Consider the following 56,466-nt stretch of genomic DNA (forward strand, 5'->3'; position numbering starts at 1 on the left):
TGACATTCGGGCAATCGCACCATTGCTCTATCGGTCTTGCGCAGCGCCTCATTCCACTCTGCCACAAATACCCAATATTTGTTTCTTCGGCGCGATTTTCGGCGGCCCGCCGATTACTACGCTGACATTCGGACACGAACTCAACAATCATCGCATCTGCGGTGGGATGCCGTGCTAACGAATGTCCAGTCTGTGTCCGAATGTCAGACCTGACACCAGCGGTGGGGGCAACAAAAAACCGGGTTTCCCCGGTTTTTTACCTCATCGCCAGCGCCGCGTCAGCGTGCCGGACGGCTCGACTTGGCCCAGAATTTCCACCACGCCTTCTCGCCCGAATTCGGATCGAGATATTTGCTGGTCGGGTAGTTGCGCTCGAAAATGCGCCTGGTGTCGTCGCGCAGTTGCGGCATGCCCAGCTTGTCGTAGTTGCGCATCATCAGGAACAATGCCTCTTCGCGCGCCGGCGCATCCTGGTAATCCGCCACCGCCGCCATCGCCCGGTTCAGCGACGCCAGGTAGGCGCCACGGTCGTGGTAGTAGTTGGCAACGTGGACTTCGTACTGCGCCATCGCGTTGATCAGGTACTTCATGCGGGCGATCGCATCGGCTGCGTAGATGCTGTCGGGGAACTTGTCGACCAGCGCCTTGAAGGCGGCGAACGCTTCACGCGTCGCTTTCGGGTCGCGCTCGGTTGGGTCTTGCTCGTACACGAAGCTGAGGAAGCCGATCTGGTCGTTGAAGTTGATCAGCCCGCGCAGGTAGTACATGTAGTCGACGTTCGGATGGTTCGGGTGCAGCTTGATGAAGCGCTCCACCGCCGCCAGCGCTTGCGCCTGGTCCTGGCTCTTGTAGTACGCGTAGGCAATTTCCATCTGCGCCTGCGCGGCATAATTGCCGAACGGGTAGTTGGTTTCGAGGCGCTCGAACAGCTTGATTGCCGCCTCGTAGTGACCACCCGCCATTTCTTCGCGTGCCTCAGCGTATAATTTCGTCACCGGCCAGTTTTTGGTCTCGTCGGTTTTTTCCGGCAACAAGCTGCAAGCGGATAAACCGAGCAGAAGAGTAGTAGCAATAACGCGCGATAATTTTTTTTGCATAACTTTTTGCAAGAGAGTATTAACTGAGATTCAACGAAAGGCTGATTATAGCCGATGGGACTGCTGTGATATTAACTCCAACGCCGAATTCGGCGGATTTGCCCTTAGACCCCGATCTGGAGATCGATCTCGACGACGAGGCAGGCGACGAATACGTTCCTGCCGCCACCGGCATCGACCTCTCTCCAATCCACCTCGAACTGACGCCGGACGCTTGCGGCCACCGTCTGGACAAGGTCATTGCCGGCCTGGTTCCGCAATTTTCGCGCAGCCGCCTGCAATTGTGGTTCGAAGCCGGCCACGTGCTGGTCGACGGCAAGCCCGCACGCGGCAAAGACACGGCCTATGGCGACGAAACGGTCGTCATCCTGCCACAAAGCGCGCCGGAAGACGAGGCCTACACGCCGGAAGCGATGGAATTGAACATCGTTTTCGAGGATGAGCATATCATCGTCATCAACAAACCGGCCGGCCTGGTGGTCCATCCGGGCGCCGGCAACTGGGCTGGCACCTTGCTCAACGGCCTGCTGCACCATTGCCCGCAACTGGCCGGCGTGCCGCGCGCAGGCATTGTGCACCGGCTCGACAAGGACACCAGCGGCCTGATGGTGATCGGCAAAACCCTGGCGGCGCAAACCGACCTGGTACGCCAGTTACAGGCGCGCACCGTCAAGCGCGAGTACTTTGCGCTGGTCTGGGGCACGCCGCAACTGAGCAGCACCATCGACGCGTCGATGGGCCGCCACCCGAAAGACCGGGTCAAGATGGCGGTGTCGACCAATTTTTCGGCCAAGCCGGCTATTACCCATTACCAGCGCATTGCTACCGGCATGTTGGACCGTCGTCCCGTCAGTTTGGTTCAATGCCAGCTCGAGACCGGCCGCACCCACCAGATCCGCGTGCACATGTTGTCGATCGGCTTCGCGCTGGTGGGCGACGCCGTGTACGGCAAGCAGCATCTGACGCCGGTATTTCCGCGCCAGGCGCTGCAGGCGCGCCGCCTGGGGCTGGTGCATCCGGCCAGCGGCGAGGATATGGAGTGGATCGTGCCGCTGGCCGATGATTTTGCCGAGCTGATCGAGCGCGCCGGCATTCCCGAGCCCGAGCAGGTCTGATGCCCGGCGTGCATGTCATCGCACCCGACTGGCCGGACATGCCGGCCGGCGTGGGGGCGCTTGCCACCACCCGCGCCGGCGGCGTCAGTCCGGCGCCGTATGATGACGGCGCTGGCGGCGGCGGCCTGAACCTGGGCCAGCATGTCGGCGACGATCCGGTGCTGGTCGAGCTCAACCGCGCGCGCCTGCGCCAGTCGTTGCCAGGCGAGCCGGCCTGGATCTCCCAGGTGCATGGGGTGGCCGTGGTCGACGCCGCCAGCGTGCAGCCCGGCCAGCCGGTGCGGGTGGGCGACGCCAGCATCGCGCACGCGCCCGGCGTGGTGTGCGCCATCATGACCGCCGATTGCCTGCCGGTGCTGTTCGCTTCCTTGGATGGCAAGGTGGTGGGCGCGGCGCATGCCGGCTGGCGCGGGCTGGCCGCGGGGGTGCTGGGCGAGACCGTGGCGGCCATGCGCGCCGCTGGCGCCGGCGAGATCAGCGCCTGGCTGGGGCCGGCAATCGGCCCGGGCCAGTTTGAAGTCGGCAGCGATGTGTTCGACAGCTTTGTCGCGCACGCGCGCGGCGCGGACGAGGCGGCATCGATGGCGCAGGCTTTCTCTGCCTTTCCCGGGCGTCCGGGCAAGTATCTGGCGGATATGTATATGCTGGCGCGCATTGTGCTGGCGCGCGACGGCGTACACCGTGTTTCCGGCGGAACGTACTGCACTGCAAGCGAGGGCGGTCGCTTCTATTCCTATCGGCGCGACCAGGTCACCGGTCGCCAGGCCAGCCTGATCTGGATTAAATAGGCGTCGGCCGCGTTTCAGTCGCCGCTGGAGCCGCCGCCGCTGTCCCCGCCGCCACTGTCGCTACTGCCGCTGTCGCTACTGCCGCTGTCGCTCCAGTCGGGGCTGTCGCTAGAGTCGGCGTCGCGTGCATTGCGCAGGCGCTCGCGCTCGCGCTCGCCGCTGGCGGCCGGCCCGTCCGGCTGGCGTCCCGCGCGTAGGCGGCGCGCCATTTCTTCTTTCTGTGCGATCTTCATGCGCCGCATCTTGGAACCGGCGATGTACCAGACTATTGACAAAGGCAACACACAATAGCCCAAAAAAGTCATAATCCCTGCGACAATACTGTGCTCGGTAAGCGCCATCAGTCCGACCACATAGATCCATGCAATAGCGACAAGCCACATACAACTTTCCTTGGAAAAGATTGAAACAATGAACGCAAACATGAATATGCCCGACCCGCAAGCGATGGCCTCCGCATGGATGGCGCAAATGACCGATCCATCCGCCTGGCAGGCGCTGTTCCGTCCGGCGCCGCTCGACACCAGCCCGGTCGCCACCCTGCTCAAGGATGCCGGCGCCACCATCCCGCAGCAAGCGCTCGATGCGCTGCGCAACGACTATCTGCAAAAAGCAGCGGGATTGTGGCAGGAATTCCTGTCCGGTAAAACCCCGGCGCTGGCCGACCGCCGCTTTGCCGCGCCGGAATGGCTGGCCAATCCGATGTCCGCCTACAGTGCCGCATCATACCTGTTAAACGCCGAATTCCTGACCGCCATGGCCAATGCCGTGGAGGCCGGTCCGCGCGAACGGCAGAAGATCCGTTTCGCCGTGCAGCAGATGGTCGACGCCATGTCGCCCGCCAATTTTTTGGCGACCAATCCGGAAGCGCAGCAACAACTCATCGAAACGAAAGGCGAGAGCCTCTCGCGCGGGCTGTCCAACATGCTGGGCGATATGCAGAAAGGGCGCATTTCGCTGTCGGACGAGTCGGCGTTTGAAGTCGGCCGCAACGTGGCCACCACGCCCGGCCAAGTGGTGTTCGAAAACCATCTGTTCCAGCTGATCCAGTACAGCCCGGCCACGCCGACCGTGCACCAGGTGCCGCTGCTGATGATGCCGCCTTGCATCAACAAGTTCTACATCCTCGATTTGCAGCCGGAAAACTCGGTGGTGCGCTATGCGGTAGAGCAGGGCAACACCGTGTTCCTGGTGTCGTGGCGCAATCCGGATGCCTCGCTGGGCGGCACCACCTGGGATGACTACGTCGAGACCGGCGCGATCAAGGCGATCGAGGTCGCGCGCGCCATTTCGGGCAGCGAGAAGGTCAACGCCTTCGGCTTTTGCGTCGGCGGCACCATCATGAGCACGGCGCTGGCGGTGCTGGCCGCGCGCGGCGAACAACCGGCCGCCAGCCTGACCCTGCTGACCACCTTGCTCGACTTCGAGGACACCGGCGTGCTCGAAGTGTTCATCGACGAAACCCAGGTCGCCATGCGCGAAAAAGCCCTGGCCAAAGGCGGGCTGATGCCGGGCCGCGACCTGGCGACGACGTTTTCCTCGCTGCGTCCGAACGACCTGGTGTGGAACTATGTGCAGTCGAACTATCTGAAAGGCAAGGAACCGCCGCCGTTCGACTTGTTGTACTGGAATTCGGACAGCACCAACCTGCCGGGCCCGATGTTTTGCTGGTATCTGCGCAATACTTACCTGGAAAACAGCCTCAAGGTGCCGGGCAAGCTGACCGTGGCCGGGTCCAGGGTCGACCTGGGCGCGATCGACGCGCCGGTGTTCGTGTACGGCTCGCGTGAAGACCACATCGTGCCGTGGAAGGCCAGCTATGCGTCGCTGGGCCTGCTCAATCCCGGCAAGGGCGGGGCCAACCGCTTCGTGCTGGGCGCGTCCGGGCATATTGCCGGGGTGATCAATCCGGCATCGAAGAACAAGCGCAGCTACTGGACCAACGATCCCGCCCCGGTGGCGGCGCCGGCCAAGGGCAAAGGCAAGGGCAAGAAGGCTGCGCCGGAAGCCGACGCCAACGCCGCCATCGTGCCGGCCGAGCAATGGTTCAGCGGCGCCACCGAGCATGTCGGCAGCTGGTGGCCGGAATGGGCGGCCTTTTTGGCCAATAACGGCGGCAAGGACGTCAGTGCCCCAAAGAAACTTGGGAATGCCGACTACCAGCCGATCGAGCCGGCGCCGGGGCGTTATGTGAAGGTGCGGGCCGACTGAATCTTGCAATGAGGCAGGGCAACGGGCGTTGCCCGGTACTTACGGTTTGGGTGCGGCGCACTATTTGCTGCACCCGACCGCGTAAAGTGGTATTTTTGCGAATATCCACTCTATAATGCAAAAAGCAGGCGTGTCAGGAGCGGACCTCAGTCCGCTTTTTTTTCGTGATCAGTCAACATGCGCTGCGGCGCAATAAGTGGAACCTTGAGATGAGTAGTGCAAAAAAGAGTACGGAACGCCTGATCAAGAAGTACCCGAATCGTCGTCTGTACGATACCCAGACCAGTTCGTATATCACCCTGACCGACGTCAAGCAGCTCGTGCTCGACGCCGACGAGTTCACCGTCATCGATGCCAAGAGCAGCGAAGACCTGACCCGCAGCATCTTGCTTCAGATCATCCTTGAAGAAGAAGCGAACGGCGCGCCGATGTTTTCGAGCGGCGTGTTGTCACAGATCATTCGCTATTATGGCCATGCCATGCAGGGGATGATGGGCTCGTACCTGGAGAAAAACGTCCAGGCCTTCACCGATATCCAGAACAAGTTCACTACCGGCCAGACCGGGACGTTCGAAGGCAAGCCTTTCAGCCCGGAGATGTGGACCCAGTTCATGAACGTGCAGGGACCGATGATGCAGGGGATGATGAACAACTACATCGACCAGAGCAAAAACCTGTTCGTACAGATGCAGGAACAGATGCAGAACCAGAGCAAGAGCATTTTCGGGGCGGCGTTTCCGTTTCCGCCGGTGGAGAAGAAGTAAGTCTGAAGCGGCTGTTTATGCCCCGAATACCTGTTAGTTCCGTCGTTCCCGCGAAGGCGGGAACCCAAGTTCGCCGAGCCGCTGTTGGCTACGGTACAAAATTGGGTTCCCGCCTTCGCGGGAACGACGAGGTAAGGGGGCAGGCACGATACGCAGTGCTGCGAACTTTCAAACCACCAACTCCCCGTCCCAAACAGGTATAATCGCAGATTACCCTGCTTTATTGTGCCTCCAACATGTCCGAACTTCGTCGTAATCCCCTTCCTGGTGCCGCTCCAAAAGTCGGCTTTGTCTCGCTCGGTTGCCCTAAAGCGCTGGTCGACTCCGAACAGATCCTGACCCAGTTGCGCGCCGAAGGTTACGAAACCGCGAAGTCGTACGAAGGCGCGGATCTGGTCATCGTCAACACCTGCGGCTTCATCGACGCCGCCGTACAAGAATCGCTCGACGCCATCGGCGAAGCGCTGGCCGAAAACGGCCGCGTCATCGTCACCGGCTGCCTCGGCGCCAAAAAAGATGCTGCCGGCGACGACATCATCATGAAGGTGCACCCGAAAGTGCTGGCCGTCACCGGTCCCCACGCCCTCGGCGAAGTCATGGACTCGGTCCACCTGCACCTGCCCAAGCCGCACGAGCCGTTCTTCGACCTGGTGCCGGCGCAGGGCATCAAGCTCACACCGAAGCATTACGCTTACCTCAAGATTTCCGAAGGCTGCAATCACCGTTGCAGTTTCTGCATCATCCCTTCGATGCGCGGCGACCTCGTGTCGCGTCCGATCGCCGACCTGATGATGGAAGCCGAAAACCTGTTCAAGGCCGGCGTCAAGGAATTGCTGGTCATCTCGCAAGATACCAGCGCCTACGGCGTCGACGTCAAGTTCCGCTCCGGTTTCTGGAACGGCCGCCCGGTCAAGACCCACATGACGCAACTGGTCGAAGCGCTGGGCCAACTGGCCGCGCAGTTCGGCGCCTGGGTGCGCCTGCACTATGTGTATCCGTATCCGCACGTCGACCAGATCATCCCGATGATGAGCGGCGGCAATGTCCTGCCTTACCTCGACATTCCGATGCAGCACGCCCATCCGGATGTGTTGAAGCGCATGAAGCGTCCGGCCAGCGGCGAGAAAAACCTCGACCGCATCCAGGCCTGGCGCGCCATGAACCCGGACCTGACGATCCGCTCGACCTTCATCGCCGGCTTCCCGGGCGAAACCGAAGCCGAATTCGAGTACTTGCTGGACTTCCTCAAGGAAGCCCAGATCGACCGCCTCGGCTGCTTTGCGTATTCGCCGGTGGAAGGCGCAACCGCCAACCTGCTCGATAATCCGGTGCCGGACGAAGTGCGCGAAGAGCGGCGCGGCCGCGTCATGCTGCTGCAAGAAGAAATCTCGGCCAAGCGCCTGCAGGCCAAGGTCGGCAAGACCATGCGCGTGCTGGTCGATGAAGTCGGCGGCAAGGAAGCCATCGGCCGCTCGTGGGCCGACGCGCCTGAAATCGACGGCGTGGTCCACATCAAGCGCTCGCTGGTACCGGGCAAGAAGCTCACCGTCGGCGAATTCGCCGAGGTCACCATCACCGCCGCCGACGCCCACGATCTCTGGGCTTCGGTAGTCTAGTCCCCCACGGCTGGCACGGCCGCAGCAAGTGGCCGCGCCGCCACTGCCAAGCCTGCCAGCCCGATGAAAACAACGTCCCCGCAAACCCAACTGATACACGACGCCTACCAGCCGCCCGCCGGCTTCGCGGCGTTTCCCACCCCGATCCATCACGCCTCGACGGTCCTGTTCAAGGATGTCGCCGCGATGCGTTCGGGCGACTGGAAAGACAAAAGCGCCTATACCTACGGCCTGCACGGCACGCCGACCACGTTCACGCTGGAAGCGCGCCTGGCCGCCATCGAAGACGGGCAGTTCTGCCTGCTGGCGCCGAGCGGGCTGGCGGCGATCGCCATGGTCGATTTTGCGCTGCTCAAAAGCGGCGACGACGTGCTGCTGCCCGATAATGTGTACAACCCGAACCGCGAACTGGGGCGCTGGCTCAGCGCCGACTTCGGGATCACGGCGCGCTATTACGATCCAATGATCGGGGCCGGCATCGCGCAACTGATGCAGCCGAATACGAAATTGGTCTGGACCGAGGCGCCGGGGTCGGTGTCGATGGAAGTGCCCGACCTGCCGGCCATCTGCAAGGCGGCGCATGCCGCCGGCGCGCTGGTGGCGCTCGATAACACCTGGTCGGCCGGGCTGGCGCTGCGCGGCTTCGAGCATGGCGTCGACATCATCATGCAGGCGCTGACCAAGTACCAGTCGGGCGGCTCGGATGTGCTGATGGGCGCCGTGATCACGCGCGAGCGTGCGCTCAACGACCGGCTGGCGATGGCGCATATGCGGCTCGGCATGGGTGTCAGCGCCGACGACGCGTACCTGGTGCTGCGCTCGCTGCCCACCATGCAGCTGCGTTTTGCGGCGCACGATGCGGCGGCGCGCAAGGTGGCGCTCTGGCTCAAGGCGCGTCCCGAGATTGCGCGCGTGCTGCATCCGGCGTTTGCCGATTGTCCGGGTCATGAGCACTGGAAGCGCGATTTTACCGGGGCGGGAGGCTTGTTTTCGGTGGTGTTCGATGCGCGTTACAGCGAAGAGCAGACCGACCGCTTTGTGGACAGCCTGGCCTTGTTCGGGATTGGCTACAGCTGGGGCGGGGCGAACAGCTTGGTCATGCCGTACCGGGTGCAGGCAATGCGCAAGGATTGGAAAGGTGCGGGAGTGCTGGTGCGCTTCAATATCGGGCTGGAAGAGGCCGATGACCTGATCGCGGATCTGGAGCAGGGCTTGGCGCGGCTGTGAGCCGCGTGTGCGTTCCGGACACTGGCTCGTCGTTACCCGTAGTTCGTCGTTCCCGCGCCAAGGCGGCCCTCGGCGGGAACCCAAGTACATTGATCCGACTATAGCTACGGTACGAAATTGGGTTCCCGCCTACGCGGGAACGACGAGCTTGCGCGGGAACGACGAGCTAACGATGGCAGCGAGCTGCCAGTAACGACGAGCTAACCGGAGCAACGAGCTAACCGGTGGCGGACGGTCCGGCTGACCGTCGTTAAGCCGGCATCGCCTGGTTCTTCTCCAGGTCAAAAAATCCTTTCAGCAGGCGATACGCTTTCCAGATCCACGCCAGTCCGCCGATGACCCATGCGATGAACAGGCCGATACCGAACACCCAGCCCAGCGCCACCGCAAAGAAAATAGCGACCACCATCCAGAAAACGAACCACCAGAACGAGCGGATCATCCAGCTGTGATGGCTGTAGACGAAGGTCCCTTGCGCCTCGCCGCGCTTGATGTAGTTGACGATCAGCGGGATCACCGACAGCATGCCCAGCGAGAAAACCAATGCCAGCGCATGCACAATGTACAGAATGCGCGCCATGTTTTTCTGTTCTTCCATATTCCGCTCCAAGGTCAGGTCTTGCGTCATGATGCATGCTCCTTTAACAATATGGGCCGATTGTAGCAGTCGCGCCGCCGCCTATCCTGAAATTTCGCATGCATATCATGCGTTTCGCATGAGAGCATCCACCCAGGAAACAATCCCGTTCACGTCCATCGCCCCCGGCTGGCGCGCCACCTCGCGGCCGTTGCAAAACAGCGCCAGCGTGGGAATGCTGCGGATGTTGTAGCGCGCCGCCAGGTCCTGCAAGTGCTCGGTATCGACCTTGAGCAGGCGCACGCGCGGCTCCAGCCGTTTGGCCGCTTGCAGGTAGGCCGGCGCCATCATCTTGCACGGCCCGCACCATTCGGCCCAGAAGTCGACCAGCACCGGAATGTCGTTGCGCTCGATATGCTTGTTGAAACGCGCCGTGTTGACGTCGATCGGCGCGCCGACGAACAGCTCTTTCGCGCATTTGCCGCATACCGGCGTGTCTTTCAGTCGCTCCTGGGCGAGCCGGTTGACCGCTTCGCAATGCGGGCAGACGATGTGGACGGGGTCGGTCATGAAATCCTCCTGCGTACAGATTGGTAAAACGCCATTGTAGACCGCGCGCCGTCCAAGCGTGTTCGGCTTGGCGCGCGAGGGCTGCTACACTTTCGCATCATGGCAAATACATCACATCATGCGCCCGGCGTGCTGCGCATCGGCTGCGCCGGCTGGACTATTGCGCGCGAGGTGGCGGCCTCTTTCGAAACCGAAGGCAGTCACCTGGAGCGCTACGCGGGCGTGCTCGGCACGGTCGAAATCAACTCGTCCTTCTATCGGCCGCACCAGAGCAAGACTTACGCGCGCTGGGCCGCGAGCGTGCCGCCGGCGTTTCGTTTCACGGTCAAGATGCCGCGCGCCATCACGCATGATGCGGGCCTGGCCGGCATCGAGGCGCCGCTGCGCCAGTTCGCCAGCGAAGCCGGGGCGCTGGGCGACAAGCTGGGCTGCCTGCTGGTGCAACTGCCGCCCAAGTTCGGTTTCAACGCCGCCGTCGCCGGCGATTTTTTCGCGCGCGTGAAAGACACCTTCGGCTGCATGCTCGCCTGCGAAGCGCGCCACCCCAGCTGGTTCGGCGAGGAGGCGAGCGCACTGCTCGAACGCGCGGGCGTCACGCGCGTGATCGCCGATCCGGCCAAGGGCCAGGAAGGGCCGCACGTGCCGACCACGCGGGCCATTTACGTGCGCCTGCATGGCTCGCCGCGCATCTACTACTCGTCGTATTCGCCGGCCTACATTGCGCAGCTGGCGCGCGACATGGCCATCCACGCGCGGCAGGGGCGCGACGTCTGGATCATTTTCGATAACACGGCGTCCGGCGCGGCGCTGCCCAATGCGCTTGAGCTGCGCGTGGCGCTTGACGGTCTGCCGGCGCTTACGCCAGCGCCAGGTCCAGGTCTTCCAGCCTGATCGGCTTGGTGAAGTGGCGCGCAAACCCGGCGTCGATGGCTTGGGTGCGGTCTTTTTCGCTGCCGTAGCCGGTCAGCGCAATGAGTTCGATGCCGGCCGTGCGGGCGTCGGCCTTGAGCGCGCGCGCCAGCGCATAGCCATCCATGCCGGGCAGGCCGATGTCGATCAGCGCCAGTTCCGGCTGCGAGGCCAGGGCCGTGGCAATCGCCTCAAGCCCGCTGGCGGCGCTGACCACGTCGCAGGAACGCAGTTGCAGCAGCATCGACATCATCTCGCGCGCGTCGGCGTTGTCTTCCACCAGCATCACGCGGCGCAGGCGCGGCGCCGGCGCGTTCACCGCACCCGGCAGCGCCGGCGTGTGCCCGGCCAGGCGCGGCAGGGTGACGGTGGCGATGCTGCCCTTGCCGCTGCCTTCGCTGTCGATGCGCACAAAGCCACCATGCAATTCGACCAGCCGGCGCACCAGCGACAGGCCGATGCCCAGGCCGCCATGCGCGCGTTGCAGGCTTTGCTTGCCCTGCACGAAAATATCGAACACGTGCGGCAGCAGCTCGGGCGCAATGCCCTGGCCCGCATCGCGCACGGACAGTTCCGCCGCCTCGCCCACCTGGCGCACGGTGAGCACGATTTCGCCGCCGCCCGGACTGTATTTGATGGCGTTGTCGAGCAGGTTGTCGATCACCTGCAGCAGGCGGGTGGGATCGGCGTTGACCGTCGTCGCCACGCTCTCGACCCGCACACTGAAGCCGGCGGTGCGCCCGCTGGCCGTGAGCGTGTCGACGCAGCGCTGCGCCACCTCGGCCAGGTCGACCGGCGCCTTTTGCAGTTCCAGCTTGCCCATCAGGGCGCGGTTCACTTCGAGCAGGTCGTCGACCAGTTTGCGCAGGTGGTCGGTCTGGCGCCGCAGCACGTCGCGCGCGCGCTGGGCCATGGCGTCGTCGACCTGGCGCGCGTTGTCGAGGATCGAGACGGCGCTGGCCACGGCGCTGAGCGGGTTGCGCAGCTCGTGGCCGAGCATCGCCAGGAATTCGTCCTTGGCCGCATTCTGTTCTTCGGCGCGGGCGCGCGCGGTTTTTTCGGACACCAGCAACGCATTGCGTTCGTTTTCGGCGTCGGTGCGCGAGCGCATCTCGGCCTGCAGGCGGTCGCTCGCTTCGCGGATCGCTTCGTTCAGGCTTTCCAGTTCATGGATGCCGGAACGCGCCAGCGCGCGCACTTCGCCGCCCCGGCCGAGCAGCGCGGCCGCTTGCGAGGCGCGCGCGACGAAACGCACCAGGTGGCGCCCGGCCAGCATGGCCAGCGCCAGCGCCGCCGCCAGCGCAATCACCAGGCCCGCGCCCATGACCGGCACGCCGCGCCAGACGGCCGCGTTGATCTCGGCCACCGGCGCGCCGATGATGATGGCCCAGCCCGAGCGCTCGGAGCGGGTGAAGGCGTCCACCACTTCCTTGTCGTCGCCCGACAGATGGTTGAATACGCCGCTGGGGGTCTTGTTGATGACCGCCAGCGTCTCCGGGCGCACCGTGAGGCCGACGAATTTGTCGGCGTTCTCGCTGCGCGCGATGATCACGCCGGCGCGGTCGAGGATCGCCACGCGCCAGCCGGGCGGCACGGCGCGCCCGGTAAACGAGTGCGCGAAAAAGGCTGGCGAAAAGGCCTGGCCGATCACGTAGCGCTGCCCGGACGGGGTCTGGATCGGCTCCTCCACCATCACGAAATGGTTCTTCAGCACTTCGCCCCATTTGATGCCGGTGACCTGGCCCTGGTTGGATGCCAGCATGGCGCCGACCTGGTCCGGATCGGGGCGCTTGGGCAGTGCGATGCCGTAGGGGCGGCGCGTATTGAGCAATTGCTGGCCATGGGTGTCGTACAGGATGATCCAGCCGCCCGGCGCGGCGCTGGCCTCGCGCGCCTCCTCGTAGAAGTGGGCCAGGTCGCCCTGCGCCAGCGCGTGCGAACGCCCCAGCACCTTGAGCACCGACTGGGCGCGGTAAATATCGGCATCGATGGCGCGCGCGGTCAGCGTGGCGCTTTGCTCGATGCGCCCGATGGCGGAACTGTGCTGGGTATCCTGCAAAATGTGCAGCGCAATGGCGCCGAAGACGGCGACCGGAACGACGATCGAGAGGGCCAGGACGATGTAGTGGGAACGCAGGCGCATCAGTGGGCGACGCTGCGGAAGTGGTTGAAGTGCTCTGGCATGGATCGATGGCGCTGGGTGAGGTGGGAACGGTGCGCAATTTTACCGCAGCGGCCGCCCGGCTTGCGAGAATCGCTTCAGCGCCCGCCGCCGCGCAGCCGGCGTTGCTCCACCTCATGCACCGCCAGCGGCAAGGTCGCGCGCCACAGGGCCAGTCCGGCCAGGCTGGCGCCGCCGCACAGCCAGCCGCGCAGGTCGAGGGTCGGTTGCGAGGACAGGAACCACATCATCGCCACCATGCCGCCGATCATCAGGAGCATGCCGGCCAGCGCCGCCCAGGCGCGCCAGTTGGCGGCGTTGGCTTGGGCGACGGTGCTCAGGGTCAGGGCGATCTGTTGGGTGATGTTCATGCAGGCAAGCATACAAGCTGGCATGGCGATTGTCCATTGGCAAGAGCGTCGCGTACGCGAGTGGCGCTAGCGCGTTCCTTGCTGGTACACTCAGCTCCGATGCTTAACTGAAACTTAACCTCATCCGGACGATACTGCGGGGCTGTGAACTGACGATGAAAACGTATCTTGGAAGTTGCCATTGCGGCGCGGTGCGCTTCGAGGCCGATATTGACCTGAGCCTGGAGACCTTGCGCTGCAACTGTTCGATGTGCAAGAAGATCCGCTGGTGGGCGGCCATCGTGAAGCCGGAATCGTTTCGCCTGCTGTGCGGGGCGTCCGAGCTGGGCGACTACCAGTTTCACCGGAGGGTCGAGCATCACCTGTTTTGCCGCCATTGCGGCGTGCGCCCGTTCAGCATCGGCCAGTCGCCCCGGCTCGGCAAGTTTTATGGCGTGAGCGTGGCCTGCCTGGACGGCGTGTCGGATGAAGAACTGTCGTGGGTGCCGGTCCGCTACGTGGACGGGCGCAACGACGAGTGGGACCAGGCGCCCGCCGAAACGGGCTACCTGTAGGGCTTGTCAGCGGTGGCGCCAGCCGCGCCCCACGTGGGCGCGCCCGTAGCCGTGATGGCCCCACGAACGCCCGAAGCCGAATCCCAGGCTGAGCGACACCGGCGGATACCAGATCGGTTCCTCGATGTACACCGGAGCCGGTACATACACCGGCCGCTGCACGTAGATGGGCGACTGCACGTAGACCGGTTGCGTCACGGTCACCGGGCGCGAGGAATATTCGACGCGCGAACCGTTGGGCGAGGCCGCCGCCACCTTGTCGCCGGTGCCCGGCGCGACCGGCGTGACCGACACCACGCGCCACTGCGACGGGTCGGACGGCTGGGCGTAGCCGCCGTTGGCATAGCCCGGCGCGGACGGATAGGTGGCGCAGCCGCCCAGCGCGACCAAGGTTGCGATAAGTAAGAGGTTTTTCATGGCAAGGCACTCCTTATTCTGATCCGATCACTATAGGCAAACGGCGCATGCCGGCGCTGCTACTTACACGTTGTTACACTCATGATAAGACATGAAACTTTTTTGTCATTGACAGTGCCAAACATGTACACTACGGAAATGTTTTTGTAACTGATATAACGTGGAGCGCAATTTGCAGGATGAAGAGCAGGGACCGGGCCATTATCAGCTGAAGCGACTGTTGGGAGAGGGTGGCTTCGGGCAAGTGTACGAAGCCTGGGACTCCAAGCTCCAGCGTATTATCGCCATCAAGCGGCTCAAGCCGCAACTGCTTTCGGCGCGACCAGAAAACCTGCTCGACGAGGCGCGTCTCGCCGCGTCCCTGCGCCATCCCGGCTTCGTGCGCATCTTCTCGATCGAGGGCGATGCCGCCCAGCAATCGATCATCATGGAATTCGTCGACGGCTGCACCTTGCGCGAAGCCGGCAAGCGCGGTCCGATGCCCGAGGCCCAAGTGCTCGACATCGTCGACCAGGTGGCCGACGCCATGTGCGAAGCCCACGCCGCCAAGCTGATCCACGGCGACCTCAAGCCGGCCAACCTGATGCTCGAACCCGGCGGCAGGGTGCGCATCATGGATTTCGGGCTGGCGCGCAAGATCGACCCGCAAGCGACCGAATCGGTGGTGTTCGACCAGACCGAAGGCACCATCGCCTACCTGGCGCCGGAACTGATGATGGGCTCGACCCTGAGCCCGCAAAGCGATGTGTACGCGCTGGGCGTGGTGATGTATGAATTGCTGACCGGCACGCGCCCCTTTTCGCACCTGAGCGGGCTGGCCCTGGCCGCCGCCCATATCCAGTCGTCCTCGGGCGTGTGGCCGTTTCCACCGGACGCCAGCCCGGATGTGATCGCCCTGGTGCGGGCCATGGCGGCGCGCCAGCCCGAGGACCGCCTGGCCTCGATGCAGGCGGTGCGCGCGGCGCTCGCCGCGCTGGGCGGCGGGCCGGGCGCGCCTCTAGCGGCGGCGGCGCCGGCGCGCTCGCTCAGGAGCCGCGCCGCCGCGCTGTTGAACACGCGCGCGCGTCGCTACGGCTTGCTTGCCGTCGTCGTCGTCGTGTCCATCGGCGCCGGGCAAGCGCTGATCCCGCCCGCGTGGTTCGGGCCGCACACGCCCTTCTTTTCCGAGTCGGCCGCCATGCGCGGCGGACTGACGGCCCTGACCACCTTCGACCGCGACGAGAGCCTCGACCTGGCGATTCGCAACTTCACCTCGATCCTCGACCGCCAGCCCGATCACGCCGCCGCCGCGGCCGGACTGTCGCTGGCCTACGCACTGCGCCACACGGGCGACACGCGCGACGATGTCTGGCTGCGCCGGGCCGATGCCAGCGCCCAGCTGGCCTTGAAACTGAACGACCAGCTGGCGCTGGCGTACGCGGCGCAGGGCGTGGTGCGGATGGGACAGCAACGCGACGCGGAAGCGCTCGATTTTGCCGACAAGGCCTTGCGGCTCGATCCGATGGACCGCTTCGGACTGCTTCTCAAGGGCGATGCCCTGACCCGCATGCGGCGCTATGCGGAGGCGGAGCGAACCTTGCTCGATGCGGTGCGCATGCATGAGCGCGATCATGTTTTTCTCGACTTGCTGGGGACGCTTTACCATCACCAGGGCAAGTACCTGGCGGCGGAGCAATCGTTCCGCCGCAGCATCGTACTCGAGCCCGATGCGGTCATCGCCTATGCCAACCTGAGTTCGGCGCTGTTGCGCCAGAACCGCACGGATGAAGCGCTGCAAGTGTTGCAGCAGGGTCTGCAGGTGCGCCCGAGCGGCCGGCTCTACAACAATCTGGGAAATGTCTTGTTCAACCGCGGCGATTACGTGGGCGCCGCGCAAGCCTTTGAAGAATCGGTCTCCGGGGCAAAGGGCAATCCGAACGATTATTTGCGCTGGGCCAACCTGGGCGATACCTTGCGCTGGATACCCGGACGCACCGCCGCCTCGAACAACGCCTATCGCCAGGCGGTCGGCTTGTTGAAGCCGCTGCTTGAGCGTTCGGGGTCGAAACCGGTGCTGATCTCGCGCATGGGCTTGTATTCGGCGCGCGTGGGCGACCGCGACGCCGCCATGGTGTACACGCGCCAGGCGCTCAAGGCCGATCCGTCCAGTGCCGATGTGCACTTCCGCGCAGCCATGTCACACGAAATCCTGGGTGACCGGGACACTGCCCTGGCCGAGTTGATGATCGCGCAAGAGCGCGGTTATCCGGCCAACCTGATCCGGTCCGAGCCCGACCTGACCGCGTTGCGGCGCGACCCCCGCTATCTCCACTCCACCACCAAAGGCGAAAAATGAAAAAACCGACATCGATGCTATTGGAAGCAAATTTCGATATTAACCAGATCGGCGAGACACTGGAATGGAAGTTCAGCCGCAAGGATGGCAATGGTAATCCCGTCAAGGGCCGCTATGCCGGCGCCATCTATTTTACGGTGGGCGAGCAGATGCATATCCGGATCCGCGCCGGCGGCTACGAGAAATTCGAATCGTTCCAGGTGCTCGACTGCACCCTGATCACGCGTCCGCAGATTCGTTCCATCGCGCCGGGCGTGCTGCCCGAGTACGCGCCGCCATCGCCGTTCATCGATAATGAACACGTGCGCGTCAAGGGCGCCAGCGTGCAAATCCCGGCAGAACAGTTCTTGCGGGACAAGGCCGACAGTGACGATCCGCTGTATCACAAAAAAGCGCTGAAATGGGACAAGCACCTGACCGTCGGCGCCTGTACCGGGCGCTGGGAAGTGTCCTTTGTGCTGACCGTGCTGATCACGCGCGCCTCGGGCGAGACCAGCCAGCGCGTGTTCGTGTTCGATCCTGAAAGCGAAGTCGGCGGGGGCATTGCCCCAACCGTCGAGGCGCTCGCTCCGGGCGCGGCCTCCGACCAGGTCGCGTGCATGCCGGAAAGTGAAGTCGGCGGAGGCATCGCTCCGGCCTGATCAGCCTTAGGCGAGGCTGGTGTCGAGCCCCAGCACCCGCAAATGGCGGCGCAAGGCTTCGCTCGGCGTTTTCAGGCGCGAGGCGCAGCGGGCCAGGTCGCCGCCGTGGGCGCTCAGGGCGGCGTCGAGTTCCTCGCGCGGAATCAGGGCCGCCGGGCGGATCGCCGGATGCGCTTCGATCAGCTTGTACAGCGACGGGCGCGACAAGCCCAGTTGCTGGGCCGCGCCGCTGATCTGCCAGCCGTGTTCTTCCAGCGCGCCGAGCAGGTCGTCATTGCTGACCTCGGCCAGCTTGCGGCGCGGCGCGGCGTCCGCCGGCGCTTTCTGGCTGGCGCTGCGCGGTTGCGCGGCCGAGGCCGGGTAGCCCAGGCCGAGCGCGCGCGCCGGCGCCGGCGCATGCACGTATTGCGACAGCAGCGGCCGCTCGCCCGCCTGCAAGGCCATCACCATCCTGCGCGCCACATTGGCCAACTGGCGGATATTGCCCGGCCAGTCATAATTGCACATCTCGGACACCAGCGCCGGCGGAAACGCCGCCAGCTCGGCGTTGTTCAACTCGCACCCCTTGAGCATATGCAGCAGCAGCACGCCGATATCCTCGCGCCGCTCGCGCAGGGTCGGCACCCGGATCACGAACGCCTCCATGCGGCGCAGCAAAGGCTGGTTGAAGCCGCGCGCGTCCAGGTCCTGGTCGGTGGCGGCGATCAGGCGCGCCGTGGTGCGCGCATCGGTGCTCGCGCCAAGCGGGCGATAGGAGCCCGTTTCCAGCACCCGCAGCAGCATCGGCTGCACCGAGGCCGGCGTGTCGCCCAATTCATCGAGAAACAGGGTGCCGCCATCGGCCTCGGCAAACAGGCCCTGGCGCGGCGCCTGCGCGCCCGTGTACGCGCCCTTGACCGCGCCGAACAGGTCGGCCGCGGCCAGCGACTCGCTCAGGGTCGCCATGTTGACCGCCACCAGCGGATTGGCGCTGCGCTTGCTGGCCTGGTGGATGGCGCGCGCGGCCACATCCTTGCCGGTGCCGGTTTCGCCGAGCAGCAGCACGGCCAGGTCGGTGCCCGCCACCTGGCGGATCAGCTCGCGTGTGGCGATCGCGCCACTACTCACGCCCAATAAGCCCGGAAACAGGTTAGGGCGCGGGAAACTCGTCATCCAGTGCAGGCACAGCAGCACATGGCCGCCCAGGCCCAGCACCACGCCGCCTTTGACTTCGTCGCGCGTAAAGCGGCGCGTGCCGCTCAGCACCGTGCCATTGACTTCGAGCGCCATGCGGCTGTCGGGTGCGGCCAGCTCGACGCTGTCGTCACTGGTGCGGCGCACCACCAGCGGCGCGCGCGCGATGGCGCGGTGGCCGAGTGCGATGCCGTCCTGGCCGGGACGGAAGAACAGCGGCGTATAGCGGCATACCTCGATCGTGCCTTCCTCGGCCGGGCCGATGAACTGCTCGCCGATGCGCTCCGTTTCCGGATGCCACAGGATGGTCAGGCCCAGCAAGGCACTTGTGATGCCATTTTTTTGCGAGAAAAGCTGCGTCGTCAACGTGTTATCAACATCATTCACCGGGGTCTCCATGGTACCGCGTTTAGTATTTGCCAATTATAGAGCACGGACGACAATAGTTGACATGTAAAGAGCGGTCCGCTTACACGTTTTTTACACGTCGCGTGTCAATGACACGTCAGCGGCTTACGCGTTACCTTTCCGCCAGACATGTAAATAGAAGCGCATTTACATGCTCGTTGACATGTTTTCCCTAAAAACAAGCCTTTTCTGCATGATATTTCGGCACTTATCAGCATGGCACGGTAGTTGCTAAGTATCCATGGCGGCCTTGTTGGGTAGCAAGTAGTCAATCTGCCGGAGAGAGTTGGAAAACATGGGTATTGTGATCGAAAGTTATGCATTCGTTGGCGTGGCAACCCGGGCGACCGGGCCGACGGCACAGGTATGGCTGCCGCCGGGTTTCACGCTCACCGGCGGCGGCGCCTACGACATGGGCCGCGGCACGTCGAACACACTGACGGCCTGCTACCCGACCCGCAACCAGTGCGGCGTCTACAACGGCTGGGCTGCGGCCGGACGCGACTTCGGCCTGGCCGACCCGGTGCCGCTGGCCGTGTACGCGGTCGGCATCCGCATCATCCGCGACGGCGTGCCGGTCAAGATCGAGCAGCAAGTGTTTTCGGCCACCAGCGCGCTGATTTCGGACCCGGGCGTGAGCGTCAAGCTCGGCGCCGGCTGGATCGGCACCGGCGGCGGCGCCCAGGATAACTACGCCACCCCGATCAACGGCAATATGCTCACCGCCAGCTACCCGCTGATCGGCGCCGACGGCAATATCTGCGGCTGGAGCGCCTCCGGGCGCGAACACGACGCGCTCGACCAGGCCCGCGTGACCGCCTTTGTGATCGGCATCCGCACCGGGCCCGACGTGGCGCTCGCAGCGCGCATCGTCTCGAACACCAGCCTGCTGACCGGCTACCCGAGCGCGCTGGTGGCTGTCCCGCACGGCAATGCGGTGGTGGCCGGCGGCGGCGCCCTGGTCGGCGAGAGCGGGCGCAACACCATGCTGAGCGCCTCGTGCCCCATCATCAGCAGCCAGGACGGTCGCCTTACCGGCTGGTTCGCCGCCCGCAAAGTACAAAAATCGGCCCCGCCGAGCGGCATTACCGCCTATGGAGTCTTGCTTGAAGCTGCGTGACTGGATCCTGGTGCTGATGGCCGTGCTGGCGCTGGCGGCCGACCTGCCCGAGCGCGCAGCCATGGCCGGCAAGCAGCCCACAACCGCCCTGACAACCGGGCCCGCGCCAGCGCAGCCGGCCCCGGTACCTTATAACCTCGATCGAACGAGGGATACCGCCAGACGATAGGCGGATGGCGTTCCACCACGCCCGCCGCCACCTATGTCGTCTTCTTTTAACGCGCACCAAGGTGCGCGTTTTTTTTCGCCTTGCCGGGCCGCCTATAATCGGGTTTTCACCACGACGGGAGCACGCATGTTCACCATTCGCCTCGCACGCATGTCCGAAAAACCCCTGCTCGAGGCCTTGATTGCGCGCTCGGGGATCGGGCTGGCCGCCGGCTTTTACACGCCGCAGCAAGCCGCTGCCATCACGCGCGAGGTGTTCGGCGTGGACAGCGCCCTGGTCCAAGACGGCACCTATTTCGCCATCGAGGAAGATAGTACGGTGGTGGCCTGCGGCGGCTGGAGCCGGCGCGCCACCGACTTTGGCGGCGATGGCGCCAAGCATGGCAACGACCGCCTGCTCGATCCGGCCAGCGAGCCGGCCCGCATCCGCGCGTTTTTCGTCGATCCCGCGATGGCGCGGCGCGGGCTGGGCAGCATGCTGCTGCGGCACTGCATGGAGGCGGCCGCGCGGGCCGGCTTTGGTTCGCTGGAACTGGTCTCGACCCTGCCGGGCGAACCCTTGTACCTGGCGCACGGTTTCGTGGCGCTCGAACCGGTCGCGCTGTCGCTGGCCGATGGCGTGGTGGTGCGGCTGACCCGCATGGGACGCAGCCTGTCGCGCCAGCCTGGCGGCTGAAACGCCAGCACGCCGTCGGCAAGCGCTTGTTAGTGTGAACGTTGTGTAAATTCAACAACAATTCATCGCGTGCGCGCGCGCTGCTGCTATATTGTCGCTTCGAATAATTTTGTAATTAAATCAAGGTAAATCCATGAACAAATTCGCCGCAGGTGTGGTGGTCGCGGCCACGCTGGCGTCACCGCTGCTGGCCCAGGCACAGGTGCGCGTTGACGCCAGCCTGAACAATTTCTCGTACACGCTGGTCGACTTGTTGCCCGACGATGGCATTGTCCCGTCGCTCAGCATCGTCGCGCCCGGCGGTTTTGCCGGCGGCTCCCGGATATATGGCAACCTCAGCCAGTATGGCGACACGGTGCCACAGTTGGACGACAGCCGTACACAATCGACAACCCGCTATAACCGCGATATCACGGCGCGTGTCGACTCGCCTGCCGGCAAGGCAAGCGCCAGCGTAAGCGGTACTGATTTTGCTTCATTGCAATTGCGCACCACGGCCTCGACCACCAGCACCACGGCTGGAACCCGGCAGACGAATGCGTACGCCAGTTCCAATATTGTCGAGTTTGTGCTCTCGCCGGGCACGCAGGTCTCGTTTTTCGCAGACTTCAACGGCAGCGCCTTGACCGCGCAGCCAAAAGGCAGCCGGTTTCGGGAAGATGCCGAGATCGAGGGTTCGTTTTCTTTAGTCGGCTATGTGCAGGACCGCGCGATTGGCGGTGACTCAAAATTGATCAGGGTGAAAGCGGCGAACGGCTATTACGACGCAAGTCCTCCAGCGACGATGTCTGCCCATGAGCGTTTCTCGCTGACGTTCGACAACAACTCGGCGTTTTCATCGAACCTGAATCTGAAGTTCGCCTTGAACGCGTCCGCGGACACCCAGTACTACAGCACGCTGCCACTGCCGGTACCTGAGCCGGCCACCACGGCCATGCTGCTTGCCGGACTGGGCCTGGTCGCGGGCGCAGCCCGTCGCCGCCGCAAGATCCAGGGCAACTAAATCATTATTCAACTCAGGAATTTTATGAAGACAATCGTTACCACGCTGGTACTGGGCGCAACGCTCGCCGTGCCGCTGTCGGCCAGCGCGCAAGTGAGCGCGCAAGGCACATTGAACAATTTTTCGTACTCGCTGGTGGATTTGCTGCCGAACGACGGCATCGCGCCGTCGCTCTCGATCGTCAAGCCGCTCTATCCCGAGCAGCCCGGCACGCGCGCGATCGGCTATATCAGCGAGAGCGGATTACGCCAAACGGCCGAGACCAGCGAAGACAAGTCGCGCGTGCTGTACAGCCGCAATCTCGATGCCAGCATGTCCGTCGCCCAGGGTGCCGTGGTCTCGACCGTCGGCGGAACAAATTTCCAGACCCTGGCCTTGGGTACGGCCGCCTCAACCAAGAACGGCGCCGGCTATGACCGCAGGGCGTTCGCGTCGAATTACGTGATGATCGAAGAATTCGTCCTCGCGCCCGGTACGCAGGTCAGGTTCTTTGCCGACGCCAGTGGCAGCGTCTCAAAATCATTGCCAAACACAAGTACCCTGAAGGAAAGTTCGACATTCACGGCCTCGATGAGCTTCCCTGAATTCAGCGCCAACGGCTACCCGGATTTCGTTTCGGAGTTCAGCTTGAGAGCGCCGTCCTGGAGCGCCGACCCGAACTCGCCGTACTCGGAGTCGGCAAGCGAGCGCTTGTCGATCATGTTCCAGAACACGCGGGCAACGTCGGTGAACCTGAAGGTGTTGCTCACCTTGTGGTCCGAAGCGAATTCGCTCGATACGTCGCCGGTGGCCAGTCCGGTGCCGGAGCCGGCGACCTATGGCATGCTCATTGCCGGCTTGGCGCTGGTGGCCGGGATGGCGCGCCGCAAGCGGCCTGCCTGAGTGGTGTTTGCATGCGGGCGTGCGCCCGCATGGCTCGATGAACGCATCCGCGCTACGCGACCCGCTTACGCGAGGATGTTGAGCAAGCCGTCCAGGCCCGAGTAAGTCAGCGCCACATCGGCCTGGGCACGCACCACCGGTTTGGCGCGAAACGCCACCGACAGGCCCGCAATGCTCATCATGGCGAGGTCATTGGCGCCGTCGCCCATCACGATCGCCTGCGCCGGGTCGATGCCGATATCGACGCACACGCGCTCCACCGTGCGCTTCTTTTCGTCGGCGTCGACAATCCCGCCCAGCACGCGGCCGGTCAGTTTGCCGTCCACGATCTCCAGCACGTTCGCATGCGTGTAATCGAGCCCCAGGCGCGCCTTGAGGCGTTCGGTAAAGAAGGTGAATCCGCCCGACACCAGCAAGGTTTTCAGGCCGGCCGCGCGCAGCGCCGCCAGCATCGCTTCGCCGCCCATCGAGATGGCCAGCCGCTCCGTGTACACGCGTTCGAGCGCCGCCGCCTCCAGCCCCGCCAGCAGCGCCACGCGCCGGGTCAGGCTTTCGGCAAATTCGAGCTCGCCGCGCATGGCTGCCTCGGTAATTGCCGCCACCTGCGGTTTCAGGCCCTGCATGTCGGCGATTTCGTCGATGCATTCGATGGTGATCAGGGTCGAGTCCATGTCCATCGCCACCAGCTTGAAGTCGGCCAGCACGCGGCCGGGCGCGATGAAGGTGGCGTCGATGCGCGCCGCCTCGGCGGCGACACCGATGGTCTGCTTGAGCACATCGGAAAATTCGATGCCTTCACAGCGGATGGCGCGTGCGCCCAGCTCCGTCACGCGCGCCGGATTGGCCAGCGCGCCGATGCGGCGCAAGGTGTCGATGGTTGTCTCGGGGCCTTGCAGCACCAGGTTCATGGTCGTCATGTTCGTTTTACGCTAACAGTTGTTTGATCGTTTGCTTGAGCTGCGTGACCCGCGCCGCCAGGTCGGGCATGCTGGCGGTGATTTTCAGCTTGTCCTGGCCGGCCAGCTTGATGTGCCGGTTTTTCTGGATCAGGGTGATGATGCGCATCGAGTCGATCGGCGGGTTGACCATGAACTGCAGGCTGGCCGCTTCGCCATGCGCATCGATCTTGATGATGCCGACCGTCTTGGCCGCGATGCGCAGGCGGTGCGTTTCGATCAGGGCCTTGACCGGGTCGGGCAGCTTGCCGAAGCGGTCGATCAACTCTTCCTGCATGTCGTCGATCTTCTCTTGCGCGCTGCAGTTGGCCAGGCGCTTGTAGATCGACAGGCGCTCGTGCACGTCGCCGCAGAAGTCGGCCGGCAGCAGCGCCGGAACGTGCAGGTTGATTTCGGTGGTGGTGGCCAGCGGCGCGGCCAGGTCGGGTTCCTTGCCGGCCTTGAGCGAGCGTACCGCTTCGTTGAGCATGTCCGAATACAGCTGGAAGCCGATCTCCAGCATCTCGCCCGACTGGTTCTCGCCCAGCACTTCGCCGGCGCCGCGAATTTCCAGGTCGTGCATCGCCAGAAAGAAGCCGCTGCCCAGTTCTTCCATCTGCTGGATCGCGTCCAGGCGGCGCTGCGCTTGCTTGGTCAGGCTGCTCACGTCCGTCACCAGCAGGTAGGCGTACGCCTGGTGGTGCGAACGGCCGACGCGCCCGCGCAACTGGTGCAGCTGCGCCAGGCCAAACTTGTCGGCCCGGTGCATGATGATGGTGTTCGCGGTCGGCACGTCGATGCCGGTTTCGATAATCGTCGTGCACAGCAAAATGTTATAGCGCTGCGCCACGAAGTCGCGCATGACTTTTTCCAGGTCGCGCTCGTGCATCTGGCCGTGGGCCACGCCGATGCGCGCTTCCGGCAGCAGCTCGGTGAGCATGGCCATGCGGTTCTGGATGGTCTCGACTTCATTATGCAAAAAGTAGATCTGGCCGCCGCGTTTGAGTTCGCGCAGGCACGCTTCGCGGATGACCGAGCCGTCTTCTCCGCGCACGAAGGTCTTGATCGCCAGGCGCTTTTGCGGGGCGGTGGCGATGATCGAAAAGTCGCGCAAGCCTTCCAGCGCCATGCCGAGCGTGCGCGGGATGGGGGTGGCGGTGAGCGTGAGCACGTCGACTTCGGCGCGCAGGGCTTTGAGCGCTTCTTTCTGGCGCACGCCGAAACGGTGTTCTTCGTCGATGATCACCAGGCCCAGGCGGGTGAACTGCACGTCCGGCGAGAGCAGCTTGTGGGTGCCGATCACGATGTCGAGCGTGCCGTCGGCCATGCCCTTGATGGCGTTGTTGATTTCTTTGCCGGTCCGGAAGCGCGACAGCTCGGCGATGCGCACCGGCCAGTCGGCAAAGCGGTCGGCGAAGGTTTGCGCGTGCTGTTCGGCCAACAAGGTGGTCGGCGCCAGGATCGCCACCTGCTTGCCGCCCATGACCGCGATGAAGGCCGCGCGCAGCGCCACTTCGGTCTTGCCGAAACCGACGTCGCCGCACACCAGGCGGTCCATCGGTTTGCCGGCGGTCATATCCTTGATGACGTTGTTGATCGCCTCGGCCTGGTCGGGCGTTTCTTCGAAGCCGAAGCTGTCGGCGAAGTTCTGGTAGTCGTGCGCCGAGTATTCGAAGGAGTGGCCCTTGCGCAGCGCGCGCCGCGCGTACAGGTTAAGCAGTTCGGCGGCGGTGTCGCGCACCTGTTCGGCCGCCTTGCGCTTGGCTTTGTCCCAGGCGCCCGAGCCGAGCGAGTGCAGCGGCGCGTCTTCGGGCGAGGCGCCCGAGTAGCGCGAGATCACGTGCAATTGCGACACCGGCACGTACAGCTTGGCGTCCTTGGCGTAATCGAGATGCAGGAATTCGGTCTCGCCTTCGCCCAGGTCCATGCTGGTCAGGCCCATGTAGCGCCCGATGCCGTGGTTGATGTGGACCACCGGGTCGCCGATTTTCAGCTCCGACAGGTCGCGCACCATCGACTCGACCTGGGTCACGCCTTCCTGCTTCTTCTTGCCGGCGCGCCGGCCCGAACCCGCATACAGCTCGGTCTCGGTGATGAAAATCAGCTTGCCGGCGCCCGCCTCGGACAATTCGAAACCCGCCTGCAGGGGCGCCACGCCCAGCGCGAGGCGGGCGTCGGACTGCACGAAGCCGGCGAAGCCTTCGACCGGCACCAGCGCCAGGCTGTATTCGTTGAAGTACTGTTGCAGCGTTTCGCGCCGGCCGTTCGATTCGGCGCAGATCATCACGCGCTTGTCATTCTGCAGCAGGTAGGCGCGCAGGTTGATCAGCGGGTCCTCGACGCGGCGGTTGACGGCCACGTTCGGAATCGGCGCCGACAGCTCGGACGGCTCCAGGTCGGCGTCTTTGGTCACGACCCAGCGGCCGTATGCTTTGGCCAGCGTGAAGAAGTTCTCGTCGCTGAGGAACAGTTCATCGGGCGTCAGGATCGGGCGGTCGCGGTCGGCCTTGAGGAAGCGGTAGCGCGATTCGGTGTCGAGCCAGAAGCGCTTGATGGCGCCGTCGATGTCGCCCACCAGCGCCAGGCTGGCTTTTTCGGGCAGGTAGTCGAACAGGGTCGCGGTGTGCTCGAAGAACAGCGGCAGGTAGTATTCGATACCGGCCGAGGCGATGCCGCTGCTGACATCCTTGTACACCACCGAACGCGATGGATCGCCCTCGAAACGTTCGCGCCAGCGGCTGCGGAAGGTGGTGCGGGCCGCTTCGTCCATCGGGAACTCGCGCCCCGGCAGCAGGCGCACTTCGCGCACCGGGTAGAGCGAGCGCTGGGTGTCGGCGTCGAAGGTGCGGATGGTTTCGATTTCGTCGCCGAACAGGTCGAGCCGGTAGGGCAGGGCCGAACCCATCGGGAACAGGTCGATCAGGCCCCCGCGCACCGAGTATTCGCCGGGCGACATCACCTGCGAATTGTGGGTGTAGCCGGCCAGGGTCAGTTGCGCCTTGAGGCGCGTTTCGTCGAGTTTTTCGCCCTGCTTGAAGAAGAAGGTGTAGGCCGCCAAAAACGACGGCGGCGCCAGGCGCACCAGCGCCGTGGTGGCGGGCACGATCAACACATCGCACTGGCCGTTCTGGATTTCGTGCAGGGTGGCCAGGCGTTCGGAGACCAGGTCCTGGTGCGGCGAGAAGGCGTCGTAGGGCAGCGTTTCCCAGTCCGGCAGCAGGTGGCAGGCCAGTTTGCCGTCGGCGAACCAGGGAATTTCGTCGAGCAGGCGCTGGCCGTCGCTGGCGTTGGCCACGATCACGGTCAGCATCTGCTTTGCCGCTTTGAGTTCGAGCGCGGCCACCGCCAGCGCATACGCGTCCGAGGATCCGTACAGGGTCGGCAGGGCGAAGCGGTTACCGGTTTTTGGGAGTGATTTCTTTAAATCGAAGGGCATGCGCTGTGCTGGCTGGGTGCGGGACGGGTAATTATAGCTGGATATGGGAAATGCAATGGGGGCAGGGCCAAGCTAGCAGAACTTGGGTTCCCGCCTGCGCGGGAACGACGGTTTCAAGGAGACCGTTCGAAGTTGATCCGTCGTTCCCGGCATTGGCGGAACCGACTTCCCGCGCAGGCGGGAACCCAAGTTTCCCTACCCCATCGGGCGCCGGTTGGCAATCCCGAACGGCACATGCACCATCGGTATCGTGCCACCCGGCGACGATGTCAGGTGGGTCAGCTGGTCATCGAAAAAGATATGCGGCTTGAAGATCGACAGCACGCGCGTCTTGTTCATCCCGCCCAGAAAGAAGGTCTCGCTGGCCGATACGCCCCAGCTCTTGAGCGTGGTCACCACGCGCTCGTGCGAGGGCGCGTTGCGCGCGGTGATGATCGCAATACGCAGCACCTTCTTGTAGTCCGGGTCGCGCTTTTGCGCGCGTTCTTCCAGCCGCTGCATCAGCGACAGCTTGCGGAACATCTCGGCCAGCGGCCCCGGACGGTGCGGCACGGCCATGTGCAAGGTCTCGTGGGCGTGGAATTCTTCGAGGTTGTTATTGCGCTTGAAGATGGTCTCCGACTCGTCGTCGGCGATCACGCCATCGAAGTCGAAGGCCACGCGCAGTTCGATATCGTCATCGTCGTCGATGATTTTCGATGGCAGCACCAGCCCGGCCGGATAGTCGGCCGCAATCGCGCTCTTGACGTCTTCTTCGTTGGCGCTCAGGAACAGCGCCGCGTTAAACGCGGGCAGGTAGGTGTAGGGCGACTTGCCGGTGATGAAAGCGGCGCGCGAAATATCGAGCCCGTAGTGGGCGATCGAGCGCATTACCCGCAGGCCCGTTTCGGGCGAGTTGCGCGACAAGAGCACCACTTCGACCGGGTGATGGCGCGCGAAGACCTTGTTGATGTTGAGGAAGCGGCGAATGAAGGGAAATGCCACGCCTTTGTCGAGAATGACGTCCAGATTGCGTTCCTGGTACCTGCGGTATTCGTCCGGTCCGCTGTCCAGGTACACCTGGTGCGAGGCGGTCAGGTCGAACAGGGCGCTCGACGCCACGCCGATCACCAGCTTGCGCTCAATCTCGAATGCCATGCATGGTCCTCGTTATTCGTCTTCGTTACGGAGTTCTTCGAAACAGGCCAGGCTGGCCGCATCCAGCCCTTCGACCACGAACGGATCGTCTTCTTCAAAGTGGGCCGAGTCGACCAGCATGCGCAGGCGACTGAGCATGTCGGCCAGCGCCACCACCTGCGACAGCGCTTCGCCGTCAGGGTCGCCGGCTTCGCGCATGGCGCTGGTCACGGTTTCAGGAAAACCCCATGCTTCGGCGATCCGCACCGACAGCACGCGCGCGTGCCCATGCAGCGCAGCCACAAACTCTTCGGACTGCGGCAAGGACGGTTCGGTATTGGCCTGGTCGAGCAGGCGGAAGGCTACGATCAGGCCCATATTGTGCAGCAGCCCGGCGAAATACGCTTCGACCGGATTGGCGCGCACCGAGGGCGCCAGCACGCTGGCTGCAAGCGCGCATTTTTCGCACTGGCGCCACAGCAGCGGCGTGGAAAGCTGCGAAAACGGCCCCGGATGCATGCTCATGATCACCGGCAGCAGCGAGGCCCGTCCGACCAGCATGCGCAGCCCGTTCACGCCCAGCAGCATGGTGGCCCGTTCGACGGTCGTCACCGGGTCGTTGGCGTGATAGTGCGGGTGGTGGCAGGGACGGTTCGCTTCGCGCAGCACTTCGGCGACCAGTTCCTTGTCTTGCGAGAGCTGGCGCGCCAGGTCGGCACCGGAGACGCTGCTGTCGCGCATGGAGCGCAGCAAAGGCGTGAATACGGGCGGCCTGCTGGGGGCGAGGGTGATCTCGTCGAGCGGCTGCTGGGTCATGTAGGCCAGGTCGACCGCGAGGATTTTTTCGTCGCTGGACGGGCCGCTGTTCGGCGTGACGCCGGCCAGCCAGCGGTAGAACAGCACATCGACCATGCCGGCGTGCGCACGGTCGGGCGCCCGCGCCCTGGAGGGAGCGGGAGCGGCTATGGGGGCTGGCGCAGGCTTGCTTTGTTCGCTGTCGCTGCCCAACAAATTCTTCAGCCATTTCATTGCTTGTTCTCTTTTACCTGCACAAAGGCTGTTCCCTGGATTTTACATGATTACTCAGTAGAAACTTAGGGTTGTGCTGTCCAGCGTCGTGTCTGGTACACGAGTATTTGCTGATTATTAATCTTGTGGAATTGTAATGGTTAATCGCAATGAAACAGGACCACGGTGACATTGTCGCGGCTGCCGTCGCGCAAGGCGGTGGCGATCAATTCCTTGCAGCAATCGCCCAGTTGCGCCGGGCCGGCGTCGGCCAGCAGCGCGGCGATGCGTTCGTCGGAGGTGGCGCCGTACATGCCGTCGCTGCATAACAGGTACAGGTCGCCGGGCTGGACGGCCTGGATATGCAGTTCCGGGCGCACGTCGCCCGAGGGCCCTATCGCCTGCAGCAACAGGTTGCGCGGAGGCAGGTTTTCGGTGGCGCCGGCTTCGACGGCTTCCTGGTACATGGTCTGGTCGCGCGTGAGCTGGGTCAGCTGGCCGGCCCGGTAGCGGTACAGGCGGCTGTCGCCGACGTGGAACACCAGCAGCGGGGCGCCCGGTTCGGGTTGCCACACGCCGGTGAGCGTGGTGCCCATGCCGCCGCCGTCGCCGCGCCGGTTGGCCAGGTTGGTCTGGTACATGCGCTGGTTGGTAAATTCGACCGCGTCGTGCAGCGTGACCATGCTGGCCAGGGTCGCTTCGCTCCAGTGAGCGTGCGGATCGGTCGCTTCGGGGTCGAACGGGCTGGCGCGGAAGTCGGGCGGCGCCACGCCGCTGTCCGGGTCGGTGCTGGCGCGCAGGAAGTTGGCGAGTGAGCTCAGTGCTTCGGCGCTGGCGACCTCGCCCGAGTCGTGACCGCCCATGCCGTCGGCTACCGCGACCAGGCCCAGGCCGGCCTCGATCAGGAAATTATCCTCGTTCGAAGGGCGTACGGTGCCGGTGTCGGTCATGCCGAAAGCCGTACCGGCGCTGAGGCGGTGCGGTGTGGACGGTGAAAGTTGCTTCCAAAAATACAAGGCGTCTCCTGAGGGTGGACTGACGCAAGCCAGTCGCGCATGATTGCCATGCTAGCACGCAGGGTGCGCTTTGTCCGGGTCAATACGGCAAAAACCGGTTCAGGGTGCGTGGCGGGACGGGCCGGCGCGCCGCCGCGCTGCGCCAGGCTTGCGTATTTATGGCGGCGGGGCGGATGTGAAATTCTCGCATCTCATCCCATCCGTAGACGTTTTCTTGAATGCTTTTTTCTTTTCATCAATAATCCAAGCGGAATGTGCTGATAAAGTCGCAACACCATCTTCTTTATTCAAAATAGCAAAAATCAATTCTGATTTTTCTTTATCGTGTACTGTGCATTGTCCAGTAAATTCTACCAGGCGTGTTGGATCGTCTGGAACTTGTATAACATCGCGTATCATCAGAAGCTTTTTATCCTCAAGCAGGATAAATTTGTTCCCACAAATCATCCAGTATCCTGCGATCAATCCTTCAGAAATGTCATCCATTCCCAAATTTTTAAGGTCTATGCTTTTATGCCTAGCCTCAATATCCACAACTTTTTCGTTTTTTACGTGCCTGCCGATAAGCTTCTTTGAAATTTCCGATCCGCATTTAATGGTGCTGAACGTATCACTTGCAAAAGAAAATTTGCTGCAAAAAAACGAAAGCACTAAAAGAGAATAAATTCCAATTTTCATCTTATTGTCAATCTAAAATTGATTCATTGATCTTAATTTCTACGACTTTCGGTAAAATGTCACTGGTGGTTTCTGTTGCCTATAGGCAGGTGATGGATAATATCCATGTACTGCTGGCTGCTTATAGTCAGATACCCATTGCGTACCGTTATACATCGTCATATGGCCATCAGGATGACCGGGAATTGGTTGAATAACCGCGACATCGCCGGCTCTTGGCGCGCCTTGCACTGCAACAAATCCGGCATTAGTAAGGCGGATGCCATAATCTTTTGCGGAATTTGTATTTACAACAGTTACACCGCCAGCCGCAATGGCTTTCCTGACAAATTTCGCACAGTTGCTTGTGCTGGCTGGCATTGCATGTGAATTAAGATGTGCTACGGCGGTATTGACGTTCCAAGGCATTCTAGGTTTCCTTTATTTACGTGAGATTTCAATTGCTTGCTTTACTGATGACATGGAAAAACACCAGTATCGCCCCCTCCGTCCGGGTCGGAATGACAGGGTCATCTTTTAAAAACTCTATTGCTGAGCGTGCTCAGTAGAGTCTCTCGCACAACTCTATTAACGGAAAGCATTGTTCAATATACACTAAAACAAGCCATATTGGTGACATTGCTTTTCAAAATGCTCAGTAACCATGCGGGTGGGCGCCGGCAAGTGGGTCGACTTTTACCTTGAGCCGACATCGAGCCCGGCCTGGCAGTGATCGGCGCGGCGATGAAGAGAATGGGTGGGAAGAGGGCGTGGGGTCGGCGTGAAACACGACTCGACGAACAACCAGTGCAGCATCGCATTGACTGGTCCACGGTTCGCCAGGACGCCGGCCGGCGCCCTGGCGGGGGAAGCGCAGCTTAAGTCGCGCTCAAGCGGCGACTTTTTGGGCGCTGCGCGCGGCCCAGCGATACAGGCCGCTGACAATGGCCGCGCCCAGCACCAGGGCGATCAGCATGTGCGTCGTTTCGCTCATGCTGTTCGGGACGGCCAGCGGCTCGGCGACCTTGGTGGCCACGATCAGGCCGGCCAGGCCGACGTTGAACAGGCTCTCGCCGACGATAAAGCCGGACATGACCAGCACGCCGATACGCTTGGCCGTCTCGCCCCAGGTGGCGCTGCTGACAGCGCGTTCGAACAGCCAGCCGGCCACGGCGCCGACCACGACCGGCGCGGTGACCGCGCTTGGCAGGTAGATCGCCAGGCCCACGCCCAGCGGCGGCAAGCTGAAACGCTCCTTGCTGGCCTTGCGGATGACAAAGTCCACGACGACCAGCGTCAGGCCGAGCAGGGCGCCGTAGCCGATCAGGTTCCATTCCAGGTTATTGCCGATGACGCCCTTGGCCAGGGTGGAAATCAGTGCCGCCTGCGGGGCCGCCAGCGGATCGTCGCCGACCACGCCCACGTTCGGGGCGCCGGCAAAGCCTTTAGCGCTATTGAGCAGGTCCAGCACCAGCGGCACCACGGTCGAACCGGCGGCCACGCCGATCAACAGGCCGACTTGCTGCTTCCACGGAGTGGCGCCGACCAGCTGACCGGTTTTCAGGTCTTGCAGGTTGTCGTTGCCGATCACCGCAACGGCCAGCACCACGGTAGTGACGAACAGCGCGTAGGCGACCAGCGCGTGCGCCACGTCCGGGCCGATGAGATGCTTGCCGACGAAGCCGACGCTGAGCGAGGCGCCCAGGATGGTCAGGATGGCGATGCCGGACACCGGCGAATTGGACGATCCGATCAAGCCGGCCATGTAGCCGCAGACGGCGGCGGCGAACACGCCGGCCACCAGGATGTAGCCGACACCGACGGCCACCAGCGGCAGCGCCAGGCTGGCAAGCACGCCGCCCTGCAGGAAGCTGGCCAGCAGCCAGCCGGCCGGCGCCATGGCCAGCAGGGTGACCAGGCCGACGATGAAAATCGGCAGGTCCTGTTCGGCGCGCGGAATCTCCGCGCCTTCGGCCTTGGCCTTGCGCGCCATCTCCAGCGCCGATTTCAGGCCGCCGAGCACCGGCTTACCCAGTCCGGCCAGGGTGACGATAGCGGCCGCGCCGATGGCGCCGGCGCCGATCATGCGCACTTTGGAGCTCCACATCCCGAGCGCCTGGTCGGCTGCCGCCAGGGCCGGCATCGGCTCCATCGACGTCAGTACCGGCACCAGCACGGCCCAGGCGATGATCAGGCCGGCCAGCATGGCGATGCCGACGGTGATGCCCATCAGGTGACCGGCGCCCAGCAGGGCGAGCGAACTGGCCGCCCCGATCCCGGTGGCGCCGCTGCCGGTCTTGAAATAGAAGGCCACTTCGGCGGCCATCAGCTTGGCGCCGGCGGCGGCCGCGAACAGCGCGGAGGCCACGCTGCCCCAGATCACCGCCATCAGACCGAGCTTGCCTTCGGCCGCGCCGCTGCGCGAGGAAGTGCCGACCTTGAGCACTTCGGCCGCGGCCACGCCTTCCGGGTAGGGCAGGTCGGACTGCGACACCAGCGCGCGCCGCAGCGGCACCGTGTACATCACGCCCAGCACGCCGCCGATGGCGCAGGCGCCGAAGACGGGCCAGAACGGCACCTTGGCCCACCAGCCGATCATGATCAGGCCAGGTAGCACGAAGATCACCGACGCCAGCGTGCCCGCCGCCGACGCGATGGTCTGGACGATATTGTTTTCCTGGATGGTGGCGTCCTTGAAGGCGCTCAGCAGCGCCATCGAGATGACGGCGGCCGGGATCGAGGTCGCGAAGGTGAGCCCGACTTTCAGGCCCAGGTAAACCTGGGCGGCTGTAAAGACGAGGGTGATGACGATGCCGAGGAGGACTCCTCGGATCGTGATTTCTTTTGGTCCGGCCAGTGCGACAATCGCCATCCATTGCTCCAGTATGAAATAGGGGTGCTAAAAAAGCGTCTTATCATAGCTGGCAATGCATGAACGCGGAAGGAAAATGCGAACGCGGCGTCGGTCGCGCCTCCGGCCGCTATCTCGTATCGGACCGCTATCTCGTCGTTCCCGCGCCAAGGCGGCCCTCGGCGGGAACCCAAGTTGTTCTTGCCGTTACTGGCGACGCGCGAAACTTGGGTTCCCGCCTGCGCGGGAACGACGCTGCGGGGGCCGGAACGTAAAGGCGCGTGTAGGTTAACCTCCCGCCTGCGATTCGGCGCCATGGGTGTTCTGCGCGGGCGGCGCTGGCGGCACGGCCGGCGCGCCTGGCACGGGCGGCTGGCCTGGTTCACCCGGTTCTCCCGGCTCGCCCGGCTCCGCGCCATCTGCCGGCAGCGCCGGCAGCTCGTTCATGTCGATCGTCTTGAACTCGCTGCTGCCCGCGTATTCCGCATAAATCCAGTCGTCGTCCTCGCGCAGCACGCCTTCCGGGGTCGGGCGTTCCTTGGCGGGACGCTTGTCGAGCGCCGCGCGCATGTAGTCGACCCAGATCGGCATGGCCAGGGTGGCGCCGAATTCGCGTCCGCCGAGCGAGCGTGGATCGTCGTAGCCCATCCAGGCCACGCCCACCACGTTGCCGGCGTACCCGGCGAACCAGCCGTCGAAGGCGTCGCTGGTGGTGCCGGTCTTGCCGGCCAGGTCGTTGCGGCCCAGTGCGCGGGTGGCGCCGGCGGCGGTGCCGAAGCGGGTCACGTCGCGCAGCATGCTGTCGACCATGAAGGCGTTGCGCTGGTCGATCACGCGCCGCGTTTCGTCGGCCACGGCCGGCGCCGGCGTCTCGAGCAGGATGGCGCCGTTGCCGTCCTTGATTTTGGCGATCAGGTAAGGATTGACCGAAAAGCCGCCGTTGGCGAACACCGCGTACGCGCCCGCCAGTTGCAGCGGGGTCACCGCGCCGGTGCCGAGCGCCATGGTCAGGTTCTTCGGATGGCGCGTCAGGTCGAAGCCGAACTTGCCGAGGAATTCGTGGCCGTAGCCGACCTGGATGGCGCGCAGCAAGCGCACCGACGGCACGTTCTTCGAGTGCACCAGGGCGTGCCGCATGCTCACTTCTCCATCGAACTTGCCGTCATCGTTTTGCGGCGACCAGGTGGCGCCGCCGGCGCCGCTCGGCATGACCAGCGCTTCGTCGAGGATGCGGGTGCCCGGCGAAAAACCCTTTTCCAGCGCCGCCGAATACACGAACGGCTTGATCGAGGAGCCGGGCTGGCGCCAGGCCTGGGTGACGTGGTTGTACTTGTTGAGCCCATAATCGAAGCCGCCGACCAGCGCATGGTAGGCGCCGGTGGCCGAATCGATGGCCACGAAGCCGGCCGCCACCTGCGGCAGCTGGACGATCGACCAGGTCCTGGTCTCCTTGTCCTTGTCTTTCTCTTTTACCTTGTCCTGGGCGATGCGCACCACCGCGCCCGGACGCAGCTTGATGGCGGCCTTGGCGGAGGACGCCAGGGCCGGCGCCACGAAGCGCAGGCCGGCGCCGCTAATTTCGATGCGCTCGCCGTCCATGGTTTCTACCGCCACCAGCTTGCCCGATACCTCGGTCACCACGGTGGGCGTCAGGCCGTCGCTGACCGGGCGCTTGCGCAGTTCTTCGCGAATGTCGTCGGCCCGTTCCTGGGCGTCCGAGGGCAGGTCGATGAACGACTCCGGGCCACGGTAGCCGTGCCGCTGGTCGTACGCCAGCACGTTGCGGCGCAGCGAGTCGTAGGCCGCGTCCTGCTCGGCCTTGAGGATGGTGGTGTAGACGCTCAGGCCGCGCGTGTAGGCCTCGTCCTTGTATTGTTCGAACACCGCCTGGCGCGCCAGTTCGGCCACGTATTCGGCGTGGATGTCGAATTCCTGGCGCTTGGCGGCGATGCGGATCGGTTCTTCCTTGGCGCTCGCGTACTGGGTCTCGTCGAGGTAGCCCAGTTCGCGCATGCGCCGCAGCACGATCATCTGGCGCTTCTTGGCGTTGCGCGGATTGACCGCCGGGTTGTTGCCGACCGGGTCGCGCGGCACGCCGGCCAGCATCGCCATTTCGGCGATCGAGAGCTGGTCGAGGCGCTTGCCGAAGTAGGCCTGGGCGGCGCTGGAAAAGCCGTACGAGCGCCGTCCCAGGAAAATCTGGTTCATGTACAGTTCGAGGATCTTGTCTTTCTTGAGCGCGGCCTCGATCTTGAAGGCGAGCGCGATTTCGTCGGCCTTGCGCCCCAGTACCTTGTCGCGCGTGAGGAAGAAGTTACGCGCCACCTGCATGGTGATGGTCGACGCCCCTTCGCGAAAGCCGCCGCGCAGGTTGGCGCGCGCGGCGCCGGCGGCGCGAATCCAGTCGACCCCGCCGTGGGTGTAGAAGCGTGTGTCTTCGATGGCCAGCACGGCGTTTTTCATCATCGCCGGCACTTGTTCGATGGGGATGAAGTCGCGGTGCTCTTCGCCGAATTCGCCGATCAGCACATTGTCGGCGGTGTAGATGCGCAGCGGGATTTTGGGGCGGTAGTCGGTGACGGCGTCGATGGCCGGCACGCGCGGCACGATCACGCCGTAAAAGTAGCCGAGCGCGCCGAGCACCAGCACTAGGGCCGCGCCGGTCGCCAGCAGCACGGCGCGGATAATGTATTTGCGCGTCAGCCAGCGCTTGATAAAGGTCTCTGTAGTCAAAACGATGTCCGCCAATGGGGCCATGCCGGGAGTGACGGCCCTGTTCCGGCGAATTATAGTCGATCGCTTTTAGCATCCCGTTTTCAGGGAAACGCCGCCAGCGCGGCCAAGGCCGCGGGCGCCGCCAGCATCGCCGAGCACGCGGTGGCGCGCGGCGCGTATGGCAGCAGGAACACCAGCGGCAGCGCGCCGGCCGACAGGAAGCCGAGCCAGAGCACCGTGCCGACGGTGCCGCCCCAGGTCGATACGCACGGCAGCAGCGCCAGCGCCAGCAGGATCGCTCCCGCGCCGCGCAGCCCAAGGCGCAGCCGCGGCGAGGGTTCGCGCCGCCACGCCTGCACATGGTGGCGGTCCATCGCCAGGCACAGGAAGGCCATGCCGGCATACGCCAGCCCCAGCGCCAGCAGGCTCGCTGTCTGAAAACCGCTCATGGCTTCTCCCGTCGCCCGGACGCGCGCACCCGCAGCGCGGCCCATGCCGCCAGCGCGCCGGCCAGCAGCGCGGCCAGTTCGACGCCGGCGCTTTCCCAGTCGCCGCGCACGCCGATTTGCGCCAGCAGATGGTCGCCCGTGCTGGCCCAGTTCAGCAGTGGCAGCAGCAGGCAGGCCAGCGCCAGGGTCGCCAGTTGTTCGCGCCAGGCCCGGGCCGGCGCGCGCAGCAGGGCGTGCGCCAGCGCCGCTAGCCAGAGGCCGAAGAACACCCGCAATTCCCAGCCGGCGCGCTGTTCGAGCGCCAGCGGCAGCAGGCGGTTGGCCCACAGGAAGCCGACGCAGGCGATCGCCAGCCCGGCGATGGCGGCCACGTTCATGCCCTCGATCAGCCGGTAGACGCGGGCGGTGGCCGCGCCGAATTCGGCGCCGTGCTTGTTGCGGCGCTTGACCATGAACAGGATGGCGCCGGTCGCCATCATCGCCGTGCCGGCCAGGCCGCACACAAAGTACAGCCAGCGCACGGTCACGCCGCCGAAGCTGGCCATGTGCAGGCTGCCCATCACCAGGCGCGTGAGCGAGGCGGCGCCGCCATCGACCTGGCCGCCCTGGCGCACGGCCAGCACCTTGCCGCTGGCGGCCGAAAACGTGACCATGCCGCTGGTGTTGGCGATGCGGCGCAGGCTGTCGGCGTCGTTGTCCCAGCCGTAGACGCCGATGCGCATGCTGCTGTCGCCGGGGTTGTCGATGACGATGCAGCGCACCGGTTGCCTGAAGATGGCCTCGGCCCGCGCGGCGTAGTGTTCCAGGTCGGGCACGGCCAGCGCGCGGCCGTCGCGCGCCAGCCGTGCCGGCCCGCCCAGGTCGGCGAGGAACTGCTTGAGGTTATCCCTGCCCGGGCCGTAGTGGGCCAGCAGCGGCGCCGGCATCAGGGTGGTGCTGGAAATGGCCAGGCCGGTGTAGGCGATCATGAACAGGAACGGCAAGGTCAGCACCGCCACCGCATTGTGGGCGTCGAGCCAGCTGCGCTGGCCCTTGGCCGGCCGGAAGGTGAAAAAGTCCTTGAAGATGCGCTTGTGCGTGATCACGCCCGACACCAGCGCCACCAGCATCGCCATGGCGGCGACGCCCGTGATCCACAAGCCGGCCTTGCCGGCGTGTAGCTCGTAATGGAAATCGACGAAATGGTGGCCGCCCAGGGTGGGGCGGACCGGCTTGTCGGCCGGGCCCTGGGCCAGTTGGGCGCCGCTGGCCGGGTCGAGCCGGGCGTCGGCGTAGCCGCCCTGCGGGTCGAACCAGTAGGCCACCAGCGCATTGTTGTCGTTGCGGTTGATGGGCCAGATTTCCCACATGTCGGCGCGCGGATGGGCGCGCGCCATGAAGGATGCGCCCAGCGCCAGGCGCGGCCCGCGCTCGCCCGCGGCCGCCGGTGCGGGCGGCGCCCCCGCGTGTTCGGCCAGCGCGTGTTCGGGCGACATCCAGTGCGTGATCGCCTCGTCGAATACGGCCAGGGTGCCGGTCAGGAAGATGGCGTACAGCAGCCATGAAAACCACAGGCCGCACCAGGTATGCAACCAGGCCATCGCCTGGCGCCAGCCGGCCTTCATGCGCCACCGCCGCTGCGCGCGAGCAGCCAGCCGGCGCCGCCGAGGAGGGCGGTGGCCAGCGCCAGGACCCCGCATACGCGGCCCAGCGGCAGCGGTGCGAAAGCCCAGACAATGGCCGCCGTGTAGCCGGCGAAGCTGACGAAGCCGCCCATCAGCACCGCTTCGGCGCGCGCCATCGGCAAGACCGCGCCGAGGAACACGGCCAGCGCGGCGGCGAAAGCATAGCCGCCCGCCACGGCGGCGAGCAGGCGGGACCACATTTGCTGCTTGGGACTTAGTATCATGTTTACAGGGCGGGTGTGTACTTGATGGTGAACATGACGCTGCGCGGACTGCCATAGTCATTGTTGCCATCGGCTTGGTTGAAGGCGGGAATGTAGTAGCGCTTGTCGAACAGGTTGTTGACATTCAAGGCCAGCGCGAGCTGCGGGTTCAGCTGGTAAGCCAGGCGCGCGTTCCATACGGTGTAGCCGGGCACCTTGAAGGTGCGTTCGTAGCCGATCGAATTGCTCTGGGCGCTGAAACCCGCGCCGACGCTGAGCTTGTTCCAGGCGCCCGGCAACTGGTAGCGGCTCCATGCGCGCAGCATGTGCCTTGGTGTCCACTGGCTGAAGATCTTGCCCTTGTTATCGGCGTCTTCGAGGAACTTGGTCGGGTTCCAGGTGTAGCCGGCCGACAGTTGCAAGCCGGGCAAGACTTCGCCGCTGGCCTCGGCTTCCACGCCCTGGCTGCGCACCTTGCCGCTGGCCTTGGAGCAATACCAGCCGTCGCAGGCGAAACCGGCGGCATAATCGGCCACGGCGCGGTTCTTGTGGTCGTAGCGGAACATGGCCAGCGAGGTGTTGACCCGGCCGTCCATCAGCTCGCCCTTGACGCCAAGTTCGACGTTGCCGCCGTTGATGGGTTCGAGCATCTGGCCGCTGACGCTGCGCGCGGACTGCGTTTCGAAGACGCTGGTGTAGCTGGCGTAGGCCGACCATTGCTTGTCGAGCGCGTAGACCAGGCCGGCGTAGGGCGTCACTTTGCCGGAGGCCGTCACCGTGCTGCGGTAGTTGTCGCGCCGCAGGCGGTAGAGTTCCTCGTACCAGCTTACGCGCGCGCCGCCGATGACGGTCAGCGCCGCGCCCACCCTGGCGCGCCAGCTGCCGTACACGCCTTTCTGGCGCACGTCGTAGCTGGCGTAGGTGCCGCCGTTGTTGCGCGCCTGCAGGATGTCGAAGTCGACCCAGGCGCGATCGTGGTCAATGTTGAAGATATTGCCGCCCGGGTTGAAGGTGCGCGCGTAGCGATCATCCGACGTGTATTTGGAGTAATTGGCTCCCAGCATGACGTCGTGGCGCATGCCGGCTGCGTCGAAGGCCCCGTTCAGGTACACGTCCGCGCCCAGCTTGGCCGAGTTGAAATCGGTGGCCCAATCGGCATAGGTCAAGCCGCTGCCATCGGTGGCCACGTCGCCGTGCATGCGCTGGTGGACCGAGCTGTTGCTTTCGTCCATGTGGACGGCGGCGGCCTTGACCCGCCAGTTGGCGTTGAAGCGGTGGCTGAGGTCGGCATAGACGGTGGTTTGCCCGATTTCGGCGCGGTTCCAGCCGGCCCCGACGAAGGTGGAGCGCGCCAGGCCGATGTCGGCCCCGTCCGGATAGCGCGGCAGGCCGCGCACCATCGGGCGCGAGCGGTTGTCGGTCTGGCTGACGGCCAGGCCGAGCGTGGTGTCGGCAGTGATGTCGTAGTCGAGCGCGGCGTACAGGGCGTGGTTGCGTTCCCACACGTAATCGATAAAGGAATCGGCGCGGTCGAGGTCGGCAACCACGCGGGCGCGCAGGGTGCCGGCCTCGTTCAGGGGGCCGCCGGCGTCGAGCTGGGCGCCGGCGTGGCTCCAGGAACCGGCTTTGGCGCTGAGCGCGACGGTGCGCTCGGCCTGGCCGCGCTTGCGCACCAGGTTGACCGCGCCGCCCGGGCTGCCGGTGCCTTGCAGTAAGCCGGCCGCGCCGCGCAGCACTTCGATGCGGTCGAAGTAGGCCAGGCCCTCGGTGCCCCAGTTGCCCAGCACATAAGTATTGCGCGGGATCGGCACGCCGTCGTATTGCCAGGAATCGATCTGGAAGCCGCGCGCATTGATCACCATGCCTTGCCCCACGCCCTTGACGCCGACCACGCCGGTGACGCTGTTGGCCGCGTCCATCAGGTCGGTCAGGCCCTGGTCGTCCATCTGTTCGCGCGTGAGCACACTGACCGACTGCGGCATGTCCTTGAGCGCCAGGTCGCCCTTGCCCAGGGTGACCCGGTTGCTGGTGTAGGCGTTGCTGCCTTCGGTGGTCGGGCCGGGCGTGGCCCGCGCGCTGACCTTGATTTCGTCCATGGTCTGGGCCGCGCCGGTTGGGGCGGGAGGGGGTGCGGAAGCGGCCGGGGCCGGCACCAGCACATAGCCGGCGGCCGACTTGCCGAGCGCGTAGCCAGTGCCGCGCAGCAAGATCGCAAACCCTTGTTCGACGCCGTGGCTGCCGGCCAGGCCTTCGGTGCGCAAGCCCCGCACCTTTTCGGCGTCGAGCACGATGGCGGCGCCGGCCAGCTGGGCGTAGCGGTTCAGGGCGTCGGCCAGCGGACCGGCGGCAATCGTGTACTGGCGTTCCTGGACCTGGGCCTGGGCGTGCAGGGCGGGGCCGGCGCTGAGCAGGGCGCCGCAGACGAGCTGGACGGCGAGGGTGGAGGTGCGCAGGCGGCGCGGAGAGGTGCTGGTGGACATGTCGATGCTTCCTTGTAGGTGGGTTTCATTGACATGACGAATGAAAACCCCCAAGCGGAACCGCCTGGCGAAAAAAGTTAGTCGGTTTTTGTATCGACCAGCACCAGCCAGGCGGTGAGCGTGCGCACCCGCAGTTGCGGAAAGCTCGCCTGCAGCAGTCGCAGGGCGCGGTCGGTGTCGTCCAGCGGCAGTACGGCGGACACGCGGATGCCATCGAGCCGGGCCGGGTCGTAGCGGATCTGTCCGCGCCGGTGCCGGTTCAGTTGCTCCAGCACTTCGCCCAGCGGCCGGTCGCTGACCACCAGCTGGTGCAGGCGCCAGGCGTCGTCGATGGCGGCCGGGTCGATCGGCTCGGGAGCGTGCACCCCGGCCGCGTCGATGGCGACACGCTGGCCGGCGCCGACGATGGCCTCGGCCCCGGCCTTGGCCTGCGTGCCGGCGGCGCTGCGCACCGCCACGCGCGACTCGAGCATGCTCAATACGGTGGCCTGCTCGCCGCGCGCGACGGTGAAGCGGGTGCCGAGCGCGCGGATGCTGCCTTGCGGCGTTTCGACCACGAAGGGGCGGCCGGGGTCCTTGGCGACCTCGACCAGGATGTCTCCCCGCACCAGTTCGACCGTGCGGCGACGTTCGTCGAAGTGGAGGTTGACGGCGCTGGCGCCATGCAGGGTGATGCGGCTGCCGTCCGGCAAGGTGCGGCTGTGCCACTGGCCGGCGCCCGCGCGCACGTCGGCCAGCAAATACGCGGGCGGCCAGGCGTGCAGGGTCAGCCAGGCCGGCAGGGCCAGCGCGGCCAGGGCCAGCGCCACGGCGGCGCCGGCGCGTTTAGCGCGCGCGCGCCCGGCCGGCACCGTTGCCAAGGCGGCGCGGGCCGGCCGGGTGCTGCCGCCGGCGTGTCCGCGCAAGGCGTCGACCTGGCCGAGCAGGCGTTCCATGCCGGCGGCGGCGGCGGCGTGGCGCGGGTCGGCCGCCTTCCAGGCGGCAAAGCCGGCGTGCGCGCGGGCGCGCTCGGCGTTGTCGTCGCCGGTGAGACGGACGATCCAGGCGGCCGCCCTTGCGGCGAGCGGGTCGGAGCGTGGGTTGGCGCGCCTCATGCGGTCATGGCCGGGCAATGCGCGCGGCAGGCCAGCAGCGCCTGCACCAGGTATTTGCGCACCATGCGGGTCGATACGCCGAGCCGGGTGGCGATGGCGGCGTGCGACTGCTGGTCTAGGTAGTGCAGCAAGAACGCTTCGCGCGCTTTGGCGGACAGCGCTTGCAGGGCGGCGCCGATCTGGTCGAGCGCCTGCAAGGCCATCAAGGTCTCGTCGGGCGAGGGGTAACAGGGCAGGACCTCGGCCAGCAAGGCCAGTTCGGCCAGGTAGCTTTGTTCCAGCGCCTGGCGGCGCGCGCGGTCGACGATCAGGCGCTTGGCGGTGGTGGCCAGCCAGGCGCGCGGCTGTTCGACCCCGAGCAGGGCGTCGCGCGAGGCGATGATGCGCAAGAAGGTGTCGTGCGCCACGTCGGCCGCATTGTGGGCGCAGCCCAGTTTGTTGCGCAGCCAGCCGAACAGCCAGCGATGGTGCGCGCCATACAGTGCATGCACCGCCTGGGCGTGCTGTTGCGGAATTGACTCGGCCGCCGACATGACCATCACCTAAAAGAGAATAAGAATTATTCGCATTATAGGCGGGCGGGCCGGCGAAGCGCAACCTGCGTCAGACGAAGGCCAGGTCGTGCTGCAGGATCAGGTGGTCGAGCCAGTCGTCGCTGTGGCCGAAGCGGTAGCCCAGTTGGGCGGCGCGCGCGGTGTTCATCAGGTAGGGAGCCGGGTAGTCGAAGGGACTGAGTTCGCCGGCCGCCACGTCCGGCTTGGCCGGCAAGGCGCGCACCGGCACCTCGAGCAGCATGCCGATGCGCTGGACCAGGTCGAAGGCCGACAAGCCGCCCTCGCACGCCGCATTGACCGGGCCGACAAACTCCTGGGCGCCGGCCCACAGCAAAAAGTTGCTGGTGCCCTGGGCGCTCATGAAGGAACTGGCGGCGGCCGCGTTGGCGTAGCGCAGCGGCGCGCGCTGGCGCACCAGGTCGACGTAGTGGGCCAGGCGTCCGGTGAAGTCTTCGGCCCCGGCCAGCACGTGGCCGATGCGGACCGTGACCAGCGGCAGCGAGCCGTCGCGGTACAGGTACGCTTCGGCCTGCAGCTTGCCGGCCACGTAGCTTTCGGTGGCCAGCGTGGGGTCGTGCCACGGATAGCGGGTGTCGATCGGCTGCGCCAGCATATTGATATCGCTTTCCGCGAACGGCGCCACCTGCTGGCCGAGCAGCTCGCGGTAGACGTCGATGGTGGAGGCGACGATGTAGCGCTTGACCTTGCCGGCGAAGACCTTGACGGCGATCGCCGCGTCCACCGGGCTGTAGCACATCTGGTCGTACACGATGTCGTAGCCGGCGCTGGCGGCGAAGGCGGCGCGCATGGCGTGCTCGTTGCGGCGGTCGACCTTGATGCGGGCGATGCGCGCGCCGAACGGGTCGGGGGTGTGCCCGCGCGTGGCGATCGTTACCTGGTGTCCCGCGTTGAGCAAGCGCTGCACCAGCAGCTTGCCGAAATAGCGGGTACCGCCTATCACCAATATATTCTTGCGCATTGCATTCCCTTGTTGATCTCAGTATATTTTCTGCTTAGTATGGCGATTCAACAACCGAGAAAAATTGAACCGATGAGCAAGAAAAACTTATTCATGGGATATGCATGAAGCCGCTTCGCACACTGTCCGGCCTGGTCGACTTCGACTGCGCGGCGCGTTGGGGCAGTTTCAAGCTGGCGGCCCAGGAGCTGCACAAGACCCCGGCGGCGATCAGCCAGCAGGTCAAGCAGCTCGAAGAAAACCTCGGCTTTGCCCTGTTCATCCGCCACGCGCGCCATGTGACCCTGACCGCCAAGGGGCAGGAACTGGCGGTGGTGGTGGGGCGCATGCTGGCCGAACTGCGCGCCAAGGTGGGCGCGCTGCAAGGCGGCGACGAGGAGTCGGTGCTGCGCATCTCGACCACCCATTCGTTCGCCATCAAGTGGCTGGTGCCGCGCATGCACCGGTTCACCAAGCTGTATCCGGAACTCGATATCCGGCTCGATTCGAACGATGCGCCGGTCGACCTGGAAGACGACAGCAGCGACGTGGCGGTGCGCTACGGCCCGGTGAGCGATGGTGATCCGGCGCTGCTGTTCCGCGAGCGCCTGATCGCCGTCTACAGTCCCGAGCTGCTCGCGCCCGGCCAGGCCGAACTGACCCTGGCCGACCTGCCCAATTTTCCGCTCCTGTACGAAAATTCGACCGAGTCGTGGCTGCAGCTGCTCAACGAGAACAAGGCATTGAAGGGTAAATACGATTTCTCGCGCGGCTACAGCCACTGGGGCGTGCTGGCGCAGGCGGCGGTGGCGGGGCAGGGCATTGCGCTGGTGGCGTACGGGATCGCGTTCCAGGATATCCTGAAAGGGTCGCTGCGGCAGATCAGCTGCCGCAGCGCGCCGTTCGGCAGCGGCTACCGCTTCATGGTCAACCGCAGCAAGGAGAACATGCCCAAGGTGCAGCGTTTCCGCGCCTGGCTGGTGGCCGAGATGAACGAGATGCAGCGCGCCCTGGACCAGGGCATGTAAACGACAACGGCGGCCCGCGGGCCGCCGTTGTTCATGGTGCTGGCGCGCTTACTTCACGCCGTGCATCAGCTTCTGGATCAATGGTGCGAGCAGGAACAGCAGCACGCCGCCGATCATCAGCCACATGAAACCCTGGGTGTAGCCGGACAGCGCCGACTGGATCGACATGCCCGACTCGCCGCTGACATGGCTGGCGAAAATGCCCGACAGGTTGTTGCCGATACCGGTCGAGAGGAACCAGCCGCCCATGCCCAGGCCAACCAGGCGGGTAGGGGCGAGCTTGGTGACCATCGACAGGCCGATCGGGGACAGGCACAGCTCACCGATCGACTGCACCCAGTAGACCGCGAACAGGGTCCAGAACGGGATCTTGCCGTAGGTCGGATCGACCAGCTTGGTTAGTGCGTACATCAGCAGGCCGAAGGCGAGGCCGTTGAAGATGATCCCGAGGCCGAATTTGCGCGGAATCGATGGGTTGACGTCGCCCATGGCGACCCAGACCCACGCGATCAGCGGAGCGCAGGCGATGATGGCGACCGAGTTCACGCTCTGGAACCAGGCGGTCGGGAATTCTGTCATGCCGAACGGCGCGGTGATGAAGGAGAGCGCGTCCTTGCGGTCGACGATGCTCTCGGCCAGGAAGGTGAACGAGCTGCCGGCCTGTTCGAAGAACATCCAGAACAGGATGTTGAAGGCGAAGATGATCATCATCGCAAAGGTCTTGTCGCGCGCGATTTTGCCGTCGCGGATACCTTCGGCGATCAGCATGCCGGCCAGGATCAGGAACAGGATGGTCAGGACCACCTGCAGATTGCCGGCGCCGGCCTTGAGCAGGAAGAACATGACTGGAATAACCAGCAGCGCGCCGGCGACCACCATGATCATGCGCTTCGGGCTGTTGTCCTCCGCCGGTGGCGCGCCGATGCCCTTGAGGGTGGCGCGGCCGAAGAAGAACCAGACCAGGCTGATGACCATGCCGATACCGGAAGCGAAGAACACGACCTTGTAGGCCGGGATGTCGCCGGTGTTGAACACTTTCTGGGCCAGGATCTGGGTAAAGATCGGGGCCAGGAAAGCGCCGGCATTGATGCCCATGTAGAAAATGGTGAAGCCGGAATCGCGGCGCGGGTCGTCCAGCGTATAGAGCTTGCCGACCATGGTCGAGATGTTCGGTTTGAACAGGCCGTTACCGACGATGATGGTGGCCAGGCCCAGCTTGAAGATATCTTCATTCGGCAAGGTGATGGCGAACAGGCCGGCGGCCATGAAGGCGGCGCCGATCAGGATCGAGCGCTGGTAGCCGATGACTTTGTCGGCCACATAGCCGCCGAAGACGGCGCCGGCGTACACCAGCGCGAGGTAGGAACCATAGGTGAGGTTGGCCGCCTGCTGGCCGCTGGCGTCGCCGCCGTAGAACTGCGTGACTATATATAGCACGAGCGCCCAGCGAATACCGTAGAACGCAAAACGTTCCCAGAATTCGGTCATGAACAACATCCAGAGCGGACTCGGATGACCGAAGATCTGCTTGAATTCCGGGATTACGACTTCCTGGTTGGGTGGGGTAGCGGCACCGCTCATGCGGTTTCTCCTGAATTATGGTTATGGTTGGATAAATCATATGGCCGACCGCGGCTCGTGACCCCGGTTTTCCAATAGGGTCGCATTTTAATGTAAATCGACTATGCTCAGCGAATTTTTGCCGGATGTGCTAATTAATGCAAGAAACGAGGCTGCGCAAGCACAGCCACAGTTGTGTCCCCCAAGAGCGGCGAGTTGTCGTATATTGGCATGGCAGGCTTGTTTGTTACACCGAATCGAAAAGGATTTGTACTATGGAACACGACGTTGTCGATACCCTGATTTCGCCAGAAGGCCAGCTCGAAGTGCTGTCGAAAGCCGAAGTCTTCAAACTGCTCGACACCAGCCAGGGCGGCCTGTATCAAATCTTCCGCAATTGCGCGCTGGCGGTGCTGAACTGCGGCAGCACCATCGACGATGGAAAAGAGCTGTTGGAACGTTATAAATCCTTTGAAATCAGCATCGTACAGCGCGAACGCGGCATCAAGCTGGAGATCAAGGGCGCCCCCGCGATCGCGTTCGTCGATGGCAAAATGATCAAGGGGATCCACGAGCACCTGTTCGCGGTACTGCGCGATATTATCTTCATCAGCAGTGAAGTGACCGACAATCCCAAGTTCGACATGTCGCGCACGGAAGGGATCACCGATTCGGTGTTCCACATCCTGCGCAACGCCAATGTGCTGCAACCGCAGCGCAATCCGAACCTGGTGGTGTGCTGGGGCGGGCACTCGATCAACCGGATCGAATACAACTATTCGAAGGAAGTCGGCTACCAGATGGGATTGCGCGACCTCGACATCTGCACCGGCTGCGGCCCGGGCGCGATGAAAGGGCCGATGAAGGGCGCCACCATCGGGCACGCCAAGCAGCGCCTGGCTGGCGGGCGTTACCTGGGCATTTCGGAACCGGGCATTATCGCGGCCGAGTCGCCGAACCCGATCGTCAACGACCTGGTGATCATGCCCGATATCGAAAAGCGGCTGGAAGCGTTTGTGCGCACCGGGCACGGGATCATCGTGTTCCCGGGCGGCGCCGGCACCGCCGAAGAGATCTTGTACATCCTCGGCATCCTGCTCCATCCAGATAACGCCGACATGCCGTATCCGCTCATTTTTACCGGTCCGGAAACGGCGCGCGACTATTTCATCCAGATTAACCAGTTCATCGCCGATACGCTGGGCGAGGAAGCGCAGAAGCGCTACAAGATCATCATCGACGATCCGGAAATGGTGGCCAAGGAGATGCAGCTGGGGATCCGCCAGGTGCGCGAATTCCGCAAGTCGCGCAGCGATGCCTATTATTTCAACTGGCTGCTCAAGATCGACGAGGAATTCCAGCGCCCGTTCCGGCCGACGCACGAAAACATGCGCAACCTGTCGCTGCACAAGAACCAGGAAAAGCACCTGCTGGCGGCCAACCTGCGGCGCGCGTTTTCGGGCGTGGTGGCCGGTAACGTCAAGGACGAAGGCATTCGCGCGATCGAAAAATTCGGCCACTTCGAAATCCACGGCGACGCCGCCATCATGGGGCCGATGGATGCGCTGCTGGCGTCATTCGTGGCGCAGAGCCGGATGAAGTTGCCGGGCAAGGCGTACACGCCTTGCTATCGCGTCATTACGTAAGCCGCATCGTGCGCGTCAGTCGAGCTTTTTGACAAAGCCGACAGCAATGCGGCGCGCGACGAAATGATCGAAGCCAGCCTGGCGGAAGGTGCTGGCGTCGGTGCGGTAGCTGCGCTTGGCGCCATCGAACAGATCGCTGGCGCTGACGGTCACGCTGAGCGTCTTGCTCAACTGGCGCTTCCAGCTCAGGTTCACGCTGCTGGTCGGTCCCTGCCGGCCGAGCGGTGTGATGGCGGCCGACTGGCCGTGCGCGTCGAGCGCCACGTCGTCCGCCCCGGCGCTGTAGGCGGCCCGCAGGTTCACATAGCCGGCGATATCGTCCTGGCGCACCGTGCCATGCAGATCGGGCGTCGACAAGGCCACCCGATACACGCCGCCGTCCACGCCGAAGCGCAGCGCCGCTTCGGGCGTCCAGTCGAGCGAGCCGGTAACGCCGGTCGAACGCGCCTGCCCACCATTCTGTTTCGACGTCACCAGCACATTGTCGGCAAAACTGCGCGCATCGGCCACCGTATCGCCGCTGGTGCGGTAGAAGGCATTGACGCTGGCGCTCCACTGCGCCGCCTCGGTGTTGGCGCCGATCTCCCATGAATCGAGGCGCTGCGGTGTGAGGCCGGGATTGCCGCGGCTGAGGTTTTGCGCATCGACGTAGGTGCTGAAGGGATTGAGGTCGCGGGGATCGGGCCGTTGCAGGCTGCGGCGGTAATTCAATGTCAGGTCGGTTTTGTCGCTGGCGGCGTACTTCACGTGCAGGCTGGGATTGAAGGCTTGCCAACGGCTTCGTTGCACGAGGCCCTGGGCCGGACTGACCCGCAGCGCCATGCGCTCGAGGCGTCCACCCAGCAGCGCTTCCCAGTTTCCCCGCCTGAGCTGGTCGGTGAGATAGATGGCGCCCAGCGTTGTCGCCACGGCGTAGCCGTTGGTGGTAGCCGGATCGGGCGTTTCGGCGCCCGTCGAACGATCGACGGCAGCCTGATAGTTATCGAGGTCGTTGACCTCGTCCTGGAGATCGACGCCCATGCCCCACTGGCCGTGCGCGCTGGCGCGGGTCCAGTCGAGGGTGGCCTGGTTGAGGCGGCGCGCCGACCTGGTGGCGCCGCGACTGTAGCCGGTGGCGCGCTCCGGTTCGACGAAGACGTCGCTGAACGACTTGTCGATCAGCCCTGTTGTCGTGCTGCGCTGGACCATGGCCTTGAGCGCGCTGCCTTTGTCCTGGCGGCTGTAACCGAGGCTGGCGCTGTCGTCGGCCTGCTCGTTGGGCCCGTAGGAGATGCGATGATAGACGCGCCGGCCGGCGCCGTCGCGCGCCACGTTGAGCGTATCGAGCAGGGGCCGCGAGGCGCGCTCGTTGTATTTCGCCGACAGGGCCAGGCTATCGGTGTCGCTGAGGGCGTAATCGAGGCCCAGCGCCGCGCTGTGGACTTTGCGCCGCACGAAGACCTCGGACGTTTGCAGCGTCGCTCCGGTTTGGCCGCTGAGGGGATTATTCCAGTCGACTGCCGACTGCCGGAATTTTTGCGTGCCGTCGCGCCGGTACGCCAGCTTGCCGTGGACGCTGAGCTGTTTTCTGGTCAGGTCGCCCGACGTGCTCACATTCCACAAGCCATGGTCGGCGGCGCTGGCCTGCATCTGCGCGTGCGCACCCGGCTTGCGGTTGCGCTTCAGGACGATATTGAGGATCGCGCCGCCATTGGCGTTGTAGGCGGCGGAGGGATTGGTGATCACTTCGATGCTGGCGATATCGGCGCCGCTCATGGTCTGCAGCGCCACCGCCCGCTCATCGCCCGACATCATCGCCGTCGGCTTGCCGTCTACCAGCACCGTGACCCTGGCGTTGCCCTTGACCGAGATCTGGCCGTCGGCCGTCACCGCGATCTCGGGTGTCGACTGCAGCACGTCCTGGGCGCTGCCGTTGGCCGCCCTCGGCATGTTGGACACGTCGTACACGGTCTTGTCGAGCTTTTTGACGACCGGCGCCTTCTTGCCCGTGACGGTCACCGTCGCCACCTCCGGTTCTTCGGCGCGCGCTTGCGCCGGCAGCGCGACGAGCCCGAACAGGATCAGGGAGAGGGTTGTCCTGGGCAGGGAGGCTTGATCGAAATGCATGACGACATTTTAACGTTTCTGCGCGGTCAACGGGCGGATGTTGGATCGAATGCCTATAGTTCGCTGGCGTAGCGGCCCGACGGCGGCTCGCGCAAGCAGGCGGCAATCGCGTCCCATCCACCGGAGGCGGCCAGGGTCCCGATGTGCGCCTTGTGGGCCTGTTCGCTGTCCCATTGCTCGACCAGCGTGAATACGGCCGGGTCGTCGCTGGCGCAAAAGATGTTTACGCCACGGCAGCCGGCAACGCTGGGCAGGTCGCGCTTGACGCCGTTGAGGATCGCGCGCAGCCCGGATGCCGCCTCGGGCCGGGTGGTGAAGGTGATGATAAAGGTGGTGCCTGTCATGGTTGCGTCGCTTTGCATAGTGGGGAATGCGGCCGTGCTTCGGCCGTGTGCATACGATAGGCGCTCGCGCGCCGCGCCGCCAGCGCCCCTCCTGCGTCTATATTGACTGTGGCTGCGAACTTGCGAGCTGGCGGGCATACTGCGCCGGCGGCGCGCCGTAGCGGCGCTTGAATTCGCGCGTAAAGTGCGCGGCGCTGTCGAAGCCTGTCAGGGCGGCCACCTCGCCGGCACGCCTGCCGCCGGCCAGCAGCAGCGCGCGCGCCGCGTCGAGGCGCGTATTGCGCAAAAAATGCATCGGCGCCAGCCCGGCCACCTCGCGGAAGGTGTGGGCGAAGTGCGAGGGGCTCATCGCCACCGCGCCGGCCAGTTCGGCAATGTCCAGCGGACGGCGGAAGTGCTGCTGTATCAGCTGCATCGCCTGGTGGATGCGGGCGGCCGAGCGCTTGATGGCGGCGGCGTCGCGGATGGCGCTTGCCGCCGCGGACCTGAGCAGGCGCACGATGATTTCTTCGACGATGAGCGGGGCGATGGTGGCGCGGTCGATGGCGTGGTCGGTCGCCGGCAGCAGCCGCGTGAAGGCGTCGAGCACGCGCTCGTCGACCGGCGCGACATAGTTCGGGCTCGCCTGCGCGTCCGGGGCGGGAGCGGCGTCGGCCAGCGCGACGAAGGTCTTCACCAGCAGGTCCGGCGCCAGGTCCATGTGGATCGCGAGGTAGGGCCGGCCCGCACTGGCCTCGACCACGGTGCCTTCGCAGCGTGTTTCGGCGCCCAGCACGAGGCAGCTCATGTCATCGTAGGCGAGCGTGATCGCGCCCAGGCGGGCGCTCTTGCGGCCCTGGAGCACGATGACGACGCCCGGCGCCAGCGTCTGGGTTTTGTCGTAGCGCAGCGGGGTCGAAAAGCGGTAGTAGCGCAAGCCCGGCCAGATCGAATCGGTGCGCCCTTCGTTCACGGCGCGTGCGGCGACCATCTCGCGCAGGCGCGCCAGGGGCGTTGAAACGGCGTCGGTATTCACGCTGCGCGCACCAGTTTGTCGGGATTGCGCACCACGTAGATGGCGCTGATTTTGCCATCGTCCATCTCGAACGACATGGTCGAATCGAGCTTGCCGTCGACCAGGCGCAGCAGGCCAGGCTGGCCGTTGATGGTGGCATGCTCGAACGTCGTCGCAGCGCCGTACTTGCGCGCCATGCTTTCGTAGAAGCGGGCGATCTTGTCGGCCCCGCGCACCACGTTGATGGTGGCCGAGACCTTGCCGCCGCCGTCGGCGCGGAAGGTGGCGTCCGGCGCGAACAGCTGCGCCAGCTGCGCGCGCTCGCCGCTTTGCGCGGCCGTCACGAAGCGTTCCAGCAAGGCCATGTGCGTTTCGGCGCTGACCGAAAAGCGCGGCTTGTCGGCGCGCACCCGTTCGCGCGCGCGGTGCAGCAGCTGGCGGCAGGCCGCTTCGGTCTTGCCGACGGCGCTGGCGATGTCGGCGTAGTCGCAGTCGAATACCTCGTGCAGCAGGAACACCGCGCGTTCCTCGGGACCGAGGCGCTCGAGCATCAGCATGAAGGCCATCGAGATGTCGCCGGCCAGTTCCAGGCGCGACTCGGGCAGGTCGGCGGCGCGGGTGACGATCGGTTCGGCCAGCCACGGGCCGATGTAGGCGTCGCGGTCAAGCATGGCGCTGCGCAAACGGTCGATGCACAGGCGCGTGACGACGGTGACCAGCCAGGCGTCGCTGCTCGCCAGCGTGGCGCGGCTGTCGCTGGCGTTCCAGCGCAGCCACGCGTCCTGCACGGCGTCGTCGGCGTCGGCGCGCGAGCCGAGCATGCGGTAGGCAATGCCGAACAGGCGCCCACGGACCTGGTGAAACTGGGTGGTGAAGGTGTCGTTCATTCTTTTTCGGGAAAGCTGTCACAAACGTTGCGACAGGTTCGTCTAATGATTGTAAGGCCAGACAATCAATCTCACCAAAAAGGAATCAGCATGGAACGCATCAATTTTATGACCGCCTCGCCGAACGCCATCAAGGCCTGGATGGCGCTCGAGCAGTATATCGCCACGTCGAGCATCGACAAGCCGCTGGCCGAACTGGTGCGCCTGCGCAGTTCGCAGATCAATGGCTGCGCGTTTTGCGTGGACATGCACGCGACCGATGCGGCCAATGGCGGCGAGACCGCACGGCGCCTGCATGCGGTGTCGGTATGGCGCGAGACGCCGTTCTTCACGCCGCGCGAACGGGCCGCGCTGGCGTGGACCGAGACCATGACGCGCCTGGCGCAGCAGCCGGACACCGGCGAGAGCTACGCGGCGCTGGCAGCGCAGTTCAGCGCGGAAGAGATGGTTGATCTGACGCTGTTGATTTCGACGATCAATGGATGGAACCGCATGGCGGTGGGGTTTGCCAAGATGCCTGAATAGGTGTAGCGGCCCGCACTTTAAACCGGACGTGCTCGCATTCGATGCCGATTTCGGCTCGAATTAACTGCCAATGACGGGACCTCCATGCTCACGCTATCTGCAAATGAGCTTGCAATCGACGGCGCTGCTTGCATTCAATGACAACGTGCTCGCGCTATTTGCAAACAAAGGTCCATGTCTGCACTTCCTGCGCCCCGAATGCGCTCGGCGTTTTCGGCAGTCTGAATACCCGGCCGTTCACGCGTAATCACCGAGCGCTACTCATCCTGGTTGGTGGCACACTGCTTCAATGTTGTTGCCTTCTAAATCAATGACAAAGGCACCATAGTAGTTAGGGTGATAGTCCGGGCGGAGGCCAGGGGCGCCATTGTCTTTTCCTCCGGCGGTGATCGCTGCAAGGTAAAAAGCATCCACTTGCGCACGATCCTCTGCTCGCCATGCCAGGTGGCAGCCGGTAGTCGCTGATGGGCCCTCGTATGGTGATGGGCCATCGATGAACCATACATCGGCTTTTTTGCCGTCAGGCTCAGAGGCGTCAGGGTAAGCAAACCCCAACATGTTCGCGCCGTAGTTGCCTTCGAAGCATACGCTGTAGCCCAATGGCGCAAGTGCCGCGCTGTAAAACGCTTTAGCACGACCAATATCGGTCACGCGGAAAGTCATGTGGTCAAGCATGGTGAGTTACTCCTGAGGTAGATTGTTGTGTGCGATTGACGCAGATGAACTGTACATGCGTACAGCGTTAATGACAAGACATTAACAATGCATATACCGCAAGCCCTGCGGTAGACATAGCTGGTCCGGCACTGTCCTGTTCGATTCCCGCCACCCGCCGCGCCGGCCGCCCCGAACTGGAGACGCTGCTCGCTTTCCTGCGGCGGGGCGACACGCTGGTCGTGACGAGAATCGACCGCCTGGCGCGCAGCATCAAGGATTTGCAAGACATCGTGCACACGCTGAAGGAGCGCGGCGTCACCCTCAAGGCGACCGGGCAGCCCATCGACACGCGCAGCGCGGCCAGCTCGACGACCTGGAGCCGACGCTGGCGCGCCACGGCTATCGGCTCAAGGACATGAGCGAGCAATTCGATGCCAAGGCGGTGGAGATTCGCGCGATGTTCAGCAATCAGCTCGAACCGAAGCGGACGGCCGAGATCCGCGAGCGCATGCTGGCGGCGGGCTTGCCGATATGAGCCCTCATTTGCAGTTAATTCGAGCCGAAATCGGGCGTCAAATGCGAGCACGGCCCATTTCTAACTCAGGACACTAGAAATAGGGTGGGGTCGCCGGCGGCCGTTTATGCAGGCGCCGGGCTTGCCCGCCCCCATCACCACTCGGGCGGGCGATCGCGGCGCCTGCGGGCGCGGCTGACCAGCATGACAATGATGTAGCCGCTCAAGGCGAGCAGCAGCAATATGCTGATGGCAATGAGCGGCATCGGAAGTTTGTCGGCGCCGGGATTGTCGCGCAGCGGCACGATAATCCCGAAATAGATACCGCTGAACAAACCTCCCAGACCAAAAATGCTGCCGAGAATGATTCCCAGCAGGCTGGCGCGTGATTTGGACGACATGGCGATTCTCCTTAACGTGGGCGATCCTGGGACGCACGCTGCGCCGGTAGCCAGGCGAAGGTGCAGGCGCCGACCGCGGCGCCCATGATCAGGGTCGGCACCACGCCCGAGGGCGACGCGGGCAAACCGATGCTGATCGCGCCCGACGGCAGCAGGCTTTGCAGCTGCAAATTGTGGCAAAGCAAGGCGTACAGCAGCAGCGCCAGGCCGGCCGCGAGAATGCCGATCGCACATCCTTCGGCGAGTTCTCCGAGGCGCACTGCGAGCGGCAGGTAGCCAAGCTGCAGCACGATCTGGCGCACCCTGTCGCGCTCGATCTCCAGGGCCAGGGCGATCGTATAGATGCCGAAGCCGGTGCAGGTTACCGTCAATACCTGAAAGGCGATCCAGAATTTGTTCAGTTGCGACTGAAGGTGGGCCACGAAGCGGCCGCCATAGTCGTTCAGTCGCAGCAGGTCGACGCGGATACCTTCGACTTGCTCGCTCAGGCGGCGCACCTCGGCCAGTTGGACGGGATCGAGCGTCATGCTGATGGAGCTGACAATATCGCTGACCTCGAAGTGCTGCTGCAAGGCCGGCAAGGTACTGTACATCTCCACCTCCCGGCTCACGCCCGCACGTTGCGCGACCCCGACGACGCGCCACTCGACGTGCCCCAGTTTCAGCACGGGGCCGGCCTTGCGCCCTGCAATCCAGGCGTCCAGCGCAGGGCTCAGCAGCAGCTCGCGCCGGCCCGGCAGGGGCAAGCGTCCTTCCATCAAGGTCAGCCCGGCCAGGCCGCCGGCGTCATCGGCCGGCAAGCCGCGCATCAGGGTGGGCACCCGATCCCCATCCCGCTCGCCCAGCACGATGTCGGCAGGCAGGACCAGCGCCGCGTGCAGCGCTTTGCCGCGCAAGGCCGGCGAGGCCGAAAAGCCGGTGCGCAGCTGTTCGTAGGCGGAAAGCGGCAGGAAGCTGCGCGCTTCCGTGCCCGCGCCGGCCGCCAGCATCAGATAGGCGTTTGCGGGCGCCGCCGGCTTGGCCTGGTCGAGCGCGTCCGACAGGTTCATTCCCGTGACAAACGTCAGGGCGCTGGCGCAGATGCTGATCATGACCAGGGCCAGGCGCAGCGGGCTGCGGCGGTAGCTGCGCAGCCAGAGCCCGAACATCATGGGAGTCTGACGCAGGGAGGAGGTCAACATGGCGGATCCGGACATGGCGGTGGCGCTCAATCGAGGGTGTCGCTGAACAGGTCATTGACGTCAAGGCGGGCGATCACGGAGCTCACCGCGGTCCAGGCCGACAGCGCGACCAGGGTGCCGGCCGCCGCCGCCGCCTGCAGCGCTGCCGCCGGCACTTCGATGCGCAGCCAGAGCAGGTTGTCGAACAGGTAGCTGCCGGTCCCGAACGCCAGCACGAAGCCGCCCGCGCCGATCAGCAGGCCGGCAGCGAGCGCCAGGCGCATTGCCTGGAACAGCAAGGGAAGCTTGCGCTGTCCGACCACCAGCAACAGCGCCAGGCTGGTCCGGTAATGAAGGGCAAGCATGTTGCTGCACAGTGCAGGCAGCAACAGCGCTGCCGCCAGGGTCATGCAAAAGGCGATATACACCAGCTGGCGCAGGTCGATCAGGTCGTTCATGAAACCGGATGCGGCCGGCAGGAAATCGGTGCTGCGGGTAGCCGGGGTGTCGTGGGCAAACAGGGTGTCGAGCGCGCGCCGCGCCTTGGCCTTGTCCACGTGCTCGCGCAGGCGCACGTGAAAACTTGCGACCACCGCGCGATAGGTGGGCAGGGCGAGGTCGGCGAAATCACGCCCGAGCATGACGCAGGTCGTGCATTTCAATTCATTGTCGGCGCCGAAGGTCCCGGCGATGTAGAACTCCTGATTGTTTTCGGCGTCGCCCGA

General features: G+C 64.5%; 53 protein-coding genes (1 of these 53 only partly in view). 20 read left to right on the forward strand and 33 right to left on the reverse strand.

What is annotated here, in order from left to right; all coding sequences use genetic code 11:
• Positions 1-278: 278 nt before the first annotated feature.
• A complete protein-coding gene (locus F0185_RS02585) occupies positions 279-1,097 on the reverse strand; it encodes an outer membrane protein assembly factor BamD (protein WP_167221344.1) in 819 nt (272 codons plus the stop codon).
• Between the two features lie 65 nt (positions 1,098-1,162).
• Here F0185_RS02585 and F0185_RS02590 point away from each other — a divergent pair, with 65 nt between their 5' ends.
• Positions 1,163-2,212 (forward strand): RluA family pseudouridine synthase, encoded by a 1,050-nt coding sequence (locus tag F0185_RS02590; protein ID WP_166885228.1) that lies wholly within the window; start codon positions 1,163-1,165, stop codon positions 2,210-2,212.
• Positions 2,212-3,000 carry a peptidoglycan editing factor PgeF gene (gene pgeF / locus F0185_RS02595; RefSeq protein WP_187362433.1) on the forward strand — a complete coding sequence of 263 codons (789 nt, stop codon included), beginning with the start codon at positions 2,212-2,214 and terminating at the stop codon, positions 2,998-3,000. The genes F0185_RS02590 and pgeF overlap by 1 nt, the downstream gene beginning before the upstream one ends.
• 14 nt (positions 3,001-3,014) lie before the next feature.
• Here the strand turns inward: pgeF and F0185_RS02600 are convergent, their stop codons facing one another.
• Positions 3,015-3,233, reverse strand: a complete 219-nt coding sequence (locus F0185_RS02600) for a hypothetical protein (RefSeq protein WP_167221336.1) — start codon at positions 3,231-3,233, stop codon at positions 3,015-3,017.
• Positions 3,234-3,423: 190 nt separating this feature from the next.
• Between F0185_RS02600 and phaC the strand changes: the two genes are divergently transcribed.
• The 4 genes from phaC (at position 3,424) to F0185_RS02620 (ending at position 8,818) form a co-directional block, all read left to right on the forward strand.
• Positions 3,424-5,211, forward strand: a complete 1,788-nt coding sequence (gene phaC / locus F0185_RS02605) for a class I poly(R)-hydroxyalkanoic acid synthase (protein WP_167221346.1) — start codon at positions 3,424-3,426, stop codon at positions 5,209-5,211.
• A 209-nt stretch (positions 5,212-5,420) separates the two neighbouring features.
• A complete protein-coding gene (phaR, locus tag F0185_RS02610) occupies positions 5,421-5,975 on the forward strand; it encodes a polyhydroxyalkanoate synthesis repressor PhaR (RefSeq protein ID WP_167075505.1) in 555 nt (184 codons plus the stop codon).
• 236 nt (positions 5,976-6,211) lie between these two features.
• Positions 6,212-7,591 carry a 30S ribosomal protein S12 methylthiotransferase RimO gene (gene rimO / locus F0185_RS02615; protein ID WP_167221348.1) on the forward strand — a complete coding sequence of 460 codons (1,380 nt, stop codon included), beginning with the start codon at positions 6,212-6,214 and terminating at the stop codon, positions 7,589-7,591.
• Between the two features lie 63 nt (positions 7,592-7,654).
• On the forward strand, positions 7,655-8,818 hold the full coding sequence (locus tag F0185_RS02620; RefSeq protein WP_167221350.1) for a cystathionine beta-lyase: 1,164 nt from the start codon (positions 7,655-7,657) through the stop codon (positions 8,816-8,818).
• 250 nt (positions 8,819-9,068) lie between these two features.
• Here the strand turns inward: F0185_RS02620 and F0185_RS02625 are convergent, their stop codons facing one another.
• Together F0185_RS02625 and trxC are read right to left on the reverse strand one after the other, a co-directional pair.
• Complete coding sequence (locus tag F0185_RS02625) at positions 9,069-9,446, reverse strand: DUF4870 family protein (protein WP_166885217.1); 378 nt, start codon at positions 9,444-9,446, stop codon at positions 9,069-9,071.
• A 75-nt stretch (positions 9,447-9,521) separates the two neighbouring features.
• Positions 9,522-9,965: a thioredoxin TrxC gene (gene trxC, locus F0185_RS02630; RefSeq protein WP_167221352.1), complete on the reverse strand. Its 444-nt coding sequence runs from the start codon at positions 9,963-9,965 to the stop codon at positions 9,522-9,524.
• A 99-nt stretch (positions 9,966-10,064) separates the two neighbouring features.
• Here trxC and F0185_RS02635 point away from each other — a divergent pair, with 99 nt between their 5' ends.
• A complete protein-coding gene (locus F0185_RS02635; RefSeq protein WP_167221354.1) occupies positions 10,065-10,856 on the forward strand; it encodes a DUF72 domain-containing protein in 792 nt (263 codons plus the stop codon).
• Here the strand turns inward: F0185_RS02635 and F0185_RS02640 are convergent.
• Positions 10,822-13,017, reverse strand: coding sequence for a hybrid sensor histidine kinase/response regulator (locus tag F0185_RS02640; RefSeq protein ID WP_167221356.1), 2,196 nt, complete (start codon positions 13,015-13,017; stop codon positions 10,822-10,824). The genes F0185_RS02635 and F0185_RS02640 overlap by 35 nt on opposite strands.
• Positions 13,018-13,133: 116 nt before the next feature.
• A complete protein-coding gene (locus F0185_RS02645; protein WP_167221358.1) occupies positions 13,134-13,406 on the reverse strand; it encodes a hypothetical protein in 273 nt (90 codons plus the stop codon).
• Between the two features lie 155 nt (positions 13,407-13,561).
• On the opposite strand from F0185_RS02645, the gene F0185_RS02650 reads away from it, so the two are divergent.
• Positions 13,562-13,960, forward strand: a complete 399-nt coding sequence (locus F0185_RS02650; protein ID WP_167221360.1) for a GFA family protein — start codon at positions 13,562-13,564, stop codon at positions 13,958-13,960.
• Positions 13,961-13,966: 6 nt separating this feature from the next.
• Here the strand turns inward: F0185_RS02650 and F0185_RS02655 are convergent, their stop codons facing one another.
• Entirely contained in the window at positions 13,967-14,377 is a 411-nt protein-coding gene (locus F0185_RS02655; RefSeq protein ID WP_167221362.1) for a hypothetical protein, read from the reverse strand.
• 160 nt (positions 14,378-14,537) lie between these two features.
• Between F0185_RS02655 and F0185_RS02660 the strand changes: the two genes are divergently transcribed.
• A complete protein-coding gene (locus F0185_RS02660) occupies positions 14,538-16,712 on the forward strand; it encodes a serine/threonine-protein kinase (protein ID WP_167221364.1) in 2,175 nt (724 codons plus the stop codon).
• A complete protein-coding gene (locus F0185_RS02665) occupies positions 16,709-17,353 on the forward strand; it encodes a hypothetical protein (protein ID WP_167221366.1) in 645 nt (214 codons plus the stop codon). Before F0185_RS02660 ends, F0185_RS02665 begins: the two co-directional genes overlap by 4 nt.
• 6 nt (positions 17,354-17,359) lie before the next feature.
• Here F0185_RS02665 and F0185_RS02670 read toward each other — a convergent pair whose 3' ends face one another.
• Complete coding sequence (locus tag F0185_RS02670) at positions 17,360-18,892, reverse strand: sigma 54-interacting transcriptional regulator (protein WP_167221368.1); 1,533 nt, start codon at positions 18,890-18,892, stop codon at positions 17,360-17,362.
• 337 nt (positions 18,893-19,229) lie between these two features.
• On the opposite strand from F0185_RS02670, the gene F0185_RS02675 reads away from it, so the two are divergent.
• The 5 genes from F0185_RS02675 (at position 19,230) to F0185_RS02695 (ending at position 22,783) form a co-directional block, all read left to right on the forward strand.
• Positions 19,230-20,054: a hypothetical protein gene (locus F0185_RS02675; RefSeq protein ID WP_167221370.1), complete on the forward strand. Its 825-nt coding sequence runs from the start codon at positions 19,230-19,232 to the stop codon at positions 20,052-20,054.
• Positions 20,041-20,223, forward strand: a complete 183-nt coding sequence (locus tag F0185_RS02680; RefSeq protein WP_167221372.1) for a hypothetical protein — start codon at positions 20,041-20,043, stop codon at positions 20,221-20,223. The genes F0185_RS02675 and F0185_RS02680 overlap by 14 nt, the downstream gene beginning before the upstream one ends.
• 126 nt (positions 20,224-20,349) lie before the next feature.
• Complete coding sequence (locus F0185_RS02685) at positions 20,350-20,898, forward strand: GNAT family N-acetyltransferase (RefSeq protein ID WP_167221374.1); 549 nt, start codon at positions 20,350-20,352, stop codon at positions 20,896-20,898.
• Positions 20,899-21,031: 133 nt separating this feature from the next.
• Complete coding sequence (locus F0185_RS02690; RefSeq protein WP_167221376.1) at positions 21,032-21,901, forward strand: PEP-CTERM sorting domain-containing protein; 870 nt, start codon at positions 21,032-21,034, stop codon at positions 21,899-21,901.
• A gap of 24 nt (positions 21,902-21,925) precedes the next feature.
• On the forward strand, positions 21,926-22,783 hold the full coding sequence (locus F0185_RS02695; protein WP_229476695.1) for a PEP-CTERM sorting domain-containing protein: 858 nt from the start codon (positions 21,926-21,928) through the stop codon (positions 22,781-22,783).
• 65 nt (positions 22,784-22,848) lie between these two features.
• Here the strand turns inward: F0185_RS02695 and serB are convergent, their stop codons facing one another.
• The 16 genes from serB to F0185_RS02775 form a co-directional block, all read right to left on the reverse strand.
• Complete coding sequence (serB, locus tag F0185_RS02700) at positions 22,849-23,691, reverse strand: phosphoserine phosphatase SerB (protein ID WP_167222151.1); 843 nt, start codon at positions 23,689-23,691, stop codon at positions 22,849-22,851.
• A gap of 16 nt (positions 23,692-23,707) precedes the next feature.
• Positions 23,708-27,154 (reverse strand): transcription-repair coupling factor, encoded by a 3,447-nt coding sequence (mfd, locus tag F0185_RS02705; protein ID WP_167221378.1) that lies wholly within the window; start codon positions 27,152-27,154, stop codon positions 23,708-23,710.
• A 195-nt stretch (positions 27,155-27,349) separates the two neighbouring features.
• Entirely contained in the window at positions 27,350-28,291 is a 942-nt protein-coding gene (locus F0185_RS02710; protein WP_167221380.1) for a 5'-nucleotidase, read from the reverse strand.
• A 12-nt stretch (positions 28,292-28,303) separates the two neighbouring features.
• Positions 28,304-29,299 (reverse strand): HDOD domain-containing protein, encoded by a 996-nt coding sequence (locus F0185_RS02715; RefSeq protein ID WP_167221382.1) that lies wholly within the window; start codon positions 29,297-29,299, stop codon positions 28,304-28,306.
• A 140-nt stretch (positions 29,300-29,439) separates the two neighbouring features.
• Complete coding sequence (locus F0185_RS02720; protein ID WP_167221384.1) at positions 29,440-30,228, reverse strand: PP2C family protein-serine/threonine phosphatase; 789 nt, start codon at positions 30,226-30,228, stop codon at positions 29,440-29,442.
• Between the two features lie 222 nt (positions 30,229-30,450).
• Positions 30,451-30,972: a hypothetical protein gene (locus tag F0185_RS02725; protein ID WP_167221386.1), complete on the reverse strand. Its 522-nt coding sequence runs from the start codon at positions 30,970-30,972 to the stop codon at positions 30,451-30,453.
• 39 nt (positions 30,973-31,011) lie between these two features.
• Complete coding sequence (locus F0185_RS02730) at positions 31,012-31,380, reverse strand: CHAP domain-containing protein (RefSeq protein ID WP_167221388.1); 369 nt, start codon at positions 31,378-31,380, stop codon at positions 31,012-31,014.
• A gap of 460 nt (positions 31,381-31,840) precedes the next feature.
• Entirely contained in the window at positions 31,841-33,823 is a 1,983-nt protein-coding gene (locus tag F0185_RS02735; RefSeq protein WP_167221390.1) for an OPT family oligopeptide transporter, read from the reverse strand.
• A 267-nt stretch (positions 33,824-34,090) separates the two neighbouring features.
• Positions 34,091-36,559, reverse strand: a complete 2,469-nt coding sequence (locus F0185_RS02740; protein ID WP_167221392.1) for a penicillin-binding protein 1A — start codon at positions 36,557-36,559, stop codon at positions 34,091-34,093.
• Between the two features lie 59 nt (positions 36,560-36,618).
• Positions 36,619-36,966 carry a DUF3325 domain-containing protein gene (locus F0185_RS02745; RefSeq protein WP_167221394.1) on the reverse strand — a complete coding sequence of 116 codons (348 nt, stop codon included), beginning with the start codon at positions 36,964-36,966 and terminating at the stop codon, positions 36,619-36,621.
• Positions 36,963-38,570, reverse strand: a complete 1,608-nt coding sequence (locus F0185_RS02750) for a PepSY-associated TM helix domain-containing protein (RefSeq protein WP_229476704.1) — start codon at positions 38,568-38,570, stop codon at positions 36,963-36,965. Before F0185_RS02750 ends, F0185_RS02745 begins: the two co-directional genes overlap by 4 nt.
• Positions 38,567-38,830: a hypothetical protein gene (locus F0185_RS02755; protein WP_229476705.1), complete on the reverse strand. Its 264-nt coding sequence runs from the start codon at positions 38,828-38,830 to the stop codon at positions 38,567-38,569. Before F0185_RS02755 ends, F0185_RS02750 begins: the two co-directional genes overlap by 4 nt.
• Positions 38,831-38,856: 26 nt before the next feature.
• Positions 38,857-41,313, reverse strand: a complete 2,457-nt coding sequence (locus F0185_RS02760) for a TonB-dependent siderophore receptor (RefSeq protein ID WP_167221398.1) — start codon at positions 41,311-41,313, stop codon at positions 38,857-38,859.
• Positions 41,314-41,390: 77 nt separating this feature from the next.
• Positions 41,391-42,407 carry a FecR family protein gene (locus F0185_RS02765; RefSeq protein WP_167221400.1) on the reverse strand — a complete coding sequence of 339 codons (1,017 nt, stop codon included), beginning with the start codon at positions 42,405-42,407 and terminating at the stop codon, positions 41,391-41,393.
• On the reverse strand, positions 42,404-42,940 hold the full coding sequence (locus tag F0185_RS02770; protein ID WP_167221402.1) for a sigma-70 family RNA polymerase sigma factor: 537 nt from the start codon (positions 42,938-42,940) through the stop codon (positions 42,404-42,406). The genes F0185_RS02765 and F0185_RS02770 overlap by 4 nt, the downstream gene beginning before the upstream one ends.
• Positions 42,941-43,010: 70 nt before the next feature.
• Entirely contained in the window at positions 43,011-43,922 is a 912-nt protein-coding gene (locus F0185_RS02775; RefSeq protein WP_370663964.1) for an NAD(P)H-binding protein, read from the reverse strand.
• A 122-nt stretch (positions 43,923-44,044) separates the two neighbouring features.
• On the opposite strand from F0185_RS02775, the gene F0185_RS02780 reads away from it, so the two are divergent.
• Positions 44,045-44,947 (forward strand): LysR substrate-binding domain-containing protein, encoded by a 903-nt coding sequence (locus tag F0185_RS02780; protein ID WP_167221406.1) that lies wholly within the window; start codon positions 44,045-44,047, stop codon positions 44,945-44,947.
• 48 nt (positions 44,948-44,995) lie between these two features.
• Here F0185_RS02780 and F0185_RS02785 read toward each other — a convergent pair whose 3' ends face one another.
• Positions 44,996-46,528, reverse strand: coding sequence for a peptide MFS transporter (locus F0185_RS02785; protein ID WP_167221408.1), 1,533 nt, complete (start codon positions 46,526-46,528; stop codon positions 44,996-44,998).
• A gap of 254 nt (positions 46,529-46,782) precedes the next feature.
• Between F0185_RS02785 and ppnN the strand changes: the two genes are divergently transcribed.
• Positions 46,783-48,153 (forward strand): nucleotide 5'-monophosphate nucleosidase PpnN, encoded by a 1,371-nt coding sequence (gene ppnN, locus F0185_RS02790; protein WP_166885162.1) that lies wholly within the window; start codon positions 46,783-46,785, stop codon positions 48,151-48,153.
• Between the two features lie 15 nt (positions 48,154-48,168).
• Here the strand turns inward: ppnN and F0185_RS02795 are convergent, their stop codons facing one another.
• The 4 genes from F0185_RS02795 to sigJ all read right to left on the reverse strand — a co-directional run bounded on the left by F0185_RS02795 (position 48,169) and on the right by sigJ (position 52,484).
• Complete coding sequence (locus F0185_RS02795; RefSeq protein ID WP_167221410.1) at positions 48,169-50,259, reverse strand: TonB-dependent receptor; 2,091 nt, start codon at positions 50,257-50,259, stop codon at positions 48,169-48,171.
• A gap of 53 nt (positions 50,260-50,312) precedes the next feature.
• Positions 50,313-50,603, reverse strand: a complete 291-nt coding sequence (locus F0185_RS02800; RefSeq protein ID WP_167221412.1) for a putative quinol monooxygenase — start codon at positions 50,601-50,603, stop codon at positions 50,313-50,315.
• A gap of 97 nt (positions 50,604-50,700) precedes the next feature.
• A complete protein-coding gene (locus F0185_RS02805; protein WP_370663965.1) occupies positions 50,701-51,618 on the reverse strand; it encodes an AraC family transcriptional regulator in 918 nt (305 codons plus the stop codon).
• Positions 51,615-52,484 (reverse strand): RNA polymerase sigma factor SigJ, encoded by an 870-nt coding sequence (gene sigJ / locus F0185_RS02810; RefSeq protein WP_167221414.1) that lies wholly within the window; start codon positions 52,482-52,484, stop codon positions 51,615-51,617. Before sigJ ends, F0185_RS02805 begins: the two co-directional genes overlap by 4 nt.
• A gap of 90 nt (positions 52,485-52,574) precedes the next feature.
• Between sigJ and F0185_RS02815 the strand changes: the two genes are divergently transcribed.
• Positions 52,575-53,009 (forward strand): carboxymuconolactone decarboxylase family protein, encoded by a 435-nt coding sequence (locus tag F0185_RS02815; protein ID WP_167221417.1) that lies wholly within the window; start codon positions 52,575-52,577, stop codon positions 53,007-53,009.
• A 261-nt stretch (positions 53,010-53,270) separates the two neighbouring features.
• Here F0185_RS02815 and F0185_RS02820 read toward each other — a convergent pair whose 3' ends face one another.
• Positions 53,271-53,684, reverse strand: a complete 414-nt coding sequence (locus F0185_RS02820) for a VOC family protein (RefSeq protein WP_167221419.1) — start codon at positions 53,682-53,684, stop codon at positions 53,271-53,273.
• Positions 53,685-53,899: 215 nt separating this feature from the next.
• Between F0185_RS02820 and F0185_RS02825 the strand changes: the two genes are divergently transcribed.
• Together F0185_RS02825 and F0185_RS02830 are read left to right on the forward strand one after the other, a co-directional pair.
• Entirely contained in the window at positions 53,900-54,085 is a 186-nt protein-coding gene (locus F0185_RS02825) for a recombinase family protein (protein WP_229476731.1), read from the forward strand.
• Complete coding sequence (locus F0185_RS02830; protein ID WP_223164436.1) at positions 54,082-54,201, forward strand: phosphoribulokinase; 120 nt, start codon at positions 54,082-54,084, stop codon at positions 54,199-54,201. Before F0185_RS02825 ends, F0185_RS02830 begins: the two co-directional genes overlap by 4 nt.
• A 134-nt stretch (positions 54,202-54,335) precedes the next feature.
• Here the strand turns inward: F0185_RS02830 and F0185_RS02835 are convergent, their stop codons facing one another.
• The 3 genes in view from F0185_RS02835 to F0185_RS02845 are tightly spaced (at most 26 nt apart) and all read right to left on the reverse strand, a layout consistent with a single transcriptional unit that may run on beyond the window.
• Positions 54,336-54,581: a hypothetical protein gene (locus tag F0185_RS02835; protein ID WP_167221421.1), complete on the reverse strand. Its 246-nt coding sequence runs from the start codon at positions 54,579-54,581 to the stop codon at positions 54,336-54,338.
• Positions 54,582-54,592: 11 nt separating this feature from the next.
• Positions 54,593-55,762 carry a hypothetical protein gene (locus tag F0185_RS02840; RefSeq protein WP_167221422.1) on the reverse strand — a complete coding sequence of 390 codons (1,170 nt, stop codon included), beginning with the start codon at positions 55,760-55,762 and terminating at the stop codon, positions 54,593-54,595.
• Positions 55,763-55,788: 26 nt separating this feature from the next.
• On the reverse strand, positions 55,789-56,466 hold the 3' portion of the coding sequence (locus tag F0185_RS02845; RefSeq protein WP_167221424.1) for a hypothetical protein. Its footprint extends 450 nt past the window's final position; the window shows 678 of its 1,128 coding nt (coding positions 451-1,128); the start codon falls outside the window, past its right edge; its stop codon occupies positions 55,789-55,791.

The organism is Massilia rubra (assembly GCF_011682065.1).
Taxonomy (GTDB): Bacteria; Pseudomonadota; Gammaproteobacteria; order Burkholderiales; family Burkholderiaceae_D; genus Telluria_A; species Telluria_A rubra.

What these genes read in the sequence shown, in the direction of transcription:
- F0185_RS02585 (WP_167221344.1), bottom strand. Translation starts at nt 1,097, where the DNA reads ATGCAAAAAAAATTATCGCGCGTTATTGCTACTACTCTTCTGCTCGGT.
- pgeF (WP_187362433.1), top strand. Translation starts at nt 2,212, where the DNA reads ATGCCCGGCGTGCATGTCATCGCACCCGACTGGCCGGACATGCCGGCC.
- F0185_RS02600 (WP_167221336.1), bottom strand. Translation starts at nt 3,233, where the DNA reads ATGAAGATCGCACAGAAAGAAGAAATGGCGCGCCGCCTACGCGCGGGA.
- phaC (WP_167221346.1), top strand. Translation starts at nt 3,424, where the DNA reads ATGAATATGCCCGACCCGCAAGCGATGGCCTCCGCATGGATGGCGCAA.
- phaR (WP_167075505.1), top strand. Translation starts at nt 5,421, where the DNA reads ATGAGTAGTGCAAAAAAGAGTACGGAACGCCTGATCAAGAAGTACCCG.
- rimO (WP_167221348.1), top strand. Translation starts at nt 6,212, where the DNA reads ATGTCCGAACTTCGTCGTAATCCCCTTCCTGGTGCCGCTCCAAAAGTC.
- F0185_RS02620 (WP_167221350.1), top strand. Translation starts at nt 7,655, where the DNA reads ATGAAAACAACGTCCCCGCAAACCCAACTGATACACGACGCCTACCAG.
- F0185_RS02625 (WP_166885217.1), bottom strand. Translation starts at nt 9,446, where the DNA reads ATGACGCAAGACCTGACCTTGGAGCGGAATATGGAAGAACAGAAAAAC.
- trxC (WP_167221352.1), bottom strand. Translation starts at nt 9,965, where the DNA reads ATGACCGACCCCGTCCACATCGTCTGCCCGCATTGCGAAGCGGTCAAC.
- F0185_RS02635 (WP_167221354.1), top strand. Translation starts at nt 10,065, where the DNA reads ATGGCAAATACATCACATCATGCGCCCGGCGTGCTGCGCATCGGCTGC.
- F0185_RS02640 (WP_167221356.1), bottom strand. Translation starts at nt 13,017, where the DNA reads ATGCGCCTGCGTTCCCACTACATCGTCCTGGCCCTCTCGATCGTCGTT.
- F0185_RS02645 (WP_167221358.1), bottom strand. Translation starts at nt 13,406, where the DNA reads ATGAACATCACCCAACAGATCGCCCTGACCCTGAGCACCGTCGCCCAA.
- F0185_RS02650 (WP_167221360.1), top strand. Translation starts at nt 13,562, where the DNA reads ATGAAAACGTATCTTGGAAGTTGCCATTGCGGCGCGGTGCGCTTCGAG.
- F0185_RS02655 (WP_167221362.1), bottom strand. Translation starts at nt 14,377, where the DNA reads ATGAAAAACCTCTTACTTATCGCAACCTTGGTCGCGCTGGGCGGCTGC.
- F0185_RS02665 (WP_167221366.1), top strand. Translation starts at nt 16,709, where the DNA reads ATGAAAAAACCGACATCGATGCTATTGGAAGCAAATTTCGATATTAAC.
- F0185_RS02675 (WP_167221370.1), top strand. Translation starts at nt 19,230, where the DNA reads ATGGGTATTGTGATCGAAAGTTATGCATTCGTTGGCGTGGCAACCCGG.
- F0185_RS02685 (WP_167221374.1), top strand. Translation starts at nt 20,350, where the DNA reads ATGTTCACCATTCGCCTCGCACGCATGTCCGAAAAACCCCTGCTCGAG.
- F0185_RS02690 (WP_167221376.1), top strand. Translation starts at nt 21,032, where the DNA reads ATGAACAAATTCGCCGCAGGTGTGGTGGTCGCGGCCACGCTGGCGTCA.
- F0185_RS02695 (WP_229476695.1), top strand. Translation starts at nt 21,926, where the DNA reads ATGAAGACAATCGTTACCACGCTGGTACTGGGCGCAACGCTCGCCGTG.
- serB (WP_167222151.1), bottom strand. Translation starts at nt 23,691, where the DNA reads ATGAACCTGGTGCTGCAAGGCCCCGAGACAACCATCGACACCTTGCGC.
- mfd (WP_167221378.1), bottom strand. Translation starts at nt 27,154, where the DNA reads ATGCCCTTCGATTTAAAGAAATCACTCCCAAAAACCGGTAACCGCTTC.
- F0185_RS02710 (WP_167221380.1), bottom strand. Translation starts at nt 28,291, where the DNA reads ATGGCATTCGAGATTGAGCGCAAGCTGGTGATCGGCGTGGCGTCGAGC.
- F0185_RS02715 (WP_167221382.1), bottom strand. Translation starts at nt 29,299, where the DNA reads ATGAAATGGCTGAAGAATTTGTTGGGCAGCGACAGCGAACAAAGCAAG.
- F0185_RS02720 (WP_167221384.1), bottom strand. Translation starts at nt 30,228, where the DNA reads ATGACCGACACCGGCACCGTACGCCCTTCGAACGAGGATAATTTCCTG.
- F0185_RS02725 (WP_167221386.1), bottom strand. Translation starts at nt 30,972, where the DNA reads ATGAAAATTGGAATTTATTCTCTTTTAGTGCTTTCGTTTTTTTGCAGC.
- F0185_RS02730 (WP_167221388.1), bottom strand. Translation starts at nt 31,380, where the DNA reads ATGCCTTGGAACGTCAATACCGCCGTAGCACATCTTAATTCACATGCA.
- F0185_RS02735 (WP_167221390.1), bottom strand. Translation starts at nt 33,823, where the DNA reads ATGGCGATTGTCGCACTGGCCGGACCAAAAGAAATCACGATCCGAGGA.
- F0185_RS02740 (WP_167221392.1), bottom strand. Translation starts at nt 36,559, where the DNA reads ATGGCCCCATTGGCGGACATCGTTTTGACTACAGAGACCTTTATCAAG.
- F0185_RS02745 (WP_167221394.1), bottom strand. Translation starts at nt 36,966, where the DNA reads ATGAGCGGTTTTCAGACAGCGAGCCTGCTGGCGCTGGGGCTGGCGTAT.
- F0185_RS02750 (WP_229476704.1), bottom strand. Translation starts at nt 38,570, where the DNA reads ATGAAGGCCGGCTGGCGCCAGGCGATGGCCTGGTTGCATACCTGGTGC.
- F0185_RS02755 (WP_229476705.1), bottom strand. Translation starts at nt 38,830, where the DNA reads ATGTGGTCCCGCCTGCTCGCCGCCGTGGCGGGCGGCTATGCTTTCGCC.
- F0185_RS02760 (WP_167221398.1), bottom strand. Translation starts at nt 41,313, where the DNA reads ATGTCCACCAGCACCTCTCCGCGCCGCCTGCGCACCTCCACCCTCGCC.
- F0185_RS02765 (WP_167221400.1), bottom strand. Translation starts at nt 42,407, where the DNA reads ATGAGGCGCGCCAACCCACGCTCCGACCCGCTCGCCGCAAGGGCGGCC.
- F0185_RS02770 (WP_167221402.1), bottom strand. Translation starts at nt 42,940, where the DNA reads ATGTCGGCGGCCGAGTCAATTCCGCAACAGCACGCCCAGGCGGTGCAT.
- F0185_RS02780 (WP_167221406.1), top strand. Translation starts at nt 44,045, where the DNA reads ATGAAGCCGCTTCGCACACTGTCCGGCCTGGTCGACTTCGACTGCGCG.
- F0185_RS02785 (WP_167221408.1), bottom strand. Translation starts at nt 46,528, where the DNA reads ATGAGCGGTGCCGCTACCCCACCCAACCAGGAAGTCGTAATCCCGGAA.
- ppnN (WP_166885162.1), top strand. Translation starts at nt 46,783, where the DNA reads ATGGAACACGACGTTGTCGATACCCTGATTTCGCCAGAAGGCCAGCTC.
- F0185_RS02795 (WP_167221410.1), bottom strand. Translation starts at nt 50,259, where the DNA reads ATGCATTTCGATCAAGCCTCCCTGCCCAGGACAACCCTCTCCCTGATC.
- F0185_RS02800 (WP_167221412.1), bottom strand. Translation starts at nt 50,603, where the DNA reads ATGACAGGCACCACCTTTATCATCACCTTCACCACCCGGCCCGAGGCG.
- sigJ (WP_167221414.1), bottom strand. Translation starts at nt 52,484, where the DNA reads ATGAACGACACCTTCACCACCCAGTTTCACCAGGTCCGTGGGCGCCTG.
- F0185_RS02815 (WP_167221417.1), top strand. Translation starts at nt 52,575, where the DNA reads ATGGAACGCATCAATTTTATGACCGCCTCGCCGAACGCCATCAAGGCC.
- F0185_RS02820 (WP_167221419.1), bottom strand. Translation starts at nt 53,684, where the DNA reads ATGCTTGACCACATGACTTTCCGCGTGACCGATATTGGTCGTGCTAAA.
- F0185_RS02830 (WP_223164436.1), top strand. Translation starts at nt 54,082, where the DNA reads ATGAGCGAGCAATTCGATGCCAAGGCGGTGGAGATTCGCGCGATGTTC.
- F0185_RS02835 (WP_167221421.1), bottom strand. Translation starts at nt 54,581, where the DNA reads ATGTCGTCCAAATCACGCGCCAGCCTGCTGGGAATCATTCTCGGCAGC.
- F0185_RS02840 (WP_167221422.1), bottom strand. Translation starts at nt 55,762, where the DNA reads ATGTTGACCTCCTCCCTGCGTCAGACTCCCATGATGTTCGGGCTCTGG.